The sequence below is a fragment of the Notoacmeibacter marinus genome, from assembly GCF_002238045.1.
GTDB classification, from domain to species: Bacteria; Pseudomonadota; Alphaproteobacteria; order Rhizobiales; family Rhizobiaceae; genus Notoacmeibacter; species Notoacmeibacter marinus.
The window spans coordinates 459,954-514,181 of the sequence record NZ_NBYO01000001.1; the positions used below are offsets into that span (position 1 = coordinate 459,954).

General features: G+C 61.7%; 59 protein-coding genes and 1 other RNA gene (1 of these 60 cut by a window edge). 29 read left to right on the plus strand and 31 right to left on the minus strand.

Features of this window, described 5'->3' with window-relative positions; translation table 11 throughout:
* Positions 1-76 carry the beginning of a TVP38/TMEM64 family protein gene (locus tag B7H23_RS02075; protein ID WP_094075737.1) on the minus strand. The gene continues 713 nt to the left of window position 1, outside the view, so the window shows 76 of its 789 coding nt (coding positions 1-76); it begins with the start codon at positions 74-76; its stop codon lies off the left edge, out of view.
* 270 nt (positions 77-346) lie between these two features.
* Between B7H23_RS02075 and rpmH the strand changes: the two genes are divergently transcribed.
* The 5 genes from rpmH to yihA all read left to right on the plus strand — a co-directional run bounded on the left by rpmH (position 347) and on the right by yihA (position 4,153).
* A complete protein-coding gene (rpmH, locus tag B7H23_RS02080) occupies positions 347-481 on the plus strand; it encodes a 50S ribosomal protein L34 (protein WP_094075738.1) in 135 nt (44 codons plus the stop codon).
* A 24-nt stretch (positions 482-505) separates the two neighbouring features.
* The gene (gene rnpA, locus B7H23_RS02085) at positions 506-871 is read left to right on the plus strand and encodes a ribonuclease P protein component (protein ID WP_094075739.1); all 366 of its coding nucleotides are present in this window, start codon (positions 506-508) and stop codon (positions 869-871) included.
* Positions 855-2,678: a membrane protein insertase YidC gene (yidC, locus tag B7H23_RS02090; RefSeq protein ID WP_094075740.1), complete on the plus strand. Its 1,824-nt coding sequence runs from the start codon at positions 855-857 to the stop codon at positions 2,676-2,678. The genes rnpA and yidC overlap by 17 nt, the downstream gene beginning before the upstream one ends.
* A 132-nt stretch (positions 2,679-2,810) precedes the next feature.
* Entirely contained in the window at positions 2,811-3,461 is a 651-nt protein-coding gene (locus B7H23_RS02095) for a CatB-related O-acetyltransferase (RefSeq protein WP_094075741.1), read from the plus strand.
* Entirely contained in the window at positions 3,458-4,153 is a 696-nt protein-coding gene (gene yihA / locus B7H23_RS02100) for a ribosome biogenesis GTP-binding protein YihA/YsxC (protein ID WP_094075742.1), read from the plus strand. The genes B7H23_RS02095 and yihA overlap by 4 nt, the downstream gene beginning before the upstream one ends.
* A gap of 6 nt (positions 4,154-4,159) precedes the next feature.
* Here yihA and msrB read toward each other — a convergent pair whose 3' ends face one another.
* The 4 genes from msrB to B7H23_RS02120 all read right to left on the minus strand — a co-directional run bounded on the left by msrB (position 4,160) and on the right by B7H23_RS02120 (position 6,888).
* Positions 4,160-4,657, minus strand: coding sequence for a peptide-methionine (R)-S-oxide reductase MsrB (gene msrB, locus B7H23_RS02105; RefSeq protein ID WP_094075743.1), 498 nt, complete (start codon positions 4,655-4,657; stop codon positions 4,160-4,162).
* A gap of 223 nt (positions 4,658-4,880) precedes the next feature.
* Complete coding sequence (locus B7H23_RS02110; RefSeq protein WP_094075744.1) at positions 4,881-5,444, minus strand: fasciclin domain-containing protein; 564 nt, start codon at positions 5,442-5,444, stop codon at positions 4,881-4,883.
* A 137-nt stretch (positions 5,445-5,581) separates the two neighbouring features.
* The gene (locus B7H23_RS02115; protein WP_094075745.1) at positions 5,582-6,352 is read right to left on the minus strand and encodes an anti-sigma factor; all 771 of its coding nucleotides are present in this window, start codon (positions 6,350-6,352) and stop codon (positions 5,582-5,584) included.
* Positions 6,349-6,888, minus strand: coding sequence for a sigma-70 family RNA polymerase sigma factor (locus B7H23_RS02120; protein ID WP_094076814.1), 540 nt, complete (start codon positions 6,886-6,888; stop codon positions 6,349-6,351). The genes B7H23_RS02115 and B7H23_RS02120 overlap by 4 nt, the downstream gene beginning before the upstream one ends.
* Before the next feature lie 179 nt (positions 6,889-7,067).
* Between B7H23_RS02120 and argB the strand changes: the two genes are divergently transcribed.
* Positions 7,068-7,964, plus strand: coding sequence for an acetylglutamate kinase (gene argB, locus B7H23_RS02125; protein WP_094075746.1), 897 nt, complete (start codon positions 7,068-7,070; stop codon positions 7,962-7,964).
* Between the two features lie 2 nt (positions 7,965-7,966).
* Here the strand turns inward: argB and B7H23_RS02130 are convergent, their stop codons facing one another.
* The gene (locus tag B7H23_RS02130; protein WP_094075747.1) at positions 7,967-8,881 is read right to left on the minus strand and encodes a DMT family transporter; all 915 of its coding nucleotides are present in this window, start codon (positions 8,879-8,881) and stop codon (positions 7,967-7,969) included.
* A 73-nt stretch (positions 8,882-8,954) separates the two neighbouring features.
* Here B7H23_RS02130 and B7H23_RS02135 point away from each other — a divergent pair, with 73 nt between their 5' ends.
* Positions 8,955-9,644 (plus strand): pyrimidine 5'-nucleotidase, encoded by a 690-nt coding sequence (locus tag B7H23_RS02135; protein ID WP_094076815.1) that lies wholly within the window; start codon positions 8,955-8,957, stop codon positions 9,642-9,644.
* Positions 9,645-9,708: 64 nt separating this feature from the next.
* Here B7H23_RS02135 and B7H23_RS02140 read toward each other — a convergent pair whose 3' ends face one another.
* Positions 9,709-9,915 carry a hypothetical protein gene (locus tag B7H23_RS02140; RefSeq protein ID WP_094075748.1) on the minus strand — a complete coding sequence of 69 codons (207 nt, stop codon included), beginning with the start codon at positions 9,913-9,915 and terminating at the stop codon, positions 9,709-9,711.
* A 72-nt stretch (positions 9,916-9,987) separates the two neighbouring features.
* The gene (locus B7H23_RS02145; RefSeq protein ID WP_094076816.1) at positions 9,988-10,851 is read right to left on the minus strand and encodes an LOG family protein; all 864 of its coding nucleotides are present in this window, start codon (positions 10,849-10,851) and stop codon (positions 9,988-9,990) included.
* A gap of 204 nt (positions 10,852-11,055) precedes the next feature.
* Between B7H23_RS02145 and dapD the strand changes: the two genes are divergently transcribed.
* The 4 genes from dapD (at position 11,056) to B7H23_RS02165 (ending at position 14,640) form a co-directional block, all read left to right on the plus strand.
* On the plus strand, positions 11,056-11,910 hold the full coding sequence (gene dapD, locus B7H23_RS02150) for a 2,3,4,5-tetrahydropyridine-2,6-dicarboxylate N-succinyltransferase (protein ID WP_094075749.1): 855 nt from the start codon (positions 11,056-11,058) through the stop codon (positions 11,908-11,910).
* Between the two features lie 62 nt (positions 11,911-11,972).
* Positions 11,973-12,464 carry a DUF805 domain-containing protein gene (locus B7H23_RS02155; RefSeq protein WP_094075750.1) on the plus strand — a complete coding sequence of 164 codons (492 nt, stop codon included), beginning with the start codon at positions 11,973-11,975 and terminating at the stop codon, positions 12,462-12,464.
* 389 nt (positions 12,465-12,853) lie between these two features.
* A complete protein-coding gene (gene dapE, locus B7H23_RS02160) occupies positions 12,854-14,053 on the plus strand; it encodes a succinyl-diaminopimelate desuccinylase (protein ID WP_420814456.1) in 1,200 nt (399 codons plus the stop codon).
* Positions 14,050-14,640 (plus strand): hypothetical protein, encoded by a 591-nt coding sequence (locus B7H23_RS02165; protein WP_094075751.1) that lies wholly within the window; start codon positions 14,050-14,052, stop codon positions 14,638-14,640. The genes dapE and B7H23_RS02165 overlap by 4 nt, the downstream gene beginning before the upstream one ends.
* Positions 14,641-14,643: 3 nt before the next feature.
* On the opposite strand, the gene truA is transcribed toward B7H23_RS02165, so the two are convergent.
* Genes truA through def form a run of 3 tightly spaced genes read right to left on the minus strand, consistent with a single transcriptional unit; the run spans position 14,644 to position 16,937 of the window.
* Complete coding sequence (truA, locus tag B7H23_RS02170) at positions 14,644-15,432, minus strand: tRNA pseudouridine(38-40) synthase TruA (protein WP_094075752.1); 789 nt, start codon at positions 15,430-15,432, stop codon at positions 14,644-14,646.
* Entirely contained in the window at positions 15,429-16,376 is a 948-nt protein-coding gene (gene fmt, locus B7H23_RS02175; protein ID WP_094075753.1) for a methionyl-tRNA formyltransferase, read from the minus strand. Before fmt ends, truA begins: the two co-directional genes overlap by 4 nt.
* 27 nt (positions 16,377-16,403) lie before the next feature.
* Positions 16,404-16,937: a peptide deformylase gene (def, locus tag B7H23_RS02180; RefSeq protein ID WP_094075754.1), complete on the minus strand. Its 534-nt coding sequence runs from the start codon at positions 16,935-16,937 to the stop codon at positions 16,404-16,406.
* Positions 16,938-17,052: 115 nt separating this feature from the next.
* On the opposite strand from def, the gene B7H23_RS02185 reads away from it, so the two are divergent.
* Both B7H23_RS02185 and B7H23_RS02190 read left to right on the plus strand, forming a co-directional pair.
* Positions 17,053-18,159 (plus strand): DNA recombination protein RmuC, encoded by a 1,107-nt coding sequence (locus tag B7H23_RS02185; RefSeq protein ID WP_094075755.1) that lies wholly within the window; start codon positions 17,053-17,055, stop codon positions 18,157-18,159.
* A gap of 83 nt (positions 18,160-18,242) precedes the next feature.
* Positions 18,243-18,626, plus strand: coding sequence for a rhodanese-like domain-containing protein (locus B7H23_RS02190; protein ID WP_094076818.1), 384 nt, complete (start codon positions 18,243-18,245; stop codon positions 18,624-18,626).
* A gap of 79 nt (positions 18,627-18,705) precedes the next feature.
* Here the strand turns inward: B7H23_RS02190 and B7H23_RS02195 are convergent, their stop codons facing one another.
* From B7H23_RS02195 to recR, 3 genes are read right to left on the minus strand one after another with little or no spacing between them, the layout of a single operon-like run.
* Entirely contained in the window at positions 18,706-19,959 is a 1,254-nt protein-coding gene (locus B7H23_RS02195; protein ID WP_094075756.1) for a lytic murein transglycosylase, read from the minus strand.
* Positions 19,956-20,429: a GFA family protein gene (locus tag B7H23_RS02200; RefSeq protein ID WP_420814457.1), complete on the minus strand. Its 474-nt coding sequence runs from the start codon at positions 20,427-20,429 to the stop codon at positions 19,956-19,958. Before B7H23_RS02200 ends, B7H23_RS02195 begins: the two co-directional genes overlap by 4 nt.
* A gap of 56 nt (positions 20,430-20,485) precedes the next feature.
* A complete protein-coding gene (recR, locus tag B7H23_RS02205; protein WP_094075758.1) occupies positions 20,486-21,097 on the minus strand; it encodes a recombination mediator RecR in 612 nt (203 codons plus the stop codon).
* Positions 21,098-21,157: 60 nt separating this feature from the next.
* On the opposite strand from recR, the gene B7H23_RS02210 reads away from it, so the two are divergent.
* Complete coding sequence (locus tag B7H23_RS02210; protein WP_094075759.1) at positions 21,158-21,664, plus strand: GNAT family N-acetyltransferase; 507 nt, start codon at positions 21,158-21,160, stop codon at positions 21,662-21,664.
* Between the two features lie 18 nt (positions 21,665-21,682).
* Here B7H23_RS02210 and B7H23_RS02215 read toward each other — a convergent pair whose 3' ends face one another.
* The 3 genes from B7H23_RS02215 to ffs all read right to left on the minus strand — a co-directional run bounded on the left by B7H23_RS02215 (position 21,683) and on the right by ffs (position 24,176).
* Positions 21,683-22,018 carry a YbaB/EbfC family nucleoid-associated protein gene (locus tag B7H23_RS02215; RefSeq protein WP_094075760.1) on the minus strand — a complete coding sequence of 112 codons (336 nt, stop codon included), beginning with the start codon at positions 22,016-22,018 and terminating at the stop codon, positions 21,683-21,685.
* A 79-nt stretch (positions 22,019-22,097) separates the two neighbouring features.
* Positions 22,098-23,963 (minus strand): DNA polymerase III subunit gamma/tau, encoded by a 1,866-nt coding sequence (locus B7H23_RS02220; RefSeq protein WP_173861869.1) that lies wholly within the window; start codon positions 23,961-23,963, stop codon positions 22,098-22,100.
* A gap of 114 nt (positions 23,964-24,077) precedes the next feature.
* Positions 24,078-24,176, minus strand: an RNA gene (gene ffs, locus B7H23_RS02225) — signal recognition particle sRNA small type.
* 140 nt (positions 24,177-24,316) lie between these two features.
* On the opposite strand from ffs, the gene B7H23_RS02230 reads away from it, so the two are divergent.
* The gene (locus B7H23_RS02230) at positions 24,317-24,748 is read left to right on the plus strand and encodes an HIT domain-containing protein (RefSeq protein ID WP_094075762.1); all 432 of its coding nucleotides are present in this window, start codon (positions 24,317-24,319) and stop codon (positions 24,746-24,748) included.
* Complete coding sequence (nudC, locus tag B7H23_RS02235) at positions 24,745-25,725, plus strand: NAD(+) diphosphatase (RefSeq protein WP_094075763.1); 981 nt, start codon at positions 24,745-24,747, stop codon at positions 25,723-25,725. Before B7H23_RS02230 ends, nudC begins: the two co-directional genes overlap by 4 nt.
* Before the next feature lie 14 nt (positions 25,726-25,739).
* Here nudC and B7H23_RS02240 read toward each other — a convergent pair whose 3' ends face one another.
* Both B7H23_RS02240 and B7H23_RS02245 read right to left on the minus strand, forming a co-directional pair.
* Positions 25,740-26,633: a prephenate dehydratase gene (locus B7H23_RS02240; RefSeq protein ID WP_094075764.1), complete on the minus strand. Its 894-nt coding sequence runs from the start codon at positions 26,631-26,633 to the stop codon at positions 25,740-25,742.
* A gap of 5 nt (positions 26,634-26,638) precedes the next feature.
* Positions 26,639-27,379 (minus strand): 3-deoxy-manno-octulosonate cytidylyltransferase, encoded by a 741-nt coding sequence (locus B7H23_RS02245; protein WP_094076819.1) that lies wholly within the window; start codon positions 27,377-27,379, stop codon positions 26,639-26,641.
* A 240-nt stretch (positions 27,380-27,619) separates the two neighbouring features.
* Here B7H23_RS02245 and B7H23_RS02250 point away from each other — a divergent pair, with 240 nt between their 5' ends.
* The 7 genes from B7H23_RS02250 (at position 27,620) to B7H23_RS02280 (ending at position 37,293) form a co-directional block, all read left to right on the plus strand.
* The gene (locus tag B7H23_RS02250) at positions 27,620-28,627 is read left to right on the plus strand and encodes a c-type cytochrome (protein ID WP_094075765.1); all 1,008 of its coding nucleotides are present in this window, start codon (positions 27,620-27,622) and stop codon (positions 28,625-28,627) included.
* Positions 28,628-28,875: 248 nt separating this feature from the next.
* Positions 28,876-30,843 carry an extracellular solute-binding protein gene (locus B7H23_RS02255; protein WP_094076820.1) on the plus strand — a complete coding sequence of 656 codons (1,968 nt, stop codon included), beginning with the start codon at positions 28,876-28,878 and terminating at the stop codon, positions 30,841-30,843.
* Positions 30,836-32,791: an extracellular solute-binding protein gene (locus B7H23_RS02260; protein ID WP_240534944.1), complete on the plus strand. Its 1,956-nt coding sequence runs from the start codon at positions 30,836-30,838 to the stop codon at positions 32,789-32,791. The genes B7H23_RS02255 and B7H23_RS02260 overlap by 8 nt, the downstream gene beginning before the upstream one ends.
* 8 nt (positions 32,792-32,799) lie before the next feature.
* Complete coding sequence (locus tag B7H23_RS02265) at positions 32,800-33,909, plus strand: microcin C ABC transporter permease YejB (protein WP_094075766.1); 1,110 nt, start codon at positions 32,800-32,802, stop codon at positions 33,907-33,909.
* Complete coding sequence (locus B7H23_RS02270; RefSeq protein WP_094075767.1) at positions 33,906-35,057, plus strand: ABC transporter permease; 1,152 nt, start codon at positions 33,906-33,908, stop codon at positions 35,055-35,057. The genes B7H23_RS02265 and B7H23_RS02270 overlap by 4 nt, the downstream gene beginning before the upstream one ends.
* A gap of 8 nt (positions 35,058-35,065) precedes the next feature.
* Complete coding sequence (locus B7H23_RS02275) at positions 35,066-36,694, plus strand: ABC transporter ATP-binding protein (RefSeq protein ID WP_094075768.1); 1,629 nt, start codon at positions 35,066-35,068, stop codon at positions 36,692-36,694.
* On the plus strand, positions 36,691-37,293 hold the full coding sequence (locus B7H23_RS02280) for an NUDIX domain-containing protein (protein WP_094075769.1): 603 nt from the start codon (positions 36,691-36,693) through the stop codon (positions 37,291-37,293). The genes B7H23_RS02275 and B7H23_RS02280 overlap by 4 nt, the downstream gene beginning before the upstream one ends.
* Positions 37,294-37,418: 125 nt before the next feature.
* On the opposite strand, the gene B7H23_RS15805 is transcribed toward B7H23_RS02280, so the two are convergent.
* The 3 genes from B7H23_RS15805 to B7H23_RS02295 form a co-directional block, all read right to left on the minus strand.
* Positions 37,419-38,078: a hypothetical protein gene (locus tag B7H23_RS15805; protein ID WP_143534710.1), complete on the minus strand. Its 660-nt coding sequence runs from the start codon at positions 38,076-38,078 to the stop codon at positions 37,419-37,421.
* A gap of 164 nt (positions 38,079-38,242) precedes the next feature.
* The gene (locus B7H23_RS02290) at positions 38,243-39,094 is read right to left on the minus strand and encodes a C40 family peptidase (protein ID WP_094075771.1); all 852 of its coding nucleotides are present in this window, start codon (positions 39,092-39,094) and stop codon (positions 38,243-38,245) included.
* Positions 39,091-40,467: a leucyl aminopeptidase family protein gene (locus B7H23_RS02295; RefSeq protein ID WP_094075772.1), complete on the minus strand. Its 1,377-nt coding sequence runs from the start codon at positions 40,465-40,467 to the stop codon at positions 39,091-39,093. The genes B7H23_RS02290 and B7H23_RS02295 overlap by 4 nt, the downstream gene beginning before the upstream one ends.
* Before the next feature lie 133 nt (positions 40,468-40,600).
* Here B7H23_RS02295 and B7H23_RS02300 point away from each other — a divergent pair, with 133 nt between their 5' ends.
* Entirely contained in the window at positions 40,601-41,410 is an 810-nt protein-coding gene (locus B7H23_RS02300; RefSeq protein ID WP_094075773.1) for a tetratricopeptide repeat protein, read from the plus strand.
* Between the two features lie 124 nt (positions 41,411-41,534).
* On the opposite strand, the gene B7H23_RS02305 is transcribed toward B7H23_RS02300, so the two are convergent.
* The 9 genes from B7H23_RS02305 to B7H23_RS02345 form a co-directional block, all read right to left on the minus strand.
* Positions 41,535-42,515: a type II secretion system F family protein gene (locus tag B7H23_RS02305; protein ID WP_094075774.1), complete on the minus strand. Its 981-nt coding sequence runs from the start codon at positions 42,513-42,515 to the stop codon at positions 41,535-41,537.
* A 4-nt stretch (positions 42,516-42,519) separates the two neighbouring features.
* Positions 42,520-43,539 carry a type II secretion system F family protein gene (locus tag B7H23_RS02310; RefSeq protein ID WP_094075775.1) on the minus strand — a complete coding sequence of 340 codons (1,020 nt, stop codon included), beginning with the start codon at positions 43,537-43,539 and terminating at the stop codon, positions 42,520-42,522.
* A complete protein-coding gene (locus tag B7H23_RS02315) occupies positions 43,540-45,003 on the minus strand; it encodes a TadA family conjugal transfer-associated ATPase (protein WP_094075776.1) in 1,464 nt (487 codons plus the stop codon).
* Between the two features lie 27 nt (positions 45,004-45,030).
* The gene (locus B7H23_RS02320) at positions 45,031-46,320 is read right to left on the minus strand and encodes a CpaE/TadZ family protein (RefSeq protein ID WP_094075777.1); all 1,290 of its coding nucleotides are present in this window, start codon (positions 46,318-46,320) and stop codon (positions 45,031-45,033) included.
* Between the two features lie 31 nt (positions 46,321-46,351).
* The gene (locus tag B7H23_RS02325) at positions 46,352-47,029 is read right to left on the minus strand and encodes a CpaD family pilus assembly protein (RefSeq protein ID WP_158215745.1); all 678 of its coding nucleotides are present in this window, start codon (positions 47,027-47,029) and stop codon (positions 46,352-46,354) included.
* Between the two features lie 13 nt (positions 47,030-47,042).
* On the minus strand, positions 47,043-48,476 hold the full coding sequence (locus B7H23_RS02330) for a type II and III secretion system protein family protein (RefSeq protein WP_094076822.1): 1,434 nt from the start codon (positions 48,474-48,476) through the stop codon (positions 47,043-47,045).
* A 32-nt stretch (positions 48,477-48,508) separates the two neighbouring features.
* The gene (cpaB, locus tag B7H23_RS02335; protein ID WP_094075779.1) at positions 48,509-49,309 is read right to left on the minus strand and encodes a Flp pilus assembly protein CpaB; all 801 of its coding nucleotides are present in this window, start codon (positions 49,307-49,309) and stop codon (positions 48,509-48,511) included.
* A gap of 120 nt (positions 49,310-49,429) precedes the next feature.
* Positions 49,430-49,969 (minus strand): A24 family peptidase, encoded by a 540-nt coding sequence (locus B7H23_RS02340; RefSeq protein ID WP_094075780.1) that lies wholly within the window; start codon positions 49,967-49,969, stop codon positions 49,430-49,432.
* A gap of 115 nt (positions 49,970-50,084) precedes the next feature.
* Positions 50,085-50,249 (minus strand): Flp family type IVb pilin, encoded by a 165-nt coding sequence (locus B7H23_RS02345; protein ID WP_094075781.1) that lies wholly within the window; start codon positions 50,247-50,249, stop codon positions 50,085-50,087.
* Positions 50,250-50,520: 271 nt separating this feature from the next.
* Here B7H23_RS02345 and B7H23_RS02350 point away from each other — a divergent pair, with 271 nt between their 5' ends.
* The 5 genes from B7H23_RS02350 (at position 50,521) to rpsT (ending at position 53,639) form a co-directional block, all read left to right on the plus strand.
* Complete coding sequence (locus tag B7H23_RS02350; protein ID WP_094075782.1) at positions 50,521-50,919, plus strand: pilus assembly protein N-terminal domain-containing protein; 399 nt, start codon at positions 50,521-50,523, stop codon at positions 50,917-50,919.
* A 107-nt stretch (positions 50,920-51,026) separates the two neighbouring features.
* Positions 51,027-51,572 carry a TadE/TadG family type IV pilus assembly protein gene (locus tag B7H23_RS02355; protein ID WP_094075783.1) on the plus strand — a complete coding sequence of 182 codons (546 nt, stop codon included), beginning with the start codon at positions 51,027-51,029 and terminating at the stop codon, positions 51,570-51,572.
* 38 nt (positions 51,573-51,610) lie between these two features.
* Positions 51,611-52,231, plus strand: a complete 621-nt coding sequence (locus B7H23_RS02360) for a TadE/TadG family type IV pilus assembly protein (protein WP_143534711.1) — start codon at positions 51,611-51,613, stop codon at positions 52,229-52,231.
* A gap of 79 nt (positions 52,232-52,310) precedes the next feature.
* Entirely contained in the window at positions 52,311-53,204 is an 894-nt protein-coding gene (mutM, locus tag B7H23_RS02365) for a bifunctional DNA-formamidopyrimidine glycosylase/DNA-(apurinic or apyrimidinic site) lyase (protein WP_094075785.1), read from the plus strand.
* A gap of 168 nt (positions 53,205-53,372) precedes the next feature.
* Positions 53,373-53,639, plus strand: a complete 267-nt coding sequence (gene rpsT / locus B7H23_RS02370) for a 30S ribosomal protein S20 (protein WP_094075786.1) — start codon at positions 53,373-53,375, stop codon at positions 53,637-53,639.
* Positions 53,640-54,228: the final 589 nt, after the last annotated feature.

Below are 54,228 nucleotides of genomic sequence, written 5' to 3' on the forward strand. Positions count from 1 at the left end.
GCCCCTTCTTCGTGCCGGCGCTACCGCCCTCGGCGCGGCTGTCGTCGGCCTTGCCCTCTGTTTCCACTTCGATCATCTGTTTTCCTTCGGGACGCGCCTGGCATACATTCCCCTGTATTCTAGGGCCGCAAACCGTTCGTTACAGGCAAGGACGATCACGACGCCTCACAGCTTCGTGAGACCATCTGGCCGTGCGGACCGCATTGACAGCGCAATGCGGCTTGCCTATAGCAGCGCCACGTTCGGGGCCGCTGTTCCGGGTGCTTCTACGCGCGCCCTTCCGCTCCCTGTTCCACAACCGGTAAAACATACCCAAGAAGGGCCGCACACCGCGGCAGTCAAACAAATGAAGCGCACCTATCAACCATCCAAACTGGTCCGGAAGCGCCGTCACGGTTTCCGGTCCCGCATGGCGACCAAGGCCGGTCGCGCCGTCATCGCACGCCGCCGTTCGCGTGGCCGTAAGCGTCTGTCGGCGTAAGCCGAACGATCGAGGCGGGTGACCATGAGCGGCCGCAATGGCCAGAACCCGCCTGAAACGATGAAGCGGCGGCGGGAGTTTCTCGCCGCACGCCGAGGAGTTAAGGGGCGCGGACCTTACTTCCTTCTGGAAATGCTGGATCGGAAGGACGATCTTCCGCCGCGTGCCGGCTTCACGGTAACGCGCCGATCCGGCAATGCCGTTATTCGCAACCGTATCCGCCGCCGCCTGAAGGAAGCGCTTCGCATCCATGCGGCAGATGCCATGGCCCCTGGCCATGATTATGTATTCGTCGGCCGACCCGACAGCCTGGCCGTCGACTTCGAGACCCTGGCGCGCGAGATGAAGCGACGCATCAGTCGAACGGGACGACATGGAACAGCAACGTAACTTCCTGATCACCATTGTCCTGTCCGTCGTGATTCTGGCAGGCTGGCAGTATTTCTACATGGGGCCGAAGATCGAGGCCGAGCGTGCCCGTGTGGAGGCTCAGCAGAGCACGACGCCCGCGGCAACGCCCGGTCAGACCGGCGGCGCACAAGGCAATATGCCCGCCTCATCATCCGAAACGGCCGTGGCGCCGGGCAGCACCGAGGTTCCCGGCGCGACGCAGCAGACCCGTGAACAGGCGGTTTCAACCGGTGGCCGTGTGCCGATCGACACGCCATCCCTTGCCGGATCGATCAATCTGACCGGCGCACGGCTCGACGATCTGAGGCTGAAGAATTATCGCGTCTCGGTGGACAAGTCGTCGCCGGCCGTCGAACTGCTCAATCCGGCATCGCTTGAGAAAGGCTGGTTCGCTGAACTCGGCTTTGTCGGCGGCAGCGATTTGGGCGAGTTGCCAAACGGGACGACCCAGTGGCAGCTGGCCGAGGGCGAGACGTTGACGGTCAACCAGCCGGTCACGCTTCGCTACACAAACGATGCCGGACTGACCTTCGAGCGCAGGATCGCGGTCGATGAGAACTACATGTTCACCGTGGCCGATACGATCCGCAACGAGACGGGTCGATCGGTCGCGCTGCAGCCCTATGGTCGAACCACGCGCTTCAACAAGCCCCAAGGCACATCGGTCTACGTTCTTCACGAAGGGCTGATCGGCGTAACGGGCGAAGACGGTCTGATGGAGGTCGACTATGACGATCTGGAAGATGACGGCAATCTAACGCCGGGCCGCTCTTCGGATGGCTGGCTGGGCATCACCGACAAATACTGGGCCGTCGCACTGATCCCCGAAACCAATGACGGGTCGTTCCAGCCGCGCTACGCCTATTTCTCCAATGGCCGGCCCTCCTATCAGGCCGATTATCTTTCCGATGCCGTTGCCGTTCCGGCGGGCGGCGAAACAACAGTGACGAACCGCGTGTTCGCCGGCGCCAAGGTCTCCCAGCAGATCGACGGTTATGAGGAAGAATACGAGATTCGGCAGTTCGACCTGCTGATCGACTGGGGCTGGTTCTACTTCATCACGCGTCCGATGTTCTGGCTGATCGACAGCCTCTTCAAACTGTTCGGCAATTTCGGTCTGGCCATTCTGGGCGCAACCGTGGTGGTCAAGCTCATCTTCTTCCCGCTCGCCAATATGAGCTACGCTTCCATGGCGCGGATGAAGAAGCTGCAGCCCAAAATGCTGGAGATCCGGGAGAAGCATAAAGACGACAAGATGAAGCAGCAGCAGGCGACGATGGAGCTGTACAAGACCGAGAAGGTCAATCCGGCCGCCGGCTGCCTGCCCATGCTGGTTCAGATCCCGGTCTTCTTCGCGCTCTACAAAGTGCTCTACGTCACCATTGAAATGCGCCACGCGCCGTTCTTCGGCTGGATTCAGGATCTGTCCGCGCCGGACCCGACATCGCTGTTCAACCTGTTCGGCCTGCTGCCCTATGAGGTGCCGACCTTCCTGCTGATCGGAATCTGGCCGCTGATCATGGGCGTGACGATGTTCCTGCAGATGCAGATGAACCCGGCGCCGCCCGATCCGACGCAGGCCATGATCTTCAAATGGATGCCGATCGTCTTCACCTTCATGATGGCAGGTTTTCCGGCCGGGCTCGTGATCTACTGGGCCTGGAACAACACGCTCTCGATCCTCCAGCAGGGCGCAATCATGAAGCGTCAGGGCGTGAAGATCGAATTGTGGGACAATCTGAAGGGTTTGTTCACCCGCAAGAAGAGCGAAAACCCGGCGGAATAGACCGCGCGGATACAAGACAGGAGCCGATGCCATGGAAAAGTGAAACCCGCGATCCGCCGCTTCGCCTTCGCGCGAATGCGGGATCGCGCTTGATCGAGCCCTTTCCCGAACGGCAATATCGAGGTTCACGCCATGCACGGCCCCTCTCCCGACACGCTCTATCCCCTGCCCGGCTTTCCGCGCGCGGTTTTTCTGAAGAATTTCATCACCCGACCGAATATCGAAGTCGGCGACTACAGCTATTATGACGATCCGGACGGCGCGGAGCGCTTCGAGGATCGCAATGTGCTGCACCACTTCGACTTTTACGGCGACAGACTCGTCATCGGCCGGTTCGTGGCCATCGCTTCGGGCGCACGCTTCATCATGAACGGCGCCAACCACGCGATGGGCGGGTTCTCGACCTATCCGTTCAATATCTTCCAGCAAGGCTGGGAGGCAGGCTTCGATCCCGATAGCTGGGCCGGACAGAGCCGCGGCGACACGCTTGTCGGCAATGATGTGTGGATCGGAATGAACAGCACGATCATGCCGGGCGTTACCATTGGCGATGGCGCGATTGTCGCGACCAACTGCACGGTCGTCTCCGACGTGCCGCCCTATGCCATCGTCGGCGGCAATCCGGCGAAGGTACTGCGGATGCGGTTCGACCAGCAGACCGTGCAACGCTTGCTCGCCATTGCATGGTGGAATTGGCCGACCGAACGCATTACAGCGGCGTTAGATGCCATAAGGGGCGCCGATCTCGATGCGCTCGAAGCCTTTGCGGAGAATGCGACATGACCGATCGTGGACAGACGGCACCCGAAGGCTCGGACGAGCTGGACCCGGCTTCGGTCGCCGAGGCGCGTGCGCTCTTCCTTCGGCCGTGGCAGTTCATCAAGGGCGTACCGTCCATGGAGTTCCTTCCGCCGGAGGGGCCGGCGGAAATCGCTTTTGCGGGTCGCTCCAATGTCGGCAAATCGTCGCTCATCAATGCGCTTCTGGCGCAGAAGGGGCTGGCGCGGACCTCCAACACGCCGGGCCGGACGCAGGAGTTGAACTATTTCGTGCCCGCCGGCCATAGCGGCGAAATGAGCGATCTGCCGGAAATGGCGGTGGTCGACATGCCCGGTTACGGCTTCGCCCAAGCGCCCAAGGAGGTGGTCGATCGCTGGACCGAGCTCGTTTTCGACTATCTGCGTGGCCGGGTGACTCTGAAGCGCGTCTATGTGCTGATCGATGCGCGCCACGGGCTGAAGAAGAACGACACAGAGGTTCTCGACCTGCTCGACAAAGCCGCCGTCTCCTATCAGATCGTTCTGACGAAAGCCGACAAGATCAAGCCGCCGGCAGCGGAAAAGCTGCGGCACCAGACGCTACAGGCCATTTCAAAGCGGGCCGCCGCCTTTCCCGACGTGCTGCTGACATCGTCGGAAAAGGGTCATGGTCTGGACGCCGTTCGGGCCGCGGTTCTGACCGCTATCGAGCGCTGAGAGGGCTCAGCCCGTTACCGGCGCGCCGCCATCGGACGGACGGAACACCAGCGCGACGCCATTGATGCAGTGGCGCTTGCCGGTCGGTTCAGGGCCATCGTCGAAAACGTGGCCGAGATGGCCGCCGCAGCGCGAGCAATGCTCTTCGGTGCGCGTCATGAAGAGGGTGTTGTCTTCCCTGAAGCCGACATTGCCCTCGATCTCGCGGAAGAAGCTCGGCCAGCCCGTGCCGCTGTCGAATTTCGTTTCGGATTCGAACACGGCCTGGTCGCATCCGGCACAGTGATAAGTGCCCTTCGCCTTCACTTCCAGAAGCGGGCTCGTAAAGGGCCGTTCGGTCCCTTCCTCGCGAAGCACGTCGTATTGTATCTCGGTGAGTTGCTCACGCCATTGCGCCTCGGTCTTCGTGACCGGGAAATCGCCCTTGTCGGCGCGTGCGCCGAGACCAAAAAAAGCTCCGGTCACGAGTGCCGTACCGCCGGCGAGAAGAAAACGTCTGTTCATGTCGATCTCCGTACCGTCTGATCGCTTGCCCGGTCGGGCTCATCGATCTCTCCCTTCAATATACGGAGGGGGTGGCCGATTTGTTTCAGCGATCCCGCACCGTCAAACAGAAAGCGGCCTGCCGTGTCGCCAGTTTGGCGCCAGTCGGCAGACCGCCCTTGGCCATCGGATGATGGCCCATCACAGCCGCATGCCCCTACGACTGTGATGTCTCAGGTCTTACTTACTGTTTGGGAAGCAGGACCGTATCGATGACGTGAACGACGCCATTGGACTGCTTGACGTCAGCCGTCACGACCGTCGCCACATTGCCGTTCTCGTCCGTCAGCGTGATGTTGTCGCCATCCATCTTGGCGCTCAACGTGCACGGGCCGAGCGTTTTGACGGGATGGTCGCCATTGTCGTCGGCAATCATCTTGCCAATGGCGTCGGACATCGCATTGGCGCCGACGACATGACATTTCAGGATGTCGCCAAGCATGGCCTTGTTCTCGTCCATCATCACCGTATCGACAGTGCCGTCAGGCAGCTTTTCGAAGGCTTCGTTGGTGGGCGCGAAAACGGTGAAGGGGCCTTCGCCGGAAAGCGTTTCGGCGAGTTCCGCCTGACCGACCGCCGCGACGAGCGTGGAAAGGTTCGGAGCGTTGGACGCATTTTCGACGATGGTCTTGTCGGCCATCATGTCGGCGCCGCCGACCTGGGGGTTGGCCATTTTGTGATCGTCGGCAAATGCCGGGGCGGCAAATGCAAGAGCGGTTCCGAGAAGGGCGTATTTGAAGAGTTTCATGTGGGTGTTTCCTCCCTGAGGGGATTTTTGGGGTTGGGGGACGTATGAACGGACCCGATCCGCCAAGCGGCCCGACCGTTCGCAACCAGAGACGGGAGGAGCCGGAAAAGAGTTTCGGATTATTTTCGAAATTTGTTTCAGATGCCGTGGACGGGTCCGGTGGCGATGACCGGACCGGTTGGCAGACCGGTCGGCGAGCCGCCGCTCGGCTCGTGGCTCACCGCCAGGGTCGCGTCGTTGGTCATGAGGTCGGCATGGGCCTTCGGCATGACCATGTGGGCGACATCGTCTTCCGGCAGGACACCAAGGGAAACCGGATCGGCGCCATCATGGATGACCCAGATCTCGTAGACGCCCCTGTTCGGAGCGCCACCGGAGATGCGCGTGAAGTTGAGCGTGCTGGATCGACCTTCCCAAAGCGCGACATAGCCGGTGTCGCTATCGTGCGGCTCGAGCGACGCGACCATGCGTCCCGCTTCCTCGACTAGTTCGGTTTCGGGCGTCTGTTCCGCAACCTCTGCCGGACGATCAGCTGGCCAGAATTGCGCCAGAGGCACGGTAAGAAGCGCGAGCGAGGCCACCGCCAGACCGCTGACCAACCCGCCAATAAAGGGCAGCCAGCGACCGGATCGACGGTGAGATGTCGCGACGGAGCCGCCGGCGGCCTGGAAAAGGCGGCGATCGACGGACGCCTTGACCGATGTCGGAGGATCGATCTCGCCGTAAACCGAATTCATGGCGGACAGGCGGGCCGCCCATGCATCGGCCATATCGGCCAGCGCGCGGTCGTGCTCCATCGCTTCGACGAAGGCCGCACGCTCGTCTGCGGACAATGTGCCGAGCACATATTCCGCGGCGCGCGGGTCGCCAAAAGCGTCGTTCCAGTCCTGGTCGGTCTGCCGGCTCATGCTTCCAGGCAATGCCTCAACTTCAACAGGCTGCGCCGCAGCCAGGTCCTCATCGTGTTCAGCGGCACGTCGAAACGATCCGCCAATTCGGCGTAGCTCGCGCCGTCAACATACGCGCTACGAACGGCCTGTGCACGATCGACTTCGAGCTCGTCCATGCATTCGTCGATCCGGTCGCCCTCCGATGAGAGAACGGCCAGCCGTTCGGGATCCAGTTCGTCGCTGGCTATGTCGAAGGCCGCTTCGATGTCCTTGGTCGGCGCGCGGCGCGCGCGGATCCGATCGATCGAATGATTGCGGGCCACCGTACAGAGCCAGCCGACCGCATGTTGGGAGGAGATCGCAAAGCGGTCTGCCCGTGTCCAGATCCGGACAAAGACCTCCTGCAATGCTTCCTCCGCCTCGGCGCGGTCCTTCAGAATACGGATGCAAATGGCAAAGAGTTTCGGAGATATCGCCGCGTAGAGGCGGTCGAAGGCCTGACGATCCTTGAGCGATACACGGACGATCAGCTTTGCCACCTCTTCAGATGTCAGCTCTGCCGTCACGATCGCTTTCTCCTACCCTGTTCGAACTAACGCACGAAAATCGGGCAAAGCAAAGCCAAATCAAGACCGGATTGACGCAGAAGTCGGTTTTCCTTCGCCTGCTTGCCTAGTTTCCAGCGGCTCGCTAGAAACCGCGACCGACCATTCCCCCCAACGGACGTATTTCCATGACTCTTTCCGATCTCAAAAACGCAGAGGAACAGGCGCACCTTCTGGCGCAGGCGCTGCCTTACATGCAGCGCTACGAGAACAAGACGGTCGTGGTGAAATATGGCGGTCACGCCATGGGCGACGAACAGCTCGGCCAGGCCTTCGCCCGCGATGTGGCGCTTCTGAAGCAGAGCGGCATCAACCCGGTCGTGGTTCATGGCGGGGGCCCGCAGATCGCCCGCATGCTCAAGACGATGGGCATTGAAAGCCGGTTCGAAGGCGGGCTGCGCGTCACCGACAAGCGGACGGTCGAGATCGTCGAAATGGTGCTGGCCGGTTCGATCAACAAGGACATCGTCCGCATGATCAATGCAGAAGGCGAATGGGCGATCGGCCTTTGCGGCAAGGACGGCAATATGGTCTTTGCCGAAAAGGCGAAGAAAACCGTGCGTGATCCCGACAGCAATATCGAACGCGTGCTCGATCTCGGTTTCGTCGGCGAGCCGGTGGAAGTCGACCGCACATTGCTCGATCTTCTGGCCCAGTCCGAGATGATCCCGGTCATCGCACCGGTGGCGCCAGGCCGGGACGGCCATACCTACAACATCAATGCCGACACGTTCGCCGGCGCCATTGCCGGCTCGCTGGAAGCGGAGCGGCTGCTCTTCCTGACCGACGTGCCGGGCGTTCTGGACGCCGATGGCCAGCTGATCGAGGAACTGACAGTCGCCGAGTGCCGCGAGCTGATCGAAAACGGCGTTGTCACCGGCGGCATGATCCCGAAGATCGAAACCTGCATCCACGCCATCGAACGGGGCGTGCAGGGCGTCGTGATCGTCAACGGCAAGGCGGCGCACTCCGTCCTGCTCGAACTTCTCACCTCGCATGGCGCAGGTACGCTGATCGTGCCGTAGGCCTACCGCGTTATCAGAAGCACGACGATGCCGGTGACGATGAAGATGCAGCCGATCACCTCGCGCGCGGTAACGCGCTCGCGGAAGATCAGGACGGTCGAGGCGAATGTGAACAGCATCTCGATCTGCGCGAGAGACTTTACCAGCGCCGCCTGCTGAAGGGTCATCGCCGCGAACCAGCCGAAGCTCGCCAGGGCCCCGACAAGCCCCACCAGCATGGACGGTTTCCAGGCTCGCGCCACGGCGGCAAATTCGTGGCGCTCGCGCAGCGCCATCCAGATCGCCATTGTCACAGTCTGAAGGGCGATGGCCCACAGCAGGACGAACGAGGCCTGGATCATGAAATCGGGGCTCGGCAAGGACGGCTCAATGCTGAGCGAAGCGGCACGGTAGCCGACGGCGGCGACGCCGAAGAAGAGACCAGATGCCAGACCGATGCCGGCCGTCGGTGTAAACAGCCCCGTCACAAGGCCGCCAATGGTGAAGGCGGATCGCGCCAGCGAAATGAGCATCACACCGAAGACTGTGAGAGCGACGGCCGCCCATCCACCCGGGCCGAATCCTTCGCCCAGAAACAGAATGCCAAAGAGCGCGGCCTGGGCCGGCTCCGTCCGGCTATAGGCCGTGCCGACCGCGAAGTTCCGATAGGAGAACAGATGGACCAGCAGCGCCTGGGCAATGATCTGCGCCATGGCCGCGACAACCACCCAGCCGAGGAACGTCATATTCGGCGAGGGCGCGGCGTGGCCGACAAGGCGCAGAAGCGCGTAGAGCGTCGCGGCGACCGGGAGGCCGAAGCCAAAGCGCACGAAGGTCGCGCCGGTCGTGCCCATCCGCCCCTTCAGATATTTTTGCAGGGACGAGCGGATGTTCTGCAGGAACGCGCTGCCGACGGTGATAACGATCCAGATAGGCATGATCTGCTATGGCCGCCGGAAGCGCGCCATGCAAGGGCTGGTCCCGACGGGCGATCTGTCACATATAGCGCCGATGGATTCGCTCGCGCCCGCCTTCGCCCATGTCACCGAATGGGTTTTCGACCTCGACAACACGCTCTATCCCGCCTCGGCCGATCTGTTCAGCCAGATCGACAGCCGCATGACGCAATGGATAGCCGACTATCTAAACGTCGACAGGGATGAGGCGTTCCGCGTTCAGAAAGCGCTCTATCGGGAGCATGGCACAACGCTTCGCGGCCTGATCGAACGCCATAATGTCGATGCCGACGACTTTCTCGCCTTCGTTCACGATATCGATTATTCGCCGCTGACGCCGGACCTCGCTCTCGGCAAAGCGATCGAGGCGCTGCCGGGTCGGCGCTTCATTTTCACCAATGGCGACCGGCCCCATGCCGAACGCACGGCACGGGCGCTCGGCATTCTCGACCACTTCGACGATATTTTCGACATTGTCGCCGCCGATATGGCGCCGAAGCCGGGCCAGGCGCCCTACGATGCGTTTCTGGCAGCGCACGGGGTTCATCCCCGAAAGGCCGCGATGTTCGAAGATATGGCGCGCAATCTCACGGTACCGAAAGCGCTCGGCATGGTGACGGTGCTCGTCGAAGCACCGCAACAGCCGAAGTTCAAGCAGGATTGGGAAAACGAGAAAGGCGGCGAGATCGATTTTGTGACATCCGATCTCGGCGCGTTTCTGACGCAGCTCGCCGCCGCGCTCTGATCCGTCACGTCAGGCCGAACACTGCATCGCCCTCGGTGTCCGCATTACAAGGCCGGCGCTTCTATCAGGCGCGGCGGCGCGGGTCGTGTTCGGCATATTCCGCGAGAGAGGCGCTTTTCCTATGCGCCTTGGCCACCGATTCGTCGTCAGACTTAAAGCGGCCGTCTTCCTTCAGCGGCTTCTTCAGCTTGTGGATGTCGGATGCATCGTTGTTGCGATCCTTGCGCTGGTTTTCGCGCATCATCTCGTCGTCGCTGGACGTGGTCGACATGTTCTGCCCTCAATGTCTCATCGTGTTTGACGAATAACGGAACCGTCTATTGGCTGGTTCCATCTGCAACCATCATTCGTCGCCGTTTTCCGTCTCGTCAAGTTTATAGAAGCGCACGATTTCCGCCCATGCTTCATCGGCGGTATCGACATAGGTGATGAGGTCGGGATCGTCCGGTGAGATCGTGCCCTGCTCCGCCAGGAACTGCGTATTGATCGCCTTTTCCCAGAAGGACTTTCCGAAAAGAATGACCGGCACGCGCTCCATCCGGCCAGTCTGGATCAAGGTCAGCGTCTCGAACACCTCGTCCATCGTGCCGAACCCGCCCGGGAACACGGTGACGGCCTTGGCCCGCATGATGAAGTGCATTTTGCGGATCGCGAAATAGTGGAAATTGAAGCAGAGATCCGGCGTGACATAGACGTTCGGCGCCTGTTCGTGCGGCAGGACGATGTTGAGGCCGATGGACGGCGCACCGACATCGTGCGCGCCGCGATTGCCCGCCTCCATCACGCCCGGACCGCCGCCGGTCACGACGACGAACTCCTGAAAGTCGGACAGCCGCGCATGTTCGGAGCAAAGCTGGGCGAACCGACGCGCTTCGGCATAGATCACCGACAGTTCGGTCAGATTCTTCTTCTGGGTCTCGTTCTTCGCCGCCCATGCCTCACCGCCCGGCTCGGGAATACGCGCGCCGCCGAACATGATGACGGTGGAGGCTATCCCGTATTCGGTCAGCAGCATTTCAGGCTTCAGCAGTTCGAGTTGCAGGCGTACGGGCCGCAGATCGCGCTGCGTCATGAAATCCTCGTCCGCCCAGGCGAGACGATAGGCCGGCGCTTCGGTCTGCGGCGTGGACGGCACGCTGCGCGCGCGGGGCAGATCCTCGCTGGAATGCGGCAGCGGGTTCCACCCATCGCGTTTCCGCCCGCTCATCACCTTCCTGACGGTTGCGTGCGGCACGTCGGTCTTGTCGTTCATGCAGTCTGCCTTTCTCCACAATGACGCTCTTGGCGCAGCGGCCTTTGCGGATTGACCGCGTAAAGCGCTTTCGCATAGGGTCCGCCCGATTTTCCCGAGCTGGTTTCACTTGCCTTGGTGCAGGGCCAGCGCCTCAATAGTCAAGCGGAGACATTGACCATGGCAAGCCATGATCGCGATGCGCTGGAACGCATCATCGAAAACGCATTCGACGAGCGAGACGGCGTCACGGCCGCAACCAAGGGCGAAGTGCGCGATGCGGTCGGCGAGGCGCTGAACCTGCTCGACAAGGGCCATGCCCGCGTCGCATCGCGCGGGGAAAACGGCCAATGGACCGTTCATCAATGGCTGAAGAAGGCCGTGCTGCTGTCGTTCCGACTCAATCCGATGGAGATTATCTCTGGCGGGCCGGACGACGCGAAATGGTGGGACAAGGTGCCGAGCAAGTTCGACGCCTGGGGCGCTCAGGAATTCGAGCGCGGCGGATTTCGCGCGGTTCCGGGCGCTATCGTCCGCCACTCCGCCCATATCGGCAAGGGCGTGGTGCTGATGCCGTCCTTCGTCAATCTGGGCGCCTATGTCGATGAAGGCACCATGGTCGACACCTGGTCGACCGTCGGTTCCTGCGCGCAGATCGGCAAGAACGTGCATCTGTCCGGCGGTGTCGGAATCGGCGGTGTGCTGGAGCCGCTCCAGGCCGGCCCGACCATCATCGAGGACAATTGCTTCATCGGCGCGCGCTCCGAGGTGGTCGAGGGCTGCATCGTCCGCGAAGGCGCGGTGCTCGGCATGGGCGTCTATATCGGCAAGTCCACCAAGATCGTCGACCGCGAGACCGGCGAAATCCATATGGGCGAAGTGCCGCCCTATTCGGTCGTCGTGTCCGGCTCGATGCCCGGCAAGGCGCTGCCCGGCAAGGATTACGGCCCGAGCCTCTATTGCGCGGTGATCGTCAAGAAGGTGGACGAACAGACCCGCAGCAAGACATCGATCAACGATTTGCTGCGCGACTGATTGACTGACAGCGAAGGGCTCGTCCACCCTCTCCACGCATGATCGATCAAGAGAACTGAACGATGTTCCGCAATCTTTTTCGTTTTACCGGCCGGGCGTCGCGAAAGACCTTCTGGCTGACGCAGCTTTTCATCATCGGCGTCAGCGTCGTCGTCGGGCTTGCCGTCGGTGTCTTCGCTGGCGTCGGCAGCGTTTTTCTAGGCGACGGTCAGCCGACCTCCACCGCTACGCTCTTCGGAGGCGGGCTCATTGCAATCGTCATGATCGCACTCAACATCGTCGTCTTCATCATTTCACTGGCCGTCTCGGCGCGACGCCTTCACGATCTGAACCGTTCGGCGTGGTGGCTGGTGGGCTTCTTCGCGGCTAGCGTCCTGCTGTCCGCTCTGGGCTATGCGGGAATGGACGTGCAAACCGGCGACAATATGCCGTCCGCTCTGTTCGGCGTTCTCAATCTGCTGATTGGCATCGGCGCCATTGTTTATCTCGGCTTCATCCGCGGCACGGACGGTCCCAACCGATACGGTCCCGACCCGCGCGCCAAGTCTTTTTAGGGGACGCCGAAAGCGAAAAGGCGGGCCGCATGCCCCACCATGCGGTCCGCCTTTTCTCCCCCGATACGACCTCGCGCCCCCATGCGCGCCAGCCGTCTCACGAAACTCTGTCTGTTTTATCCCGATCCGGCCTGTGCCGACAAGGGTGCAGCAACCAGCGGCTGCATTAAAGCGTATCAATATCGCTCTGACATTCGCGCGCGCCATCAATAGAGAGGTGCGCCGCTGGCCAGAGCACCTAAGCAATCAATCGGACCAAAATGGGGCGGTTGCGCAATTGGACGATTGGTTCCAGCTGTTGGAAAAATTTTTTTCTCCCGAACGCCCCGCCCGCAACACCTGTGGCAGAAGCTCTTGCGAGGCACTGGCACTGCGCGTAGCTAGAGCCAATGCCGATAAAACCATCAGATCCCATTGCCCTTCTTTCCGCCCTGATCCGGTGCCCGTCCGTTACGCCGGACGAGGCCGGTGCGCTGGATCTGGTGCAGGCCGTTCTCGAGCAGCACGCCTTCGATGTAAAACGACTGCCGTTTCAGACAGACGGCCAGCCGCGGATCGACAATCTCTACGCCACAATCGGGACGGACGGCCCGCACCTTCTCTTTGCCGGCCATACCGATGTGGTGCCGCCTGGCGATGAGAACGCCTGGTCGTCGCCGCCTTTCGACGCGGTCATTCGCGATGGTGCGATGGTCGGACGCGGTGCGGTCGACATGAAGGGGGGCATTGCCGCCTTTCTGGCCGCCTATGCGCGCTGCGTCGAAACGAACGGTCCCCTTCCAGGCCGCGTCAGCCTTCTGATCACCGGCGATGAAGAAGGCCCGGCACTCGATGGGACGCTCCGCGTGCTGCAATGGCTCTCGGAGCACGATGTGCGCTTCGACGCCTGCCTTGTCGGCGAGCCGACCAACCCGAACGCCGTTGGCGACATGATCAAGATCGGCCGGCGCGGCAGCCATACCGGCAGGTTGACCGTGCACGGTACGCAGGGACACGTCGCCTATCCGCATCTGGCCGACAATCCGATCCGCGCGCTCGTGCCCATGCTGGACGCCCTGATGAACCCGCCGCTCGATGAGGGTTCGGAACGCTTTCAACCCTCCAATCTCGAAATCACCACCATCGATGTCGGCAATCCGGCAACGAATGTCATTCCGGCGGAAGCAAACGCTGTCTTCAATGTCCGCTTCAATGATCACTGGTCGGCCGCGACGCTTGTTGCCGAGATCGAAAAGCGTTTAGCGACCGCCGCCGCTAATGCGGCCCGGCCCGGCGATGCGCCTATCGACTGGTCGGTGAAATGGGCGCCGCGCGTGTCCGAAGTCTTCGTCACGCATGACGAAAAACTCGTCGGAACGCTCGCCAAGGCAGTCGAGACCGTGACCGGCCGAACGCCGGAGCTTTCCACTTCGGGCGGAACGTCCGATGCGCGGTTCATCAAGGACCATTGCCCCGTCGTCGAATTCGGGCTGGTCGGTCAGACGATGCATAAAATCGACGAACGGGTTCCGCTGGCCGATCTGGAAAGGCTGACCGCCATATATGAGCGTTTCATTGCGGGCTGGTTCGGTTTGGAGAGCGATCGGTGAAAGAGGTGACTGCACACCAGCTTCAGACTGTCTGGCTGATGATGAGGACGATGCAGTCCGGCCTGCTCGGCCAGATGGACCTGTCATCGTCAGGGGTCAAGCGATCGTTCTACGCCATCGTGGTCGCAGCGCCTTCGCTTGCGATCGGCTGGGTGGGAACGTCGCGGCTCGTGCTCGGCCAGGGCGCGACAGCGGATCAGATGATCCGCCTCGTCTCCGGGCTGGCAATGGCCGACCTGGTGAGCTGGCTTTTGCCGCTTGCCGTCTTCGCTCCGCTTCTGACGATGCTGGGCCTCGGATCGCGATACCCTGCCTTCATCATCGCCACCAACTGGGCGGGGGCCATTTTCGCCTTCATCGCGCTGCCCATCGGTATCGGCCGGATCTTCGCACCGACCGCCACCGAATTCGACATGCTCATCATTCTCACCATTCTGGTGGTGACGTGTACGCTTTACTGGCGGCTGCTCCGGGCCGTTCTAGGCGTCAGCGGCGGACAGGCGGCTGCCTTCGTTCTGGTCAGTTTTCTGACAGGCATATTAAGCGGCTATGTCGCCGCTTCCCTGCTCGGCCTGCCGCTCGATTAATCCTTAGCGCGCGTTCGACGGGTAAGCGACCGAAGATAGATAGAGGCCGCAAGCCGGCGCTACCGGGCCGCAGGCCTTGCGGTCCTGCGCTTCCAGAGCGTCCTGAAGATCGTCGGCGGACCATTTTCCCTCCCCCACAAGCTTCAGCGAACCGGCCAGCGAGCGGACTTGGTTATGCAGGAAGGACCGGGCCGCCGCATGGATATGGATCTCCTGCGCATCGATCCGCTCGGCCCATAATTCGTCCAGCGTTCTGATCGGCGATTTCGCCTGGCAGTCGGCGGCGCGAAACGTCGTGAAATCATGGGTGCCGAGCAGGCGCTTTGCTGCCGCGTTCATCTGCTCGACATCCAGTTCGCCCTTGCGCACCCACCAAGCGCGCTCACGCTCCACCGTCAGTGGCGCGCGACGATTGACGATCCGGTAGAGATAGCGACGGCCGGTCGCCGAAAAGCGTGCCGAGAACGTGTCGGAAGCCGTTTCGCAGTCCAACAGGGCGATGCGCTCGTCAGCCTGAACCAGCAGCGCGTTGATGGCCTCCATCACGCGGAAGGGCGAGCGACGGCCACCGACGGGAAGGTCGAAATGGATGACCTGCGCCAGCGCATGAACGCCGGTATCGGTTCGCCCGGCCGCCGTCAGACGCAGATCGACGCCAGAAAACTTCAGGATCGCCTCTTCGATGGCCTGCTGGACGGTGTGACCATTGGCCTGGCGTTGAAACCCCTTATAGGGCGTGCCGTCATATTCGACCGTCGCGCGGTAGCGCTGCGTCGTCTGGCGATCCGTCATGGAAAGCGGTCGCCGACAGAGACCGGACTGCCGCGCACGAAATCCTCGACGTCGAGCGGTTTGCCGCCGGCCTTCTGCAAACGCTCCAAGGCGACAGAGCCACGACCGCAGGCGACAGTCAGCGGTTCGGCCACGACCGTGCCCGGTGCGGCATCCTCATCGCCGTCGGCCGCGACCGGAGAGGCTTTCAAGACCTTCACGCGCTCGGCCTTGCCACCGATCTCCATCTCGCACCAGGCGCCGGGAAAGGGCGCAAGGCCGCGAATGTGATCGTGAACTCCCTGCGCGGTCGCCGTCCAGTCGATGCGGGTTTCGCTTTTGTCGATCTTTCTGGCGTAGGTCACACCCTCGGCCGGTTGCTCGGTGAGCGTCAACGTGCCGGCTTCCAGAGCGGCCATCGCGTCCACCATCAGCAGCGCGCCCGCTTCGGCCAGCCGGTCGTGCAGGTCTCCGGCGTTCATATCGTCGCCAATCGGAATGCGGGTTTCCATAGCCACCGGGCCGGTATCGAGACCGGCCTCCATCTTCATCACCATCATCGCCGTTTCGGTATCGCCGGCCATGAGGGCCCGCTGGATGGGCGCCGCGCCACGCCAGCGCGGCAGGGCGGAAGCATGACCGTTGAAGCAGCCGTGGCGCGGTGCATCGAGGATCGGCTGCGGCAGCAGCAGCCCATAGGCGACGACCACGGCGACATCGGCATTCAGCGCAGCAAAGGCCTGCTGCTCGTCCGTACCCTTCAAGCTGACCGGATGGCGCACGGGAAGGCCAAGTTCTTCGGCGACGCGGTGCACGGGCGATGGCGTCAGTTCGAGACCGCGCCGACCGGCTGGGCGCGGCGGCTGGGTATAGACGGCACGAATATCGTGGCTGGCCTCATGCAAGGCACGCAAGGTCGGCACGGAGAAATCCGGTGTGCCCATGAAAATGATGGAAAGCGCCATGGCTGTTCGGCTCGCTAAGGGTTGCGGTCAGAGAAGGCGCGTGCCGCCGCGTTCCTTCGCCAGCTTCTTGAACTTCTTGATCACCATATCGCGCTTCAACCGCGAGATATGATCGATGAACAGCACGCCGTCGAGATGGTCGATCTCGTGCTGCAGGCACGTCGCCATCAGCCCGTCCGCCTCGATCGTCTGCTTTTCGCCTTCCAGATCGCGATATTCGACCGTCACCGTCGCCGGGCGTTCGACTTCGGCGAAATAATCCGGGATCGACAGACAGCCCTCTTCGTAGGTGCCCGGCTCGTCGCCCAGTGCGACAATCCTTGGATTGACGAAGATGTGAGGATCGGGCTCGTCGTCTTCCTTGGCAAGGTCGATGGTGATGAGTCGGATCGGCTCAGCGATCTGGATGGCTGCCAGGCCGATACCGGGCGCCTCATACATCGTCGCCAGCATATCGTCAGCGAGTTTGCGCACATCATCGTTGATCTGCTCGACGGGTCTGGAGACCTGCCGGAGGATCGGATCGGGAAGAACGACGAGGGGACGCTTGGAGCCAGTCATGCGGCGGTTTCTACGCAGGGCACGCGTGATGTCAACTCATCGATGCGTAAGGGTTCGGCAAGAATGTTTCTGATCTGTTCTTGCCGAGCGCGGACGAGTCTGGCACTCTCGATGCATGGAAACCGGACTTTCCCTGTCGATGCCGATCATGCTGCCGTTCGGCCTGACGCTTCCGCTGTGGATGGCCGTTGGTGTGCTCCTCATCGTTGCGCTTCTGATCGGTCGGTTCACGGCTGGCCGGCAGAACCTGTCGCGGGTCGAACAGCAACAGGCGGAGCTCGCGGGCCGGCTCGGCGCGCTGGCCGATCATCTGGGTGAACGGCAGGAGGCATTCGATGCCCGCCTTGCACGGCGGCTGGAACACCTGTCGGGCCGCCTGGGTGAAAGCCTGACACGGCAGAACCGCGCTACACAAACCAATCTGACCGAATTGTCCGAACGGCTGGCCGTCATCGACAGCGCCCAGCGCAATATTGGCGAACTGGCCGGCGAGATGATGGGGCTGCAGGCCATCCTCACCGACAAGCAGACCCGTGGCCTGTTCGGCGAGCGGCGGATGGAAGCCATTTTGCACGATGCGCTGCCGGTCGGCACGTTCGACCTGCAGACAAAACTTCCGTCGGGCGTTCGCCCCGACGCGCTAGTCCGGCTACCGGGGGGAGCCCCGCCGCTCGTGATCGACGCGAAATTTCCGCTGGAGGCCTGGCGCACCATGGGGGAAGCGGATGACGACCTTGCCCGCGACGCCGCCCGGAAACGCTTTCGTCGCGATATGGCCGTCCATATCGATGCCGTCGGCGAGAAATATGTGCAGCCCGGCGAAACGCAGGATTTCGCCTTTCTCTTCGTGCCGTCCGAAAGCGTTTTCGCCGATCTGCACGAGCATTTCGGCCCGGTGCTCGAACGGGCCTCGCGGCGGCGGGTCATGCTTGTCTCGCCCTCGCTGCTGATGCTGGCGCTCGGCATCGTCCATTCCATGCGACGCGACGAGGCCATGGCCCGGGAGGCGCACCGCATACAGGCCGAAGTTGCCGCGCTGATGGAGGAGATCGGCGCGGTCGATGCGCTGATCGCAAAGCTGCAGTCGCATTTCGGTCACAGCCAGAAGGATGTCGATGCACTGGCGCGGGCCGTCGGAAAGCTCAGCCGACGCGGCAATGCCATCGCGTCCGTCGAACTGGCCGATCGGGACGAGGCCCCCTCACCGATGGCGGCGGAGTAGTTTCCCAATCGTCATCTGGCCGCAGCGCCCGCTCGACATATCTGCTTCGGCGAATGTAATGATCCTGCTTCCGGGAGATGGAAATGAAAGAAGAAAAGCTGGACAATGGTGTGTTCGAGCACTGGACCGTCGACGAACTGGCCGAGGCGTTCGCGGACCGATCCATCGTGCTGATCGATGTGCGCACGCCACAGGAATATCTGTTCGAACATATCGAAGGTGCGTTGAATGCACCGATGGCATTCGTCGACGGGGCCGATCTGCCGAGCCAGGAGGGCAAGCGGATCGTTCTCCATTGCGGCTCCGGCCTGCGCTCCGAGCGTGTTGCCAAGCAGTATCTCGCCAAGCTCGGTGGACGGATCGCCCATCTCGACGGCGGCTTCGCCAAATGGAAGGACGCCAAGCGCCCCTATATCGGCACCGATATGGGAACCGGCAATCCGAAAAAGGTCGATCCGTCGGCCTGATATCAAAATCTGTTACTGGGTAGCGCCGCGAACGGGGTCGGGCCGCCCCGGCCGAACCGATGAATTGCGGGAGCGGTCCCTAACGCAGCCGTCCCATCATCGCCTTCGTCGGGAAGCAGGTGGCGCGCTCGCCATTGCGCTCCTGCCAAGAGCCGATCTCGCGGCGCGTCTTGAAGCCGGGCAGGCCGTCCGCGCCGCCGACATCCTTACCTTCGCGTTCGAGCGCGCGCTGCATCACGGCGATGTCCGAGCGGTAGAGCCCGCCGACGGCGCCCCAACCCGCCGCGAAATCGCCCACGCCATACTGGATGCGGTCACCGACATGGCCGACGAAAAGCGCGTAGAGATCGCTCTCATTGTAGTCCTTGATGACGTAAAAATTCGGCGTCACCAGAAAGGCCGGACCGTTGCGCCCCGCCGGCAGCATCAGGAACATCTCGCCCCTGCGCTCGACATCGGGAAAGGGCTTGCCGGAGACGCGAGCAATTCCCATCGCCTCCCAATCAGCGAGCGGGCGGCCGCGATCCGGCCCCTCCAGCGTGCAGGACACATTGGCCGGCAGCGCGATCTCGTAGCCCCAGTCGCGGCCCGGCACCCAACCGAAATGGCGCAGATAATTGCCGATCGAGGCAATCGTGTCGGCTTCCGACCGCCAGATGTCTGCGCGGCCGTCGCCATCGCCGTCCGCTGCGTGATTCAGAAAGTTCGTGGGCATGAATTGCGGCTGGCCAAGCGCGCCAGCCCAAGAACTCTTCATCGCCGCTTCCGGCGCATGGCCGGCCTCGGCGATCTGCAAAGCAGCGATCAGTTCACGACGGAAATAATCGGCCCGCGTCGCCATGAAGCCCTTGGTGCCGAGCACCTCGAAGACATTATGCGGAATCGCTACGCGTCCATAACCGCTCTCTCGACCCCAAATGGCAAGGATGATGCGCCCCGGCACGCCAGTAGTCCGCTCCACTGCGGCCAGCGTTCGGGCATGGGTTTTGGCCATCTGCCGTCCGACCGCCGTGGCGCCATCGACAGAACCGCGGTTGAAATATTTGCCGGGTGAGCCGAACTCGGCCTGGCGCTGTTTCTTGGGTGTCTGCCGCCTGCTACCTGGCGGCACGAGGTCCGGCAGTTTCCAGTTCAGCGAGACGCCGCGAAAAGCGGATTCGAAGGCCTGGCGCGAAACGCCCTTCGCCCGCGCCGCTGGCCAGATGTCCGATTGCAACCACGATTGGAACTGACGCTCCACGGCGGTGCGATCCTGAGCGCTGGCTCCACCGGCAAATAAGATGGCCCCGACAAGAAGGCCAATCGCCCGGATCGGGACCATCCTCATCATCATGCAGGCTTCGCCCCTTCGGCGGCGTAGCGCTGAACCAGCTGCATCATCTCCTCCATCTGCGGAAACCGTTCGAAGGAATGCGGCGCGCCGGTTTCGGCGAAGGGCAGTTTCTCTGCCGTCTGTGTCTCGACGAAAGGCGCGAACCAGGATGGATCGTCGAGCATGGTCGCGCGCAGATTGACAAAACCCATCTCCGGCGGAAATTCGGTAAAGATCCAGCTATGGCATTTCGGGCAAAAATTGTGGGTATACCCGCCCTCGCCTTCCGCCTCGCGCGTGTCGCGGGCAGGCCCATCGACGGCGAATCCGTCAGTTGGCACGGCCATGGAGCACGAATAGGCGCTCGCGCTCATCTTCTGGCAACCCCGGCAATGGCAGGCCATGGTCAGCAGCGGCTGCGCCGAGATCGTCATCTCCACCGCGCCGCAACGGCAATGGGCTTTCCAGGGCAGTTTCCAGTCGGTAGTCATGGTCATCTCCTTCGATTCTCAATGCAGACTATCGCGGGAGAGGGACCGATGGAATCCTAGAACTTCGTGCGGCTCTTCAGCGCGGCGGCCAGTGTTCCATCGTCCAAATAGTCTAGTTCGCCCCCGACGGGCACGCCATGGGCCAGGCGCGTCACGGTCAGGTCGAAGCCCGACAGCCGGTCGGTGATATAATGTGCGGTGGTCTGTCCCTCGACCGTCGCATTGACCGCCAGAATGACTTCCGAGACCCCGCCCGCCTGGACGCGATCAATCAGCGAAGCGATCGACAGATCGTCCGGCCCAATGCCATCGAGCGGTGACAGGACGCCGCCGAGCACATGGTAGAGGACGTTCGACATGGCGGCCGCACGTTCCAGCGCCCAGAGGTCGGCGACCTCTTCGACCACGATGATCGTGCCGGTCTGCCGGCGCGGATCGGCGCAGATGGCGCAGGGATCGGACGTATCGGCGTTGCCGCAAATGGAGCAGACCACGACGCGCTCATGGACCAGCGCCAGCGCTTCGGCGAGCGGCCCCATCAATTGATCTTTTTTCTTGATCATCTGCAGCGCGGCGCGGCGCGCCGAACGCGGACCAAGTCCCGGCACACGCGCCAGGAGCTGGATCAATTTTTCAATTTCAGGGCCGGCAATGCGTCGTCCGCTCATGGAACTGTCCTGCAGGAAGCGCTATGATTCGCCAAGCACCAGAGGCGAAATGAGGGGCTCATGGGAGTGGATGTGGCAATCGAAGTGGCCGGTGTCGAGGACCGGGACGCTTTGGAATCATTGATCGGCCGTTGCTATGCGGAGGTCTATCCCGGCTGGTACGAGCCGGACATTCTGGAAAACGCTCTGCCGGCCATGCTGCGGATCGACACACGGCTGCTGGAAAGCGGGCGTTATTTCAAGGCGCTGTCCGATGGGCGCATTGTCGGATGCGGCGGTTGGAGCCATGCCACGCCCGGCACGGGGGACCGGGTGGCGGCGACCGGCCATGTGCGCCATTTCGCCACCGAGCCTGGCCAGATGCGCACCGGCGTCGGCAGCGCCATTCTGGCGCGTTGCGTGGAAGACGCGATGGAAGCGGGCATGACGCGGCTTCAGTGCTTTTCCTCGCTGCCGGCCGAAGCGTTCTACGAACGACACGGCTTCGATCGGGTGCAGGAGGTGACGGTCATGCTCGGCGAAAGCACGCCCTTCCCGGCGATCCTGATGCAGCGGGTGCTGGTCTAGAACGAAGGTTTCCCGTTCCTAGCCGAACGGGAACTTGCCGCCGCCCATGCCAGGCGGCAGGCCTAGGCCGGCGGTCATGGACTGGGTCTTTTCGGCCATGGCCGTTTCCAGCTTCATGCGGGCATCGGCGTGGGCGGCCACGATCAGGTCCTCTAGGATCTCGCCCTCGCCCTCCTTCATCAGGGAGGGATCAATCGAGAGGCCCTTCAGATCGCCCTTGCCACTCAGCGTGACCGAAACCAAACCGCCGCCGGACGCGCCGGCCACTTCCATGGCTTCGACCTCTTCCTGAAGCTCGGCCATCCTGGCCTGCATTTCCTTGGCCTTGCTCATCAGGCCCATCAGGTCCTTCATTGCGTTACGCTCCGTTTCACTGGTCTCTTCGTCTGGCAGATAGAGAACCGGCCATCGATCCGCCAGTGCGGCACACCGACTAGGTCTCGAAATCGTCCTCATCGTCGAAACCGGCATCGATTGCCGCCTGCGCGGCGGCATCGGCGTCGATTTCGTCCAGTTCGTCGGCCAGTTCGCTTTCGGGCATTCGCACATCGACGATCCTGGCGCCAGGAAAGCTCTTCAGAATGGCGGCAACCGTCGGGTCCAGCGCGGCTTCGTCCAGGGCACTTTCGCGGGCGGACTGTTCCTCCTCGGCCAGCGTCCGGCCGCCACCCTCGCGGCTGGTGGATATGGTCCAGCGCTCACCCAGCCATTCGTGCAGCTTGTTCTGCATATCGAAGACGAGGGTGGCCGGTGCGCCGGCATCGAGTTGCACGGAAATGCGGCCCGGCCCGAAGGAAACGGGGCGGACGAAACGCTTTACATTGCCACGAAAAACGGGATCACGGCGCGTTTCGGCCAATTTCACGATGTCGGCGAGCGAGGCGAGCGGGGTGAATTTCCGCTCCTCTTCCGGGTCCGGTTGCGCGATGAGTTCCTGCCGCGGGGTCGGCGCGGGCTGACTGGCGACAAGGCGCATCGTCGGGGCCGGCCGCGCTTCGGCCTGAGCGGTCGCCGGCTGGCCGGACGCCACCGCACCGCCGCCCCCCGCCATGGCCCGCGCACCGCCGCCGCCATTGCCACCCAAGGAAGATGAGCCAGACGCGCCATTCTCGGCAGCGGCCTGCGCCATGCGGATGGCGTCGTCCAGATTGGGAAGGTCGGCAGCATGAGCGATGCGGATCAGCACCATCTCGGCAGCCGCGACGGGTCGAAAGGCGCTCTGCGCCTCGGCGATCCCCTTCAGCAGCATCTGCCATGCGCGGCTCATGGCGCGCACACTCATGCGCTGGGCGAAGGCGGTGCCGCGCTCGCGCTCCTCTTCCGAAAGAGAAGCGTCGTCGGCGGCCTCCGGCACGAAGCGCAGGCGGGTGACCAGATGAGTGAACTCGGCCAGATCGGTCAGAATCACCGCCGGGTCGGCGCCGGAATCGTACTGGCTTCGGAACTCGCCGAGCGCCGTCGGCAGATCGCCGCTCATCAGATGTTCGAACAGATCGATGATACGCGCGCGGTCGGCAAGGCCCAGCATGGAGCGCACGGTCTCCGCCTCCACCGTGCCGGCAGCGTGCGCAATCGCCTGATCGAGAATGGAGAGGCTGTCGCGGACCGAACCTTCCGCCGCCCGCGCCACCATGGCGAGCGCCTGGGGCTCGATTTCGACCTTTTCCAGCGCGGCGATCTTTTCCAGGTGCCGGACCAGCGTACCGGCATCGACGCGGCGCAGGTCGAAGCGCTGCGTACGCGACAGGATCGTCACCGGCACTTTGCGAATCTCTGTCGTCGCGAAAACGAATTTGACGTGGGGGGGCGGCTCCTCCAGCGTTTTCAGCAGCCCGTTAAAGGCTGCCGTCGACAGCATGTGCACTTCATCGATGATGAAGACCTTGTAGCGTGCGGAGACCGGCACGTAGCGCACCTGCTCGATGATCTCGCGAATATCGTCGATGCCGGTGTGCGAGGCGGCGTCCATCTCGATCACATCGACATGCCGGCCTTCCATGATGGCCTGGCAATGCACGCCCATTTCCGGCAATTCGATGGAGGGCTTATCGACCGTCTCCGTCTCGTAATTCAATGCGCGAGCGAGGATGCGGGCGGTCGTCGTCTTGCCGACGCCGCGCACGCCGGTGAGCATCCACGCCTGTGCGATTCGTCCGGTCTTGAACGCATTGGTGAGCGTACGGACCATCGGCTCCTGGCCGATCAGGTCGGAGAAGTCGCGCGGGCGGTATTTGCGTGCCAGAACACGGTAGTTCTCATCCTGGCCGGTCTGCTGACTCAATTCCGGCAGGTCACTCATCGCTTCGGCCAATTCCTCTTTGCTGCGGCGGCCATCAAATGGACCGGGCCGTCCGCCGTCAAGAGCACGGAGGTCGGGTATGTGATCATTACCTGAAACGAAAGGGAAAGAACGGTGGGAGACTGGCACGATGACCCGCGCCGGAACCTCGTTAGGGCTGCTTCCTCTCGGACCTGACCCGGTTGGCGAGTGGTGCGTCCACCACCAGCCTCCCGAGGTCCATATCAGCAATCCGCAGGAGGTTTGCAAGTTCGCACAGGCGATTTCGCCGACAAAAAGCGTTTTGCCATGATGGACGCCTTGCATCCGACCCATAGTTCACGCTTCAATGCCACGCGAAGAGGGGACCGTTCATGCTGACTTTCAACCGGCACAGCAGCTTTGAGATCGACCGGACGCTCGAGGCCGACAGCCATCCGATCTGCTGGCTCGGCCTTTGCGAATTGCGGCTGATCGACGATAAGCGCTGGCCATGGGTCGTTCTCATCCCCCAGCGGAACGGCATGACCGAACTGCATGAACTGACACCACTCGACCAGACCATGATGACGTTCGAAGCCAATGAAGTGGCGGAAGCGCTCTGCGCGATGAGCGATTGCGACAAGATCAATCGCGGCGCGCTCGGTAATATCGTCTCCCAGCTCCACTACCACATCATCGCCAGAAATGCGGGCGACCCGAACTGGCCCGGCCCGGTATGGGGCTACGGTGTCCGGGAGCCGTACGAACCGCAGGAACGCCTCGCCTTTTGTGAAAAACTCAAACAGCGACTGACTCAGAATTGAGCCTTCTTCCTGACACTTTCTGGCCGGCTTCGGAAGCGAGCCGGCAGACCGGCTTTTCGCGCAATCCGATCGAGCGGCGTTCGGAGTACCGGACGCCGGAGATCGTGGTTGAGGCGCTGGACGATCCGGATGCCCTTACTCTCGTCTTCAACCATGAGGGCCGGCTGCTTTTCGATCCCTTGGGTTCGCCCTGGCAATCACGCGATCGGACTGGCCAACTGGCGCCGGAGGGCCATACGCAGCACCTCCTTCTGGGCTGGGCTGGCGGGACGCCGCGCCATGCGGTTCAGACGCCCGAAGGCGCTGACGATCCGGCCGAGCCCTACAAGGCCATCGACGTCCGCTCCCTTTACGCGCAGGGACTGCTTTCGCCCGAAGACGAAGGCGCGGTCGGTCAGGCGCGCTCGCTTCTCAACTGGCACGGCACGCATGGCCATTGCAGCGCCTGCGGCAGCCGGACCGAAATCCTCGGCGGCGGTATAAAACGCGCCTGCACGTCCTGCCGGCGCGAAGTCTTTCCGCGCATCGATCCAGTTGCGATCATGCTCGTCACGGACGGTGAGCGGGCGCTTCTGGGCCGCAGCGCGCATTTTCCGGAGGGGATGTATTCGTGCCTGGCCGGATTCGTCGAGCACGGCGAAACGCTGGAAGATACGGTGCGACGCGAAGTCCTTGAGGAATCCGGTATCGCGGTCGGTGCGGTCCGTTATCACGCCAGCCAACCATGGCCGATGCCGCACACGCTCATGATGGGCTTTTTCGGCGAGGCGCTCTCGTCGGAGATTCGCTTCGATGAAGCCGAACTGGCCGATTGCCGCTGGTTCGAGCGCGACGAAGTGAACGAGGTTCTGGCGCGCCGGCCTGCCTATCAACGCAGCGAGCCCGCACCACCCGGTCAAGCTTCCGCACCGCCACGTGGGGCGATCGCCGCGCGGCTGATAGCCGACTGGGTCGATCTCACCGTGCCAAAAAGCTGAAGGCCGAAGCGCAACTACACAGGAAGCGTATCGTTCTCTTCCAGACCGAGGCCAGCCATCAGATCCTTGCGGCTCGGGTGCGCCTTGTAGACGCCCAGAATGTTCAACTCGTCGGAGAAGAAGTCGAGTTCTTCCAGCGCTAAGGCGACATTCTCATCGTCCGGATGGCCTTCGATATCGGCGTAGAACTGGGTGGCGAAGAAACGGCCGTTGAGCTGATAGCTCTCCAGTTTGGTCATGTTGACGCCATTGGTCGCGAACCCGCCCATCGCCTTGTAGAGTGCCGCCGGAATGTTGCGCACCCGAAAGACGAATGTCGTCATAATAGCCGCATCGTCCTGTCGCTCGACCGCCTCTCCATCCGCCGAAAGAACGACGAAGCGGGTCACATTGTTATGCGTGTCCTCAACATCGCGCGCCAGAATATCGAGACCGTAAAGCTCGGCCGCCAGGGCCGGCGCGAGTGCGGCACGGTTTCGCTCGCCACTGTCGCGCACTTCGCGCGCAGCGCCTGCCGTATCTCCGGCAACCATGGGCGTCCAGCCATTCGTCCGGATGATGTTGCGGCACTGACCAAGCGCGTGGATATGGCTGTGAACGGTTCGAATGTCTTCCATCGATGTACCCGGCAGCGCCATCAGCTGGAACCGGATCGGCAGAAACCACTCGCCGACGATCTGCAACCGCGAATTGGGCAGGAGGTGATGAATATCGGCCACGCGACCGGCAATCGTGTTTTCGATGGGAATCATGGCGAGATCGGCAGCACCACTCTCCACCGCCTGAAACGCTTCCTCGAAGGTCGGGCAGGGAACGGGCTCCATATTCGGATACATTTCCCGGCACGCCTTGTCGGAATTGGCTCCCTTTTCGCCCTGGAACGAAATGCGGCCCTGTCTCTGATCCATCCGCCCTACCCTCTGCCAGCGTCTGCCATGCGGCGGCGGGCTTCGGCCAGATCGGCCGGCGTGTCAACGCCAAGCGGCATATCGTCCACGATGGCGGCGTCGATTCGCATTCCCGCCTCGAGAGCGCGCAGCTGCTCCAGCCTCTCGCGCTCTTCCAGCGGCGAGGGCGGCATGCCGACGAACCGCGCCAGCGCTTCGCGGCGATAGGCATAGAGCCCGATATGATGATAGCGCGGCCCCTCCCCCCAAGGCGCGGTGGCGCGCGTGAAATAGAGTGCCCGCAGGCGCGTGTCGCTCATCGGGCTGCCGACGATCTTCACGACGTTCGGATTGTCCATTTCAGCCGCATCGGTGATACGCGCGCCAAGCGTGCCTATCGCGACGTCGCCATCATCGAGCAGATCGACGGCGCTCCGTACGATGGCGGGATCGAGGGTCGGCAGATCGCCCTGAACGTTGACGACGATCTCGACCTTGCGCTTCGGGTCGAGCCTCTCGAGAGCCTCGAAGATGCGGTCGGAGCCGGACGGGTGATCGACGGCGGTCATCACGGCCTCGAACCCGGCACTCTCGACTGCGGTACGAATATCGTCGTCGTCGGTGGCCACGACGACCCGGCCTAGCCCGGCGGCTGCGGTGCGTTCGGCGACATGAACGATCATGGGCCGACCGCAAATATCGGCAAGCGGCTTGCCCGGCAGACGATTCGCGGCAAGGCGCGCCGGTATCAGAGCCATGGATGTCATATCGAGCAACCTTTCCACAAGGTGAGCGCGCCTTCGACCAATGTCGGCGCGGCGCGGTCCTTATATGTGTTGCAAGGGGCAGGCAAAAGACATAGTTTCCGCCGCGAACCGGGCCGGGGCGGTCCGGAACAAGCCCAACCGGCTTGCTCGCAATGCCTTTCGGGGGAACGATCGGAAGGGTTGGCGGTATCGGACCGCGTGATCTGTTGCGGGAACGACCTTCTAGGAGCCTGGAGTTTCATGGACTCTTTTGAACTGAACAAGATCGTCGGTGGCCTTCTGGCCGCAGTGTTTGTCGTTTTCTCGATCGGCCTGATATCGGACGCCATCTTCCATGAAGAAGTGCCGGAGCAGGCAGGCTTTGCCATCGAGGTGGCCGAAGAGGCAGAAAGCGGAGCCGCTGGCGGCGGCGAAGCCGAGACCGTTTCCATCGCAACGCTTATGGCGAGCGCAGACCCGGCCGCCGGCGAGAGCGTGTTCAAGAAATGCGCATCGTGCCACTCGATCGATGAGGGTGGGGCCAACAAGGTCGGTCCGAACCTCTACGGCGTTGTCGGCGGCGCCATCGCCGCCAAGGACGGGTTTTCTTACTCCGAAGCGATGAATACTTATGCCGGCGAAGTCGGCGAGTGGGATTTCGAACCGCTCAACGCGTTTCTTCTGAAGCCCAAGGATGAAGTGCCGGGAACGGCCATGGGCTTTGCCGGGCTGAAAAAGGATTCCGACCGCGCCAATCTCATCGCCTGGATGAACGAGCAGTCGTCCAGCCCCAAGCCGCTGCCTGAGCCGGAGGCAGAGGAAGATGCTGCTGGTGAAGAAGCCGGTGCAAAGGCCGAAGGCGCGATGGAGGCCGAGGCCCAGCCTCAGGCCGAGAGCGCGGCACCCGCCGATGGCGCGGGCGATCCGGCGGGCGCCACACCTGCCGAAACCACCACCGACGCGGCTCCGTCTTCGGAAACCGGACCTGCCGATCAGGCGCCGACCGCAGTCGAGGGCACCGGCGAAGCGCTGAACGAAACCGAGCCGACGACGAGTGGCGACGAGGCTGGCACTGAGGACGCGACGTCGACCGACAATACCGCTCCTCAAACCGAGAGCGCCGCACCGACAGGAACCGAGAGCGAAGCTCCCGCAGAGCCCGACGCGGACACGACGACCGGCAGCGGTTCCTCAACCGATACGCCCGCTGCGACCGAGGGCGAAACGTTGACCGAAGAAGAGCTTCTGCGACGGCAACAGGCCAACTGAGCGGATGCATTTGCGGCCGATGACAGCGGCTACCTTTCCGCTTTGTCATGCAGACACCATGAAAAAGCCGGCTTCTGGCCGGCTTTTTTGTTGCCATTGGACCCGTCTGCCCTCCCTTATTGCTGGTGTCGAAGACCGATCGGACACCGTTCCAAAGGGAACGGCGGCGGATTTCATGGTCAGGGAGTGAATGCATGACGGAACGACGGCAGCGTGAAAACGGCCATATCGGCGACCGCATGACGAGGATGATGCTTGATCGCCGAGCGCTGCTGATGGCCGGAGGATGCGGCCTCGCCTCTTTGGCCGCATTCGGCCTGCCATCGGTCGTGAAAGCACAGGCCGTGGCCATTCCCGATCCGAAACTCCCGGCCGCCGACATTCGCGAAGCGCTGCCATGGCATCACGCCACGACCCTTCTGGGCGAAGCGAAGTATCCGGAAGGCTTCGAACGGTTCGACTACGTCAACCCGAACGCGCCAAAGGGCGGGATCGTGCGGCAGGGCTCGCTCGGCAGTTTCGACAGCTTCAATCCCATCATCCCGAAGGGCGAGGTCGGCGCCGGACTTGGCCTGATGTATGAGACGCTCTTCATGCGGGCGCTCGATGAGGCGGACGTCTCGGCCATGTACGGCCTTCTGGCCACTGCCATCAAATATCCGGAGGACTTCTCCTGGGTATCGCTGAAGCTGAACCCGAAGGCGAGATGGCACGATGGCGAACCGGTCAAGGTCAGCGACGTTGTCTGGAGTCTTGCCAAGCTGACGGAACTCAATCCGCTTTATAAGTTCTACTTTGCCAACGTTGTCGAAGCAGTCGAGAGCGCGCCAGGCGAGGTGACCTTTCTCTTCAACGAGCGCGGCAATCGGGAACTGCCGCATATTGTCAGCGAGATTCTGGTTCTGCCGCAACATTGGTGGGAAGGCGAAGACGCCAATGGCGAAACCCGCGACATCACGGCGACCACGCTAAAGCCCCCGCTTGGAAGCGGCCCCTACCGTATCGGCGCTTTCAGCGCGGGCCAGTCGATCACCTATGAGAAGGTCGAGGATTACTGGGGCGAAGACCTGCCGGTAAATGTCGGTTCCAACAATTTCGACCGGATCCGTTATGAGTATTTCCGCGACAGTGTCGCGATGATTCAGGCGCTCAAGGCTGGCGATCTGGATTTCCGCGCCGAAAATAGCGCGACAACCTGGACGACAGCCTATACCGACAATCTTTTTCCGGCGCGGCGGAAGGGCTATGTCGATCTGATGACTGTGCCCGACAAGGCCTCCGGCGTGATGCAGGCCTTCGTGCCGAACATGCGACGCAGGAAATTTCAGGACCCGCTGGTCCGGCGCGCGATCAATTACGCCTTCGATTTCGAGACGCTGAACCGCACCATCTACCAAAACCTCTATCTGCGGCCGGAAAGCTATTTCTCGGGCACCGAACTGGCCTCTTCGGGCCTACCCGAAGGCATGGAACTGGACATCCTCGAGGAGCACCGCGACAAGCTGCCCGAAACGGTCTTCAACGAGGTCTACACCAATCCAATAGGCGGTTCGAACAGCGCGATGCGCAAGAACCTCCGCATGGCGCTCGACCTCTTCAAGAAGGCCGGATACGAACTGCGCGACCGCCGCCTTGTCGATACGCAGACCGGCGAGCCGTTCACGTTCGAAATCCTCTATGCCACCGAAGCTTCGTCGCGGTCGATCATTCCACTACAGCAGTCACTCCGACGTATCGGCGTCGATGTCTCGCTGCGGCAGATGGAGCCGAACGCCTATCTGGAACGACGGCGCAATTTCGATTACGACATGATCATCGCCGCCTGGGGCCAATCCCTTTCTCCCGGCAATGAACAGCGCGAGATGTGGGGTAGCGGATCGAAGGATTCGCCGGGTTCGCGAAATTTTGCCGGTATTTCAGACCCCGGCATCGACGCGCTGATCGACGAAGTGATCTTTTCGGAGACCCGCGAGCACCTGGTCGCTGCCACAAAGGCGCTCGACCGCGCGCTTCTGCATCACCACTACGTCATTCCGCAAATCTACTATCCGTATGACCGGCTCGTCGTCTGGAAACGGATCACCGGCCCTGATCCACTGCCGGAGTTCTCCGTCGGCTTTCCTACCGTTTGGTGGGAAGACAAGGAATGGGCAAGGATCATTGCCGCCGGGCTGGACGATCTGCCCGAACCGCCGGAGCCGCCGACGGATGGCTGATTTTGACATGTCCGGTGCCAATCGCCGCTCCGTGCTAGCCGGCGCTGTGGCATTGGCCGCAGCGCCTCTTCTGCCACGTCGCCTCTTTGCCGAAACGCCGCGAGGCGTATCGCTCCACGGTCTGTCGGCGTTCGGCGAACTGAAATACGGGCCGGATTTCACGCATTTCGACTACGCCAACCCCGAGGCGCCAAAGGGCGGGCGCATCTCGTTTCAGGCGCCGAACTGGATCGGCAACCAAAGTTCCAGCGGCTTCGACACGCTGAACATGTTCGTGCTGCGCGGCATCGGCGCGCCCCGGCTCGAACTGACCTATGACAGCCTGATGACACCGGCTCCGGTCCATACGATGGCGGGTGCGCTCGACGAGCCGGATTCCGTCTACGGTCTGCTCGCCGAAAGCGTCACGGTCGAGGACGACGGGAAGCGGTACCGTTTCAAATTGCGACCGGAAGCCCGGTTCCATGATGGAACGCGGGTGACGGCAGCCGACGTCGCGGACAGCTACGAACGATGGCAGGATTCGTCGACGCACCCTTATTTCTCCTCATCGCTCGTGCAATTGGCTGGCATCGAGGCCAAGGGCGACGACGAAGTCGACCTTGTTTTCTCCGGCGTACAGAATGAACGGATGATCCTTTCGGCGGCGGCCATGCCCGTCGTCTCGAAAGCCTTTTGGGACAACCATCCTTATGACGGGTCCCAACTGGTCGCGCCGCTCGGCAGCGGCCCCTATCGCGTCGGTCGAATGCGGGCCGGTACGTTCATCGAATATGACCGCGTGCGCGATTACTGGGCCGCCGATCTGTCGGTCCGCCGCGGGCTCTACCACTTCGACACCATCCGGCTGGAGACGTTCCGCGACCACGCGCCGGCCTTCGAGAGCTTCAAGAAGGGCGAGACCCTCTATCGCGAGGAGTTTTCCGCGCAACGCTGGGCACAACAATACGATTTTCCGGCCCTGAACGATGGCCGTGTGATCAAGCGCGAAGTGCCCCAGGAGGAAGTCGGCGGCTTCCAGGGCATAGCGATCAACCGACGGCGCGAGAAGTTCGACGATCTTCGCACACGTCAGGCGCTCGACCTCTGCTTCGATTTCGAATGGATGAACCGGCAACTCTTCTTCGGCCAATATGAGCGGACGATTTCCTATTTCCACGGTTCGGAGTTTGCCGCGGAGGGAGCGGCCAGCGATGCGGAGCGCGCCTTACTGGAGCCTTTCGCTGCCAAATTGCCGGACGGTATTTTCGAGACTCCGCCAATGCCGACCGCTTCCGATGGTTCGGGGCAGGATCGCTCCAAGCTTCGGGAGGCGGCGCGCCTTCTCGCTGAGGCCGGCTGGCAACGGGGTAGTGACGGTCTGGTGATCGGCGACGATGGGCGGCCGCTCTCGGTCGAATTGCTGACCGACCAACAGGGCCTGGTCCGCATCATGCAGCCTTACAGTCAGACCCTACGGCGTATCGGCGTCGACGCTTCGGTCCGGCTGATCGAGCCAACCCTCTATGAACGGCGCGTCCGCGACTATGATTTCGACATGGCGATGCAGAACCTCAATCATGGCGCTACGCCGAACGACGACGGCATCGGGCAGATCTTCGGTAGCCGTGCGGCGACAGCCAAGGGCACACGCAATTTGGCCGGCACATCCAGCCCGGCGGTCGATGCGATAATCGAGGCAGCAGGAAAGGCGAAGAGCCGCGACGATTTGCGAGCCGCGCTCCGCGCGCTCGACCGGATCATGCGCCATCGGCAGGACTGGGTTCTGAACTGGTCCTCGCCCACGCACCGCATTTCCCATTGGGATGTCTTCGGCTATGGGGAAAAGCCGCCTTACGGTTTCGCGGTCGAAGCCCTATGGTGGTGGGATGAGGCGAAGGCCCAGAAAATCGGCATTTCGCATTCGAACGGGTCGAGCCTTAAGGCTGGCGGAAAAGACGGAGAATAAAGGCAGGCATGGGAGCTTATATTCTGCGGCGTCTGCTGCTGATGATCCCGACACTTTTCGGAATCATTGCCGTGGCATTCGCCGTGGTGCAATTCGCGCCCGGCGGGCCGGTGGAACAGGTCATCGCCCGTGTGACCGGCCAGGCCGACGGAGCGATGGACCGCCTCTCCGGCGGCGGCGGCGATATGGCCGGGGGCAGCCAGAGCTTCGACGGCGGGGGCGATGTCGGGGGGAAATACCGTGGCGCCCAAGGCCTCGATCCGGAATTTATCGCCGATCTGGAACGACAGTTCGGCTTCGACAAGCCGTGGTATGAGCGGTTCGCCGGCATGCTCTGGGATTATGTGCGCTTCGATTTCGGCGAGAGCTATTTCCGCGACGTGAAGGTCATCGACCTGATCATCGAGAAAATGCCGGTTTCCGTCTCGCTCGGGCTGTGGCTGACACTCATATCCTACGCCATCTCGATTCCGCTCGGCATCCGCAAGGCGGTGAAGGACGGCACGACCTTCGATACATGGACAAGCGCGATCGTCATCGTCGGCTACGCCATTCCCGGCTTTCTGTTCGCCGTGCTGCTGGTCGTGCTGTTCGCCGGCGGATCGTTTCTCGATCTCTTCCCCCTGCGCGGGCTGACATCGGACAATTGGGACCAGCTTTCCTGGCCGATGAAGATCGTCGATTATTTCTGGCACCTCACCCTGCCGCTGACGGCCATGGTGCTCAGCGCATTCGCCACCACGACGCTGCTGACAAAAAACAGTTTTCTGGACGAGATACGAAAACAATATGTCACCACCGCACGAGCCAAAGGGCTCACCGAACGCCAGGTGCTCTACGGCCATGTGTTCCGCAACGCGATGCTCATCATCGTGGCCGGTTTTCCGGGCGCCTTCATCAGCGCGTTCTTCACCGGTTCGCTGCTGATCGAACAGATTTTCTCGCTCGATGGGCTGGGCCTGCTCGGCTATGAGAGCATTCTGAACCGCGACTACCCGGTCGTCTTCGCCAATCTCTTCATCTTCAGCCTGATCGGCCTGCTCGTCAGCCTGATCTCCGACCTCACCTATACCTGGGTCGACCCCCGTATCGATTTCGAGCGGAGGGACGTGGCATGACCGATACCGATCTAGTCTATGAGGAAGTCGAGAAGGCCCGCGCCGCCCAGCGGCCGTTTCTGTCGCCGCTCAATCAGCGGCGATGGCAGAATTTCAAGGCCAACCGGCGCGGCTACTGGTCGCTCTGGATCTTCCTGGTTCTGTTCGTGCTATCGCTCGGCGCTGAACTGATCGCCAATGACCGGCCGATCATGGCGTCCTATCAGGGCGAACTGCTCTTTCCCGTCGTGATCGACTATCCGGAGGAGAAGTTCGGCGGTTTCTACGCCGAGACCGACTATCGGGATCCCTTCATCGCCGAGGAGATCGAAGCCAATGGCTGGATGGTCTGGCCGCCCATCCGCTACAGCTACCAGACGGTGAATCGCGAAATTCCCGAAGGCACACCGGCCAAACCGTCCTGGCTCTATGACGAAGAGACGCGTTGCAAGCTCTACCCGAACGGGGTGGACGATACGCAGTGCCGGCTCGGCAACTGGAACTGGCTCGGCACCGACAATCAGGGCCGCGACGTGCTCGCCCGCTCGATCTACGGCTTCCGCATCTCGGTTCTGTTCGGGCTGATCCTGACGCTTTTCTCCGGCGTGATCGGCGTCGGCGCCGGCGCCGTTCAGGGCTATTATGGCGGCTGGATCGACCTCATCTTCCAGCGCTTCATCGAAATCTGGACGTCGATTCCCGTTCTCTATCTGCTGCTGATCATTGCCGCCGTGCTGCCGCCGGGCTTCTGGATCCTGCTCGGGATCATGCTGCTGTTCTCATGGGTGGCCTTTGTCGGCGTCGTGCGGGCCGAATTTCTGCGCGCGCGCAATTTTGAATATGTGAATGCGGCGCGGGCGCTCGGCGTCTCCAACCGCACCATCATGTGGCGGCACCTGCTGCCCAACGCCATGGTCGCCACGCTGACCTTCCTGCCCTTCATCCTGAACGGCTCGATCACCACGCTGACCAGCCTCGACTTCCTCGGCTTCGGCCTGCCGCCCGGCTCGCCATCGCTCGGCGAAATGCTGGCGCAGGGCAAGCAATATCCGGGTTCGCCCTGGCTGGGCCTGTCCGGCTTCGCGGTCATCTCCATCATGCTATCGCTGCTGATCTTTATCGGCGAAGCGACGCGCGATGCCTTCGATCCGCGCAGGACGTTCAAATGAGAAGAGAAATGACCGCCCCCCTCCTCTCCATCCGCGATCTGTCCGTCGCCTTCCATCAGGGCGGCAAGACCTCCATCGCGGTCGATCATGTGAGCTTCGACATCGGCCAGGGCGAGACCGTCGCGCTGGTCGGCGAATCCGGCTCCGGCAAGAGCGTGACCGCCAATTCGGTGTTGAAACTCCTGCCCTACCCGTCGGCCAGCCATCCCTCGGGTGAAATCCTGTTCGAGGGCACCGATCTGCTGACGGCGAAGGAGCCGCACCTCCGGCAAGTCCGGGGTGACGACATTTCCATGATTTTCCAGGAGCCGATGACCTCGCTCAATCCGCTCCATACGATCGAGCGGCAGATCGGCGAGACGCTGACGCTGCATCAGGGCATGGGCGACAAGCAGGCCGCCGAACGGACGCTCGAACTGCTGCATCAGGTGGGCATTCGCGAGCCGGAAAAGCGTCTCGACGCCTATCCGCATCAGCTGAGCGGCGGCCAGCGGCAGCGCGTTATGATCGCCATGGCGCTCGCCAACAAGCCGAAACTGCTGATCGCCGACGAGCCGACCACGGCGCTCGATGTGACCGTGCAGGCGCAGATCCTCGAACTGCTCGCCGATCTGAAAGAGAAGCAGGGCATGAGCATGCTGTTCATCACCCACGATCTCGGCATCGTGCGAAAGATCGCCGACCGAGTCTGCGTGATGACGGATGGCAAGATCGTGGAAACAGGGCCAACGCGAGCGATTTTCGAAGACCCGCAGCACGCCTATACGCAGCACCTTCTCGCCGCCGAGCCGAAGGGCCGACCGCCCAAGGCCGATCCGACCGCCAAGACGGTCATGAAAGGCGATGACATCAAGGTCTGGTTTCCGATCAAGGAAGGCTTCTTCCGCAAGACCGTCGATCACGTAAAGGCGGTGGACGGGATCGACGTGACGGTCAAGGCCGGCCAGACGCTCGGCATTGTCGGCGAATCCGGCTCCGGCAAGACCACGCTCGGCCTGGCGCTGGCGCGCATGATCCGCTCCGACGGCACGATCGATTTTGGCGGCACCCGCATTTCCGATTACGGCTTCAAGCAGATGAAGCCGCTGCGCTCGGACCTGCAGATCGTGTTCCAGGACCCCTATGGCTCCCTGTCGCCGCGCATGAGCGTGTCCGACATCATCGAGGAAGGGATGAAAATCCACTTTCCGAAGCTCAGTCGCGAGGAACGCGACGCAAAGGTCGTCGCCGTGCTGGAAGAGGTGGGGCTCGACCCCGCCACCCGCTTCCGCTATCCGCACGAATTTTCCGGCGGCCAGCGCCAGCGCATCGCCATCGCCCGCGCCATGGTGCTGGAGCCCCGCTTCGTGATGCTGGACGAGCCGACCAGCGCGCTCGACATGAGCGTGCAGGCGCAGGTGGTCGATCTCCTGCGCGACCTGCAGAAGAAGCACAACCTCGCCTATCTCTTCATCAGCCACGATCTGAAGGTGATCCGGGCGCTGTCGAACGAGGTCGTCGTGATGCGCTTCGGCAAGGTGGTGGAATATGGCCCCGCCGAAGAGATCTTCGAGAACCCGAAGACCGATTACACCAAGGCGCTGCTTGCCGCCGCCTTCGACATCCGCACCACCGACGCCGCGGTCGTCAACGAATGAGCGACGGCACGCCCGAAGGCGACCGCGCGGCGGCAACGACGATCGCCGGCGAGACCGTTCTGCATGAAGGCTACCGGACGCTCGCCCGCTATCGCAACCGCCATGCCGAGCCGGACGGCTCGCGGAGCGATGAGGAAACGCGCGACCTTCTGATGGCGGGCCGCGTGGTCGGTGTCATCGCGCACGATCCGGCGGCGGACAAACTCGTCCTGATCCGCCAGTATCGGCTGGCCGCGCATCTGGCGACCGGAAAGGGCGATCTGGTCGAACTGGTCGCCGGCGGCGTCGAGGACGGCGAAGACGCCGAAACGAGCGTCCGCCGCGAATTGAAGGAAGAGACCGGGCTGGACGCCACGCGCATCGTCCATCTCTTCGATGCCATGCCGACGCCGGGCATCTGCACCGAACTGGCGCATTTCTATTACGCCGAGGTCGATGCGTCGAAACTGCCCGACCGCGCCGGCGAGGACGAGCACGAAGCGACCTTCCCCTTCGCGCTACCGATCGATGAGGCCATCGCGCTGATCGACAGCGGCGCCTGCGTCAACGGGTTCCTGATGCTGGGACTGCACTGGTTCGCGCGGAAGCGGGCCGTCTGATCGCTGTCGCCCCATTCAGGACGGCGATTGCCTTTCCCAAAAGTACGGGAAGCAAACGTCTACCAGCTGCAATAGAACACTATGAAAATCTAAAGTTGGTTGCCGGAAGATTTCGGTCAACTTCTTCATTCGACCGTCGGATCGTATCCTTTGGGCGTCAAAAGCGATGGGCCGGCGCAACCATTGTGTATGGTCTGCTCGCCAGTTCCTGACACGAAAAATCGAGATGCATCTTTGTTGTTGAGATCCGGCGTGGACTGAAGATAGGAGATCACTTGACAGTTATTCTGGTTCTTCGACGTTGGACCAACACCGACGGCCACCGGGAAGATCGGATCAGGATTCCGAATTTCGTAGCCTCCCATTTCGATTAGGCGGCCGCGCTCCTCTGTAAAGGTATTTACTATGACGGAGAGATTAGCATCCGTTAAACCGTGCTCATCTTTAAGAAAACTTACCTCGCATATGCGAGCCACCTTTCCGTTTCCTCTCGGATATTCACGTTCACGAATGACGAATTCGCTTCCGGGTCTTCCCCAGCTCTGTTCTTCGTACTCGTAACCCGGCAGTACGATATACTCTCCTACCTTGAAAGGTGCCTTTATTCGTGTTCTCAGGCCGAGATTATCGAGGCCGTTTGCATCGACTGCCGTGCCAGTCTCTATAGCGATACGGCACCGGGACCAGAGATCAAACCAATCCTGCGACAGGTCTTCAGATGCGCAGGTCGGCTGAGATTGAAAACAAGCTACGAGAGTCCCAACAAGGACCATTCTCGACGTCATGAAACAGGAACGATCATAGATATAGATGCTTCTGTTCTAGCTCAAAAAATTTCCCTTTTCATTGTATCAACAGAGGTCGCTACCTGAAAGACCGCTTTCGGCCTATCGCACTTGCAAGCGGACGTTCTCCTTACCGCTCATAACTCGCCATCAGGCGCTTGGCCTCAAACCCTCCGCCGTCCCGTCACTTCACCATACGCCTTTCCGATCCGCTCAACGGCATCGGTGAGCGGCTCCTTCACCACGGCCATGGCGTAGCCGGAGGCATGGAGTAGCGTTTGCTCGTCAGCCATGATGCCGACATGGCCCTTCCAGAAGACCAGATCGCCGCGGCGCAGCAGCCGTTCCTGCTGCAATTCCATGCCGATCTCCGCTGCCTGCATGTCGCTGTCGCGCGGCGCGCTCCTGCTGGCGAGACGCAGGGCAAGCTGGACGAGACCCGAACAGTCGATCCCGAGGGCCGAATTGCCGCCCCACAGATAGGGCGTTTCGATCAGGCGTTCGGCGATAGCGACGTAATCGTCGGCCAGCGGCGCGCCGAGCGGCGTCAGATGCCGGTGGAAGACCGCCTCGCCCGTCGACAGAATGAAGTAGCGATTGCCGCGCTGCTCCACCTCGTCCGTGACCGTCACCTCCGAACCGAGCGACAGGGTGCGCATGGGCTTGCTGCGTAGTTCCGGCTGCCCATAGGCAAAGGTGCGCACCGCGCTGACCAGATGGGTCGGCTGCGGATCGGCGGGACCGAGCGCGCGCTCCCCGACATAGCCGACATAGCCATCGCGCGCGCTCTGGACCCAGGCCCAGCCGCCCTGCCGTTCGAACACAAGGACCGGCTCGCCCAGCAGAAGCTGGCTGCCGATGGGCGTGTCGTGGCCCCGGCCCGCGCGCAGATCGGCGACGGGATCAATGCAGCGCGCCTCTTCGCCGGCGACGAAACGGTTTGCCGTCACCTGCCCTTCCAGCCGCGCATCGGCCAGATCGTCGCGAAAGGCGTTGCGGCGCGGATCGAGGTTCATCCGTTCGCTCCGAAGCGCTGGCGCAACACGCGATCGATGGCGCGGATGCCCATCGCCTCGCCGCCGACCGGCGCCCATGGCTTGGCGAATTTCGTCCAGCCGTAAATGTCGAAATGCGCCCAGCTTTCGGCCCGCTCCACGAATTTTTGCAGGAACAGCGCGGCGGTGATCGCGCCGGCGAAACCGTCGGTCGTCACATTGTTGGTGTCCGCGACCTTGCTGGACAGGCGCTCGGCATAGGGCGCGTAGAGCGGCAAACGCCAGAGCGGATCGGCGGTCCTGGCTGAGGCGTCGGCAAGATCGGCGGCCAGCGCCTCGTCATCGGTGAAGAAGGGCGGCAGTTCCGGGCCGAGGGCGACCCGCGCCGCGCCGGTCAGCGTCGCCATATCGATCAGCATTTGCGGCTCTTCCTCGTCAGCCAGCGCCAGCGCATCGGCCAGCACCAGCCGGCCCTCGGCGTCGGTGTTGCCGATCTCGACCGTGATGCCCTTTCGGCTCGGCAGGATGTCGGACGGGCGAAACGCATCGGCTGAAATGGAATTTTCGACGGCGGGGATAAGGACGCGAAGACGCACCGGCAGTTTCGCCGCCATGATCATCGACGCCAGGCCGATGACGTTCGCCGCGCCGCCCATATCCTTCTTCATAAGCAGCATGGAAGCCGCCGGCTTGATGTCGAGGCCGCCCGTGTCGAAACAGACGCCCTTGCCGACCAGCGTCACCTTCGGTGCATCCTCTTCGCCCCATGTCAGGTCGAGCAGGCGCGGCGCTTCGGCGCTCGCGCGCCCCACCGCGTGGATCATCGGGAAATTACGGTCGAGCAGCGCATCGCCGGTGATGACCTGGACGACCGCGCCATATTTTTCGCCGAGCTGGCGAACGACCCGTTCCAACGCCTCCGGGCCCATATCGTTGGTTGGCGTGTTGATCAGATCGCGCGCCAGCGCACAGCCCTGCGCGATCCGCTCGATCTCGTCGCGATCCGTCCCCGCCGGGCAAGCGAGCCCGATCCGGCGGCTAGGCTTCTTGCCATAGGCCGTGAAGGCGTAACCGCCAAGGACGGCGCCGAGCGTGCCAAGGTCCGCATGGGCTGGCGCGCCTTCGAAATGCCAGTCGCCCTCCGGCAGCGCTTTGCCTAACTCACCGGCGTAAAGCGCGTCCTCCGGCTTAGCGCCCAACGCGATGACGGCGCTTTCGACATCACCATCGGCGTCCGGCACCAGCAGAACCGCGCCAGCCTTTGCTTTGTAGTCCGTTGCCATCATCCATGCGCGCGCACGGTCCGACAGTCCGGCGCTATCCCCTTTCGATTCGCCGATGCAGTAAACGGGCCGGGAGCCAGCCTTCGGCTGGGCGAACAGTTCGACGGGCATTGCGGTACGATCCTTCGGCTGATGCGGTCGGGTGTTTCGGTAAGAGGCATTAACGGGACGTTAGGGTTAACAGAATACTTCTGGATGCGAAAAGCGGCCATTTGTCGCTACCGATCCCGCCCGAAGGTGCTTCATGGTTCACATTCACAAGCCTTTCCGCGCATTTCTCGCCTGCAGCGTTGCCGCGCTTCTTCTGACCGGTGCTACCGGTTGCGCCAACAAGCCGGGTCGCTCGGCCAGCAAATCGATGTCGAGCAGCATGACGCAGTCGCAGGTCGGCACCACAGCGCGGACGATCGGCGCACAATATGTACGCGATACGAAGGACCGGGAAACGGCCCTGCGCTACGCTGCGGCGCTGCGCATGGAAGGCCGCAACGAACAGTCTCTTGCGGTGATGCGCAAAACCGTGATCCTGCACCCCAACGATCGCGGCGTGCAGGCGGAATACGCCAAGGCGCTCGCCGCAAACGGCAAGTTCGACCAGGCGCTGCCGGCGCTCCGACGCGCCCAGACGCCGGAATATCCGAACTGGCGGCTGATCTCCGCCGAGGCGGCAATCGTCGATCAGCTGGGTCAGCATGACGAAGCGCGGAACCTCTACCGCAAGGCGCTCGATCTTGCGCCAAACGAATCGTCGATCCATTCCAATCTCGGCATGAGCTACATTCTGACAGGCGAACTGGCCACGGCCGAAACCCATATGAAGCGGGCCGCGAGCCTGCCGGGCGCCGATAGCCGGGTGCGGCAGAACTATGCGCTCGTCGTCGGGCTGCAGGGCCGCTTCGACGAGGCGCACGCCATTGCCCGGCGCGAATTGTCGCAGGCCGATGCCGACGCCAATGTCGCCTATCTGCAATCGATGCTGAAGCAGCAGAACAGCTGGAGCGAACTGGCGGCGGAGGATGCCGATCCGAACCACGACGCTACCGCGACGAATTGAGCGCGAGCGCCACTCTCCTGACCCGACATGAGAAAAGCCCGCCGGATTCGGCGGGCTTTTTCGTGTTGCTCGAGTTCGCCGCCGGCAAAGTGGGCCGGCGGCAAGCCCGGGCCCGACCGCTCCCTCACATATTGCGCGAGATTTCCATGCCGGCGGGTGTCAGGATGACGATGAAAAGCACGGGCAGGAAGAACAGGATCATCGGCACCGTCAGCTTGGGCGGCAGGGCTGCCGCCTTCTTCTCGGCTTCGTTCATACGGTGGTCGCGGCTTTCCTTGGCCAGAACGCGCAAGGCCTGGCCAATCGGCGTACCGTAGCGTTCCGACTGGATCAGCGCCTGGCAGACGCTCTTGACCGGTTCGAGCTGGGTACGGGTCGCCAGATTATCATAAGCCGTCCGCCGATCTTCCAGATAGGACAGTTCGGCCGTGGTCAGCATGAGTTCCTCGGCCAGCTCGAGCGACTGGGCGCCGATCTCCTCAGCGACACGACGGAAAGCCGCCTCGATGGAAATGCCGGATTCTACACAGATCAGGAGAAGATCGAGCGCGTCGGGCCATGCCTTGCGAATCGAATCGGCCCGCTTCTGCGCCTTGTTCTTCATGAAGAGTACGGGAAGGTAGAAGCCGAAATAGGTGACGCCCAGCATCACGGCGATCCGCACCATCAGCGTTTGGTCCTTCAACAGACCGAAGCCGAAAATATAGAGAGCGGACGCTGCCAGGAAGCCGAATGGCAGGACCAGACGGAAAAACAGGAAGCGCGTGACCGGCGCCTGTCCACGGTAGCCCGCCGCGCGAATCATTTTCATCGTCGCGTCGTCGACGAGGGCGGCGCGCAGGTCGAGCTTGTCGACGATCCGCGTCATCTTGGTGTTCTGGGTCTCACGCAAACCCACGCTGCGCCGCTCTGAGGATTCCACGGCCAGCCTTGCGCGCTGCTGGGCACGCAATTCTTCCCGCTCCAGCGCCATCGTTTTCATCCGCTTCTTCATCGGATCGGCGCCGAGCTGCGGCAATAGCGCAAACAGGGTCGCGAAAACCGCCAGCGCCGTTAAAAGCGAGAACAGGAATGTGGGGTCGAGAAGATCGTCGAAATTCAGCATCGCTCTAGACCTCGAAATTCATCATTTTTTTCATGACGAAGATGCCCATCGCCATCATCACGGCCGCGACTGCGAGCGCCATATGGCCGGTCGGATCGGTAAAGAGAGGCATGATGTATCCCGGCGAGATCATGAAGATCAGCACAGCGACGATGATGGGCAGGGAGCCGATAATATAGGCGGAGGCCTTGGCTTCCATGGAGAGCGCCTGGACCTTGGCCTTCATTTTCTTGCGGTCGCGCAAGACGGTGGCCAGATTGCCGATCGCCTCTGAAAGATTGCCGCCGGCCTGCGCCTGAATCTGAATGACGATGCCAAAGAAATTGGCTTCCGGACACGGCATGGTTTCCGGCATTTTCGCAATGGCTTCGGGCAGCGACAGGCCGACATTCATTCGTTCGATGACCCTGCGGAATTCGCCTTTTACGGGCTCCGGCGCTTCGGCGGCGATCAAATGCACACAGTCCGGCAGCGGAAGGCCGGACCTTACGCCACGAGCGATCACTTCCAGCGCATCGGCGAAACGATCGAGAAACTGCTTGATCCGCCTGCCTCTCTGCCAGCTCACATACCACCGCGGCAGGCCGAAACCGGCCGCCAGCAATATGCCAGGCAGAAGATAGACCGGCACGAGCTGAAACAAATAGATAAGGACGGCCAGGACAATGCCGATGGCGATCGACACCAGATGGATCGTCACGAGCGACGTCTTGATGCCAGCCTGCTTCATCATCTGCTTCATGGGCGGCTTCTTCTTGGCGCCAACACCCTTTGCCCTGCTCTTTTCCTCCAGCTGATCGATGGTTTCCTGAATGGATTTGCGCCGGCGGGCAGCGTCACTGACCTTGTCTCGGCGCGCCCTCACGACCGAATGGTCCGTTTCCTGCCGCTTCACGCGATCAAACCGCCGATCGGCCTTCTTTTCCTTCTCGATCCGGTTGAAGAGAAGCGCATAGGCCACGCCGCCGGCCGACAGGCCGACAAGGGCGATCAAGGCGATCAGGTTGAGCGGTAATCCGAACATCTAGACCTCGCTCCGGCCCTTTTCGAGGCCCTCGAGGGCCTCCGCCAGGCTCGCTTCCTCGCCGTAATAGCGTGCGCGGTCCCAAAAGCCGGGGCGACCGATGCCGCAACCGACATGTTCGCCAAGAATTCTGCCGTGCGAATCCTCGCCCTTGATTTCGTATTTCAGAAGATCCTGCGTGATGATAACGTCACCTTCCATACCCAGCACCTCGGTGATCTGGGTAATGCGACGCGACCCGTCCCGCATACGTGCGGCCTGCACGACGACATCGACCGAACCGACGATGATCTCGCGGACCGTTTTCTGCGGCAACGCCCAGCCGCCCATGGCGATCATCGATTCCATCCGGTTGAGGCATTCGCGCGGCGTGTTGGCATGGATGGTGCCCATCGACCCGTCGTGGCCGGTATTCATCGCCTGCAGAAGGTCGAACACTTCGGGGCCACGCACCTCACCCACGATGATCCGTTCGGGGCGCATGCGCAGGCAGTTCTTGACGAGATCGGTCATCGTCACCTGCCCTTCACCTTCCAGATTGGGCGGGCGGGTTTCCAGACGCACCACGTGCGGCTGCTGAAGCTGCAGTTCCGCCGAGTCCTCGCAAGTAATGATGCGCTCATTGGTGTCGATGTAACGCGTCAGGCAATTCAGAAGCGTCGTCTTGCCCGAGCCCGTGCCACCGGAAATGATGGTGTTGCAGCGCACACGACCGATGATCTGAAGGATGCGCGCGCCGTTCGGTGAAATGGATCCGAAACGGACCAGTTCCTCCAGCGTCAGCTTGTCCTTCTTGAACTTACGAATGGTGAGCGCCGCGCCATCGATGGCAAGCGGCGGGGCGATCACGTTGACGCGGCTGCCATCCATGAGGCGGGCGTCGCAGATGGGCGAGCTTTCATCGACCCGGCGGCCGACCTGGCTGACGATCCGCTGGCAGATGTTGAGAAGCTGCTGATTGTCGCGGAACTGGATGTCGGTGCGCTCGGTCTTGCCCTCGACTTCAATGAACACATCCTTGGCGCCATTGACCATGATGTCGGCAATATCGTCGCGCGCCAGCAATGGCTCCAGCGGACCGAAACCCAGAACGTCGTTGCAGATATCCTCAAGCAGGTCCTCCTGCTCGGCAATGCTCATCGCGAAATTCTTGATCGCGATAATATCGTTGACGATATCGCGGATCTCCTCGCGCGCCGCATCGGCGTCGAGGCGCGCAAGCTGCGACAGATCGATCGTGTCGATCAGTGCTGAAAAAACCTGGCTCTTGGTGTCGTAATAGGATTCGTTGCGGGGCGATGGCCGGCGCGCCGGCTTCGCTGTCGGCAAAGCCGGTTTGGATTCGGGCGCCATCTGAGGCGCCGCCTTCTCCGCCGGTCGCTCCTTCGTCAGCGTATCACCGGGCGATGCTTGAAAATCCAAGCCTTTCCGCCTTGTCGTCTCCGCTGCCTTCTTGCCGAACATTTACGTACCACCCTAGGGTCGAAAGGCTTACTGGCCCTTCAGCTTCTTCAAAATCGACTGCAACATGCCGGCGGATCCGGCTTTCAGCTCGCGGCGACCGGTCAGAACGCGGGCCACCTCATTGATTTTCTGGACCACGGCATGGTCCGGCGTCATTTCTTCCAACATCTGGCCATTGGTGGCGGCGGTGCCGAAGAGGTGCGGGTCGAACGGAATGACGGCCAGCGGCTTGATACCCAGCGGCTCGACAAAATCGTCCGGGTCGATTTCCGGGCGTTTGGGCATGCCGGCCTGGTTGATGATGAGGTGAGGCGGCGGGTCGTTCGGCCGCAGGCGCTTCATCGTATCGATAATGTTCTTTGCATTGCGCAGATTGGTGAGTTCCGGCGTCGCCACGATGACGATCTCATCGGCTTCGGCGAGCGTGCGTCGCGTCCAGGCATGCCAGCTATGGGGCACGTCGAGAACGACGATCGGGGTCGTCGCCTGCATGACCTCGACGATGGATGCGAAAGCCGTCTCGTCGAAATCGTAAACGCGCTCGAGTGTCGACGGCGCAGCCAGCAGCGACAGCCGATCCGAGCATTTCGACAGCAGCCGATCCAGATAAGTCTCGTCCACGCGTTCCGGCGCGAAGACCGCCTCGGCGATGCCCTGGGCAGGATCCTGATCGAAATTGATGTTGGCCGTACCGAAGGCCAAGTCCATATCGGCGATGACGACATCGTTCTCGAACAGGTTGGTAACGGCCCAACCGACATTGTGCGCAATGGTCGAAGCACCCACACCGCCCTTTGCCCCGACAAAGGCGATGGTGCGTCCGAGCGGAGCCTCGTTTTCGGCGGAGTAGATGCTTTCAATAGCCGCGATCAAATCAGCGAGCGAAACCGGCGCAACCATATATTCGGAAATGCCGCTACGCATCATTTCGCGGTAGAGCGCGACGTCGTTGAAGTGGCCGATAACGACGACACGGGTGGATGAGTCGCAAACCTCCGCCAGATTGGCGAGCTGCTTCATGATATATTCCGGCTCGACCCGCGTTTCGACGATCAGCAGATTGGGCGTGGTGTTCTGGGCATAGTGTTCCGTCGCCGCGCGAACCCCGCCCCCATGCACGGTCACATGGGCTCTTGCCATTCTACGATCTTCCGCCGCTCGCTCGATCGGGCGCTGAACGCCGGCGGAATCGCACCACGCATGGATCGTGATGCGGGGGATCGGCCGGGCATTCTCCAGCTTTTCCCTATCGCTGCCGGATAATGCAGCGTCATCGTCCTCGGGACCAAGCTGAGTGTGGATTGGCTCTACAGACATTGTCGGCTCCAAAAGGCGGTTCTGATACGCATCATTCACCGCGATAGGTATCGATTGCGTTTGCACGCGCTTCGACATCGGGCGGCGTCATCCGGCGGGGGCCGAGCAGGTCCGTCGGATTATCGAGCATCGCGGCAATATTGGCCTGGGTGGAACAACCGAAATCGCGATAACGACGGTTCTCGCTATTATCGATCATGTTTTCCGAATAATCGCCGCAGACCGGAGCGATCGCGCCCAGACCCGTTCGAAGAAGGATGAGCTTGGACTGATGCGGCGTGGCCGGCGTATAATCATAGGCCGCCATCATGGCCGATGGCACGCCGATGCGGGTCAAAGACTGCACCATGTCGCCCGCCACCGCCTCCGCTGCGTATGAATTGGGCATTCCCTTCGGGATCAGGATCTGAAAGCCGCCGCCGGCGCGGGGGTCCCATCCGGTGGCGAAGCCTTCGATGACTTCGCGCTGCTCGTAGGTCAGTGCGGTAGCACCGGCCAGAACTGGAAACTCCAGCTTGGTGGTCTTTGCGCCCAGACGGATTGGATGATTGATCTCGACCTGGTCCTTGATCGCGCCCGTCACGACCCTGTCGCGATGCAGCTTGCCGCAGCCGGCAAGGCTTCCCGCCAGCGCCAGAGCGATGCTGCCTTTGATCAGCAGCCCAAAGGCGTTGTGCGACCGTTCATGCCGTCTCGTCGTCGTGATCATGGCGGAACGCCCCTTACTTGTAGATATAACCGACATTGCCGCGCCAGGCCGGCAGACTGCTTTTCTTGCGCGCCACGCCGTAGAGGCGGTTCACGCGGCCAAGGAAATTCTGAGGACCGTCCGCCGCGGGCTCGAAGCCGTGGTCCGGTCGCTGAATCTGGTCGGGGCTGGTCTGGCGAACAAGGAACGGCCGCACGATCACGACCAGTTCCGTCTCCGTGCGCTCGTAACTGCGCTCACGGAACAGCGTGCCGAAGATCGGGATACGACCGAGGCCAGGCACCCGGTTCTGATCGATCGAGAACTGATCGCGGATCAGGCCGGCCATCATCATCGTGCCACCCGACGACATTTCCACTTCCGTGGAAGCGCTGCGTGTCTTGCGTTGCTGAACCGTGGCGTTGGCCCCTGCTTCGATCGTCAGTTCATTGGTCGGTTCGTTCAGTTCCGTCTCGATCTGAAGGGCGATACGGCCCTCGGCCAAGACCGTCGGCGTGAAATTCAACGTCACGCCATATTCAACGGACGAGGTAGAGGAATCATCGGCGCCGACAGACGTGACCGTACCTTCCGCGCCCACCTGAAACGAAGCGCGGCGCCCCGATACCGCCACCAGTGTGGGTTCGGCGACCGTGCGCATCACGCCGTTCTGTTCCAGTGCGTTGAGCGTCGATTCCAGTTCATAGCCGCCAATCGTGCCCTTTCCGCCCAGGGTCAGCTTGCCGGCTGTGGACTTGCCGGTGAGGCTAAAAGCGTTCGACCCCGTCGCGCTGTCGAGAGAAAGGTTGACGCCAAGATCCTTCAATGCGCGCCGCGTCACTTCCGCGACGGTGACCCGCAGCAGAACCTGATCCTGGCCGACCAGTTGCAGCAGGTTGACGATAGACGATCGACGCGCCTCCGTAACGGCGTTGACGTTCTGGCCAACCTCCTGGGTGCCGGTCGCTTCACCACCGGTTACGTAGATTGTCGCCAGTTCCTCGGCCTTGGCTGCATCCAGAGGCGAGCGGACCGTACCGGTCAGAACCACATTGTCGTTGATGATTTCGGCATCGATGTTGGCGGTCGGGAGAAAACGGCGAAGATACTGTACCAGGCCGGACACGTCGCGCTCGATGACGAGATCGAAGGATGCGATCTGCTCGCCCCCGGTGCCGAACACGAAGACGTTGGTGCGCCCAACCTCCTTGCCGAAGAAGTAGATGCGCCGCGACGAACGCGTAACCGCGTCGGCAACGTCCGGATTGGCCACCAGAATATCGGTGGCGTCGGACGGCAGATCGACGACGATGGACTTGTCCAGTCCCAGCTTCACTTCCTGATCGGTGGAGGTGGACAGGATATTCACGCCCTGGCTCACGGCCGGCAACGTGGACGGCATCAGGCCCATGTTGGCGGCCATTAGAACGACGGCGGCACGCCGGAACCAGGCAGCGATGCGCTTCATGACATTCTTTCCTTGCAACTCAAGCTGGATCATCATTCTGACGACTGGCCTCCCTTGATGAGGCGCACCGTTTTGGACTGACGGTCATCGCGTTCGCCAACGGGCGGCAGCGGCGGGCGCATACCGACATCCTTGACGGATCGCAGGACCAGGGAAATCTGGTCGTATGTCTGCTGAGCGACGGTCACGAGTTCGACCTCGTCCGGCGAAAGTTCGAGCGTGGCGGTCTGACCGATACTGGTCTGGGGACCGGAAGGGCCCTGCTTGAAGAACTGATCGATCGCCAGCACACGAACATTTTCAAGAATAATGTCGGTTCTGATGGTGCCGTCTTCGGCCTTCTTGATGCCCATCAGATCGACGTAGTCGTTGGGAAGGACAAAGCCGCCACCCGTGCTCTCGCTGGAGACACGGACTGCCAGGGCGCGCATGCCCTTTGGCAGGACTGCACTCATGTAGTTCTTGCCGTAGCCGACCAGCCGGTTTTTTCGGACCGGCTCACCGGCAGTAAGGGGCAGGCGTACGGTGGTTCCGACCAGATTGTCGATCGCGTTCGGCTCTTTGCCTTTGACGACATAGCTCGGATCGACGACCTCGGCGGGCCAGTCCTGCCAGCGCATCTTTTCCGCGACCAGCGCCTCGCCGATACCAATCGGCTCCACCATCACCAGCACTTCTTCCACAGTAACGGGTGGAGGAGCCGGAGCAGCGGTTTGCCGGACCTGGGGCTGAGGGGCCGGCGCAGGCGTATCGATAAACCCCTTGGCCAGAATTCCCGCACCGATGGCGGCAACCAGAGCGACGGCCAAAACGATGATCTGAGACGACTTCATACCGATTCCTTCTCAAGGGCTTTCGGCCCCGTTGATGGGAATCTGCGTCCGCAATCGTTAGATTACGGTTAATCAATCGCAATCAGACATACTTAATAAAATGCAAAACAGTCGCGCAGTTCAGGTCGCAGCCAGGCGTTCGATCACGAATTGGGCCATCGGCGAGTGCGGGAAGACGACCAGACCGGCAAAACCCAGCGCCAAACCGTAGGGAACGCCACTTTGCTTATCTTCGAGGTAGGCCGGCATCTGCTGGTTCACGCCCAGGATCCGCCCGGCAAAAAATCGAACCGTTTCGTTGGAACGGAAAACAAGAACGCCCATCGTGACGGCGCCGCCTGCCAGACTGGCGGTCAGCAGATAGTAAAGAAGGGGGTCGCCCCAGCCCATCCAGAGCGCCGTCGCCGCGATGAGTTTGGCATCGCCGCCACCCATCGTTCCGAAGGCGAAGAGCGCGAAAGTGACCGTCAGAACTGCAAGGAAAACGGCAAGATGAAGGCCGATAGCGGGCCAGCTCATCCCGGTGCTAAGAGCGAGCATAAGAAAACTGGCAATAAGAAGCAGGGAGACCCGGTTGGCGATCGTCATCGACAGGCTGTCGCTGATCGCCGCCCAGATCATACAAAACGGAAAGACGACCAATATAACCGCTTCGATCATTGCCTCAGCCTCGATCTACCGTGGATTCGACATGCTGGAATCATTAACGGAGGCGGATCGTCAGACCCGCCTGCCGTGAAATTTATCCGGCCCGAGTACCGGGCCTGTCACTCGGCTACTTAATTTTAGAAGCGATGGTGCTGAACTTCGACGACAGGTTGGTACCCACTGCGGAGACAGCGCCGATAATGGCGACGGCGATAAGTGCGGCGATCAAGCCGTATTCGATAGCGGTTGCACCGGATTCGTCTTTGGCGAAACGAGCAATAAGCTTGTTCATTGTAATAGCTCCTGGTTCAGGTTGCACAGCACGTCCGTCAACATTGTCTGCCCGTTGATCGGATGCGGCAAATCTACCGCGCACCCGTTTCATGCTCGTTAGCAAAGATGGTTAATCGAATTTATGTTGTGAAAACCGTGCCGTATCGCCGGCGCACCCGACGAGCGGCCTCGCGTTCTGTGCGCGTTTACCGGCGCTTTTGGCCTTAACCGATAATTCACCAAAACAGCCTATTCTTGCTCCTGACCCACCTCGCTCAGGATGATGCATCATGCGCTTTGCGCTTCTCGCCTCCATCACGACAACCGCACTGTTCGTCGTCGCAGGTATTCCCGCTCACGCGGCGGACGGTATTGCCATCGACCGCGGCAATGCCCGGATCGTCAAGCTGGTGGAACCGGCGGAGACCGTCATAGTGGGTGAGCCAAGCATCGCCGATGTTACGGTGAAGGATTCGCGCACGCTCGTTCTGACCGGGCGCACCTATGGCAGCACCAATCTCGTCGTCTTCAACGCAGCAGGCGAACCTATTGTCGATCAGCCCATCGTCGTGAGCCGGCAGGGCAAGGGTTCGGTTCGCCTCTACAGACGCAACGATGTGGAAATGATGACCTGCCTGCCGGTCTGCGAGAAGGATACGATCGGCGGTGAATCGGTTGGCGAAGAATAGATAAGATGCGCCCTGCCAAAGCCGGAAATCGTATCGTTCCCGGCAACACTTCCTGAAGACTCTTAGCCTACACTCGCCTGGATACCAATCCGACGAGACCGACAGCTATGCGCTCCAGATATCGATCTTCCTGCTATTTGTGGCGGCATCCGATCCGGTTCTGGCGCAAACGCGACGGCGCGACGGCCGTCGAGTTCTCGTTATTGCTCATACCGTTCCTGGTCCTTATCTTCTCAATCATCGAAGTGTCCCTGGGGTTTGCTTCCGGCCAGTTGCTCGCCAATGGCAGCGAGAAGGTGGTGCGGCAGATCCGAACCGGGCAGCAGACGGCTGTGACCGAAAGCTGGGTCAAGACGGAAATCTGCAAATCGCTGTCCATGCTGGCCGGGACCGATTGCAAGAACAAGATCTCGATCTACCTCCAAAGCCAGGGCAGCTTCTCGTCGGCAGCGTCTGCTTCGCAAATTTCCCTTCTCAGCGATGGTTCGATCGATACGGCTGGCTGGGGCATCAGCGCAGGGGGCGCATCTTCCATTCATACGCTGAAGACGGTGTATCCACGGCCGACGATGATCAATCTCCTCGCGCTCCTGGCGCCAAACGCCAAGATGGAATTTTTCTATACCGCGACCTGGCGGAACGAGCCCTACTGATGATGGATCGCCCTACCACCTCGAAGGATCGTTCGTCGATGTTCCCGACCCTTGCATCGCATGCTGGCTCCATCACCCGCCGTTTCCGCCGCGACGATCGCGGTGTCGCGGCGACGGAGTTCGCCATCATCGCGCCTTTCCTACTCGTAGCCTATCTCGGCTCCGTCGAACTGGCCGCGGGAATCGACGCAGCCAAGAAGGTCAGCCGCTCGGCCGGCGTCGTGGCCGATCTCGTCACACAAGGCGACACCTACACCGCCTCCGAGCTTGGCGAACTGATCGATATCGGCATGGCCAACATCCAGCCCTACAGCCGCTCGAACCCGATGATCGCCCTTTACGGCATCGAAATGGACGATAGCAGCGGCACCGTTCGGGCCAAGGTGGCCTGGTCGATCGCCAAGACCAAGGGCAGCTCGCTCGGCCAACCGGTCGCCGCCGGAACGATCCTGTCCGACGTGCCAGCCAATCTGTTGGTCAAAGACACGTTTCTCGTTCGCGCCGTCACCGATCTAAGCTACAAATCGTTATCGCTGGGCGCTACGGAGTTCACCGGCAATCTCGATGGCATCGCCATGTCCGACACGGCCAATTACCGACCGCGCTACGAAGACGAAATCGTCTGTTCGAACTGCGCCGCGCTACCAATGAAGCCATAGGGCCTATTGCACCGCTCATGCGCAGCATTATCTGGGGTACCGTTCGTCTTCACCGTTGAGACAGGTAGCCGTCCGCGCCATGCCCGAACTGCCGGAAGTGGAAACCGTTCGCCGCGGCCTGGCCCCGTTTCTGGAAGGGGCGGTGATTAGCCGGTTCGAGGCGAGGCGGCCCGATCTGCGTTTTGCCCTGCCAACCGGCATCGAAAATGCCTGCAAGGATCGAGTCATCGTCGGCCTCGGTCGCCGGGCCAAATATCTGCTCTTCCATCTCGACAACGACACGACCCTGATAAGCCATCTGGGCATGAGCGGTTCCTGGCGTATCGAGGCAAACGGCGTATCGCAGCAGACGGCCGATACCTATCATCCGCGCGGCAAGGCGGGTCTTCACGATCATCTCGTGCTGGACATTGCACGTGCAGGCCAGCCAACAGGCCGCATCATCTATAACGACCCGCGGCGGTTCGGCTTTCTGCTCCGTTCGCGCACGAGCGAACTGGACCGACATCCGGCATTGGCCGGCCTCGGCATCGAGCCGCTGGGAAACGCGCTTGGCGGAGACGTGTTGGCCGAACTGCTCCATGGCCGCACCGCACCGCTTAAAGCCGCCCTGCTGGATCAACGGCTGATCGCCGGGCTCGGCAATATCTATGTCTGCGAAGCGCTGTGGCAGTCGCGCCTTTCACCGCGCCGTCGCGCAGGCTCCATCGTTCGCAAGAATGGCGGCGCTACCCAACGCACGGACCGGCTGGCCGGCGCCATTCGAGCCGTTCTGGCCGAGGCGGTGGAGGCCGGCGGGTCGTCTCTGCGCGATCATATTCGCGCCGATGGAACGCTTGGCTATTTCCAGCACCGGTTCAAGGTTTACGATCGCGAGGGCGAAGCATGTCCACGGGGCGATTGCGACGGCGTCGTAAGGCGGATCGTCCAGAGCGGCCGTTCGACCTTTCACTGCCCGAAATGTCAGCGTTGAACATTACGCGGCAGCGAAAAGACAGGCCGAAGATTTCGCCATTTTTCCTTGACGGAGCGGCGGGCCGTGGCTAAAAGCGCCACGACCCTGGCGGCCCGAAACGGCCGCCTGCTTTGTTTCGCCACCCGTAGACGGGTCGAGAACCCAGACACGCAAGGATGTTCGCTTATGGCCAATACGCCGTCGGCCAAGAAGGCCACCCGCAAGATCGCTGCACGGACTGCGATCAACAAGTCCCGACGCACCCGCATGCGCACCTATGTCCGCAAGGTCGAGGAAGCAATCGCTTCGGGCGATAAGGACGCCGCGCAGGAAGCCCTTCGGCTGGCGCAGCCGCAGATCATGCGGGCTGCCAATCGCGGTATCATTCATAAGAACACGGCTTCGCGGAAAGTTTCGCGGCTGTCGCATCGCATCAAGACGATCGGCGCCTAAGCCGCATCCGGCGATCTGGCGCACTACAACCTAGTGCTGAAAACATTGTGGCAGGCCCGTTGCATTCGCAGCGGGCCTTTTTTCATTGACGCAAGGAATTGGTTCATATGTCCGCTCCGATATGGCCTACACTGCCTACGTATTAGTCAAAGCGTCGCCATGTACGCCACCAACAACATTACTTTACGAAACCCTTGGCCCGCTTATGTTCTTTCCTCTTCGATTTTCTGTTAGAAAACATACATTTAGAATTTTCTATCCACAGTTTTTCCAGAGCTCCTCTGGCGAAATCAGGCCGCCCTTGGAGTCAACCTAAAAGATATTATTTTTTTTACGGATCGGGCTCGTTCGGCCTTCATGACGATAAGGTAACAGAATCCCAATGCCTTAGTCGCGGTTCGAACAGGATGCGCACCCTATGGTTGTATCCACTGATCGAACACCCCCATTTGAGGCTTGTAAGAGTGAGCCGCCTTTCTGTAGAGTACGGCAATGGAGAGGGGGACACGTCTCCCACCCAAAACGAACATCTCGAGCCACTCTCGTTCTGAGACTGTCAGCACTGGCTGATGGCCGTGGCGTAGCTATG

What these genes read in the sequence shown, in the direction of transcription:
- rpmH (WP_094075738.1), top strand. Translation starts at nt 347, where the DNA reads ATGAAGCGCACCTATCAACCATCCAAACTGGTCCGGAAGCGCCGTCAC.
- rnpA (WP_094075739.1), top strand. Translation starts at nt 506, where the DNA reads ATGAGCGGCCGCAATGGCCAGAACCCGCCTGAAACGATGAAGCGGCGG.
- yidC (WP_094075740.1), top strand. Translation starts at nt 855, where the DNA reads ATGGAACAGCAACGTAACTTCCTGATCACCATTGTCCTGTCCGTCGTG.
- B7H23_RS02095 (WP_094075741.1), top strand. Translation starts at nt 2,811, where the DNA reads ATGCACGGCCCCTCTCCCGACACGCTCTATCCCCTGCCCGGCTTTCCG.
- yihA (WP_094075742.1), top strand. Translation starts at nt 3,458, where the DNA reads ATGACCGATCGTGGACAGACGGCACCCGAAGGCTCGGACGAGCTGGAC.
- msrB (WP_094075743.1), bottom strand. Translation starts at nt 4,657, where the DNA reads ATGAACAGACGTTTTCTTCTCGCCGGCGGTACGGCACTCGTGACCGGA.
- B7H23_RS02110 (WP_094075744.1), bottom strand. Translation starts at nt 5,444, where the DNA reads ATGAAACTCTTCAAATACGCCCTTCTCGGAACCGCTCTTGCATTTGCC.
- B7H23_RS02115 (WP_094075745.1), bottom strand. Translation starts at nt 6,352, where the DNA reads ATGAGCCGGCAGACCGACCAGGACTGGAACGACGCTTTTGGCGACCCG.
- argB (WP_094075746.1), top strand. Translation starts at nt 7,068, where the DNA reads ATGACTCTTTCCGATCTCAAAAACGCAGAGGAACAGGCGCACCTTCTG.
- B7H23_RS02130 (WP_094075747.1), bottom strand. Translation starts at nt 8,881, where the DNA reads ATGCCTATCTGGATCGTTATCACCGTCGGCAGCGCGTTCCTGCAGAAC.
- B7H23_RS02135 (WP_094076815.1), top strand. Translation starts at nt 8,955, where the DNA reads ATGGATTCGCTCGCGCCCGCCTTCGCCCATGTCACCGAATGGGTTTTC.
- B7H23_RS02140 (WP_094075748.1), bottom strand. Translation starts at nt 9,915, where the DNA reads ATGTCGACCACGTCCAGCGACGACGAGATGATGCGCGAAAACCAGCGC.
- B7H23_RS02145 (WP_094076816.1), bottom strand. Translation starts at nt 10,851, where the DNA reads ATGAGCGGGCGGAAACGCGATGGGTGGAACCCGCTGCCGCATTCCAGC.
- dapD (WP_094075749.1), top strand. Translation starts at nt 11,056, where the DNA reads ATGGCAAGCCATGATCGCGATGCGCTGGAACGCATCATCGAAAACGCA.
- B7H23_RS02155 (WP_094075750.1), top strand. Translation starts at nt 11,973, where the DNA reads ATGTTCCGCAATCTTTTTCGTTTTACCGGCCGGGCGTCGCGAAAGACC.
- dapE (WP_420814456.1), top strand. Translation starts at nt 12,854, where the DNA reads ATGCCGATAAAACCATCAGATCCCATTGCCCTTCTTTCCGCCCTGATC.
- truA (WP_094075752.1), bottom strand. Translation starts at nt 15,432, where the DNA reads ATGACGGATCGCCAGACGACGCAGCGCTACCGCGCGACGGTCGAATAT.
- fmt (WP_094075753.1), bottom strand. Translation starts at nt 16,376, where the DNA reads ATGGCGCTTTCCATCATTTTCATGGGCACACCGGATTTCTCCGTGCCG.
- def (WP_094075754.1), bottom strand. Translation starts at nt 16,937, where the DNA reads ATGACTGGCTCCAAGCGTCCCCTCGTCGTTCTTCCCGATCCGATCCTC.
- B7H23_RS02185 (WP_094075755.1), top strand. Translation starts at nt 17,053, where the DNA reads ATGGAAACCGGACTTTCCCTGTCGATGCCGATCATGCTGCCGTTCGGC.
- B7H23_RS02190 (WP_094076818.1), top strand. Translation starts at nt 18,243, where the DNA reads ATGAAAGAAGAAAAGCTGGACAATGGTGTGTTCGAGCACTGGACCGTC.
- B7H23_RS02195 (WP_094075756.1), bottom strand. Translation starts at nt 19,959, where the DNA reads ATGATGATGAGGATGGTCCCGATCCGGGCGATTGGCCTTCTTGTCGGG.
- B7H23_RS02200 (WP_420814457.1), bottom strand. Translation starts at nt 20,429, where the DNA reads ATGACTACCGACTGGAAACTGCCCTGGAAAGCCCATTGCCGTTGCGGC.
- recR (WP_094075758.1), bottom strand. Translation starts at nt 21,097, where the DNA reads ATGAGCGGACGACGCATTGCCGGCCCTGAAATTGAAAAATTGATCCAG.
- B7H23_RS02210 (WP_094075759.1), top strand. Translation starts at nt 21,158, where the DNA reads ATGGGAGTGGATGTGGCAATCGAAGTGGCCGGTGTCGAGGACCGGGAC.
- B7H23_RS02215 (WP_094075760.1), bottom strand. Translation starts at nt 22,018, where the DNA reads ATGAAGGACCTGATGGGCCTGATGAGCAAGGCCAAGGAAATGCAGGCC.
- B7H23_RS02220 (WP_173861869.1), bottom strand. Translation starts at nt 23,963, where the DNA reads ATGAGTGACCTGCCGGAATTGAGTCAGCAGACCGGCCAGGATGAGAAC.
- B7H23_RS02230 (WP_094075762.1), top strand. Translation starts at nt 24,317, where the DNA reads ATGCTGACTTTCAACCGGCACAGCAGCTTTGAGATCGACCGGACGCTC.
- B7H23_RS02240 (WP_094075764.1), bottom strand. Translation starts at nt 26,633, where the DNA reads ATGGATCAGAGACAGGGCCGCATTTCGTTCCAGGGCGAAAAGGGAGCC.
- B7H23_RS02245 (WP_094076819.1), bottom strand. Translation starts at nt 27,379, where the DNA reads ATGACATCCATGGCTCTGATACCGGCGCGCCTTGCCGCGAATCGTCTG.
- B7H23_RS02250 (WP_094075765.1), top strand. Translation starts at nt 27,620, where the DNA reads ATGGACTCTTTTGAACTGAACAAGATCGTCGGTGGCCTTCTGGCCGCA.
- B7H23_RS02255 (WP_094076820.1), top strand. Translation starts at nt 28,876, where the DNA reads ATGATGCTTGATCGCCGAGCGCTGCTGATGGCCGGAGGATGCGGCCTC.
- B7H23_RS02260 (WP_240534944.1), top strand. Translation starts at nt 30,836, where the DNA reads ATGGCTGATTTTGACATGTCCGGTGCCAATCGCCGCTCCGTGCTAGCC.
- B7H23_RS02265 (WP_094075766.1), top strand. Translation starts at nt 32,800, where the DNA reads ATGGGAGCTTATATTCTGCGGCGTCTGCTGCTGATGATCCCGACACTT.
- B7H23_RS02270 (WP_094075767.1), top strand. Translation starts at nt 33,906, where the DNA reads ATGACCGATACCGATCTAGTCTATGAGGAAGTCGAGAAGGCCCGCGCC.
- B7H23_RS02275 (WP_094075768.1), top strand. Translation starts at nt 35,066, where the DNA reads ATGACCGCCCCCCTCCTCTCCATCCGCGATCTGTCCGTCGCCTTCCAT.
- B7H23_RS02280 (WP_094075769.1), top strand. Translation starts at nt 36,691, where the DNA reads ATGAGCGACGGCACGCCCGAAGGCGACCGCGCGGCGGCAACGACGATC.
- B7H23_RS15805 (WP_143534710.1), bottom strand. Translation starts at nt 38,078, where the DNA reads ATGACGTCGAGAATGGTCCTTGTTGGGACTCTCGTAGCTTGTTTTCAA.
- B7H23_RS02290 (WP_094075771.1), bottom strand. Translation starts at nt 39,094, where the DNA reads ATGAACCTCGATCCGCGCCGCAACGCCTTTCGCGACGATCTGGCCGAT.
- B7H23_RS02295 (WP_094075772.1), bottom strand. Translation starts at nt 40,467, where the DNA reads ATGCCCGTCGAACTGTTCGCCCAGCCGAAGGCTGGCTCCCGGCCCGTT.
- B7H23_RS02300 (WP_094075773.1), top strand. Translation starts at nt 40,601, where the DNA reads ATGGTTCACATTCACAAGCCTTTCCGCGCATTTCTCGCCTGCAGCGTT.
- B7H23_RS02305 (WP_094075774.1), bottom strand. Translation starts at nt 42,515, where the DNA reads ATGCTGAATTTCGACGATCTTCTCGACCCCACATTCCTGTTCTCGCTT.
- B7H23_RS02310 (WP_094075775.1), bottom strand. Translation starts at nt 43,539, where the DNA reads ATGTTCGGATTACCGCTCAACCTGATCGCCTTGATCGCCCTTGTCGGC.
- B7H23_RS02315 (WP_094075776.1), bottom strand. Translation starts at nt 45,003, where the DNA reads ATGTTCGGCAAGAAGGCAGCGGAGACGACAAGGCGGAAAGGCTTGGAT.
- B7H23_RS02320 (WP_094075777.1), bottom strand. Translation starts at nt 46,320, where the DNA reads ATGTCTGTAGAGCCAATCCACACTCAGCTTGGTCCCGAGGACGATGAC.
- B7H23_RS02325 (WP_158215745.1), bottom strand. Translation starts at nt 47,029, where the DNA reads ATGATCACGACGACGAGACGGCATGAACGGTCGCACAACGCCTTTGGG.
- B7H23_RS02330 (WP_094076822.1), bottom strand. Translation starts at nt 48,476, where the DNA reads ATGAAGCGCATCGCTGCCTGGTTCCGGCGTGCCGCCGTCGTTCTAATG.
- cpaB (WP_094075779.1), bottom strand. Translation starts at nt 49,309, where the DNA reads ATGAAGTCGTCTCAGATCATCGTTTTGGCCGTCGCTCTGGTTGCCGCC.
- B7H23_RS02340 (WP_094075780.1), bottom strand. Translation starts at nt 49,969, where the DNA reads ATGATCGAAGCGGTTATATTGGTCGTCTTTCCGTTTTGTATGATCTGG.
- B7H23_RS02345 (WP_094075781.1), bottom strand. Translation starts at nt 50,249, where the DNA reads ATGAACAAGCTTATTGCTCGTTTCGCCAAAGACGAATCCGGTGCAACC.
- B7H23_RS02350 (WP_094075782.1), top strand. Translation starts at nt 50,521, where the DNA reads ATGCGCTTTGCGCTTCTCGCCTCCATCACGACAACCGCACTGTTCGTC.
- B7H23_RS02355 (WP_094075783.1), top strand. Translation starts at nt 51,027, where the DNA reads ATGCGCTCCAGATATCGATCTTCCTGCTATTTGTGGCGGCATCCGATC.
- B7H23_RS02360 (WP_143534711.1), top strand. Translation starts at nt 51,611, where the DNA reads ATGTTCCCGACCCTTGCATCGCATGCTGGCTCCATCACCCGCCGTTTC.
- mutM (WP_094075785.1), top strand. Translation starts at nt 52,311, where the DNA reads ATGCCCGAACTGCCGGAAGTGGAAACCGTTCGCCGCGGCCTGGCCCCG.
- rpsT (WP_094075786.1), top strand. Translation starts at nt 53,373, where the DNA reads ATGGCCAATACGCCGTCGGCCAAGAAGGCCACCCGCAAGATCGCTGCA.